Genomic DNA, 53,402 nt, shown 5'->3' with positions numbered 1-53,402 from the left:
GTTAGAATACCGGCCTGTCACGCCGGGGGTCGCGGGTTCGAGCCCCGTCCGCTGCGCCATTTTCTTGATACCTTTTCAAGAAAATATTAGTTTTATCAAGTATCTTGATACTTGATCTCTGATACGAGATGCCATTAGGGATGTTGATATTTTTCCTTTTGTGCTTAGACAAAGTTTCGCTTTGTTTATACTCGCTCAGGGCGCTTAGCTCAGTTGGTAGAGCGTCTGCCTTACAAGCAGAATGTCGGCGGTTCGATCCCGTCAGCGCCCACCATATATCTTCTTCAAAAGCTCAAATCATTGTAATCAAATTGAAATTATCTTATTATTTGCGTCAATAATGATTCTAATATTGAAGTAATTTATGAGAAATCCATATCAACGCAAGGCTGCGTCGAAATCTCAAACTACAATCACAAATACATCTCCAAAAGATGCTTATCGTCAATTTATAGAAAATATTGTTATGCAACGCCAAGTGATTGCTTTGTATCACGATGGTTGGGCTTTGTGTGCGACACCTTCAGGTCAGCATGCTTTATCTATTTGGCAGAGTAAGGGATTGGCTAAATTATTGATGAAAGACAGTTGGGCGAATTATTCAGTCCAAGAAATATCATTAATGAGTCTAATACAGAAGATGATTCCCTTTTTAAAAGAGAACAATACGATTTTATCTTTAGACTTAACACCAGAGGGCAATAACCTCCTTGTTGCCCCTGATGCATTTTTATTAGATATCAAAAATTTTTTATATCAAGTTTATTTACAACGCCCAGAAGTGTTCGCTGAGCTAAAATTACCTTTACCACGAGAAATTAGATTGCATAATTAAATGCAATCAATTTTAGGTGATAGGTGCGCATCAATATTCATTGAGTGCCCAACCACTGACATAAGCAAAATACTCTCTGAGCCAAGCGTTGTAGCGAGTTTCCAAAGGTGTTGTTGCCCCAAGCATTGTGATATTTGTATAACCTTGTTTCTTTGCAATTGCAGCTGCACGTAATGTGTGGAAGTCACTGGTGATGATCGCGATAGGTTGTTGAATCGTGATATTTCGTGCGTTTAGAAGCGGTTGGCTATTTTTTAAGTTCAGTTCGGTACTAGTGCTTTGTTTTTCTAAAATGATTTGTGATGCAGGGATGCGATAGTGTTGTTGAAGATATTGAGACATCGCTTTCGCTTCACTGATTGTCTCGCCAAAATCGACTCCACCTGAAACGACGACTTTCGCGTTTGGCTGGGCAAGGGCGATTGGAGCTGCTCGATCTAAGCGTTTTGCTAGTGTAGCTGAAGGTTGACCATTTTCAATTCCGCTACCTAAAACAATAATGGCTTTGACTGGTGCAATATTCTGAGCTTGCGTATTGTTTTTAGACAGATAATTAAAAAAATAGCCTAAGCTAATTAACCAAATCCAAAAACATAACCACCCAAAACGCCAAACTGAATGCCAGCGGAAATGGTAAAAAAAGAAGCGTTCAATATGATAGTAAAATGCAGCATAAATACAAAAAAACAGTCCGAGTAGGAAGGGGATAATCGTTCCAATATGAATTTTCTTCAATGCAATCAGAATTGCCCCATCCAAAAATAATACTGAACCAATGAGGGTTAAAAAAATACGAACCCAAGTACTTATTTGCATAATCTTAATCGTTGTCGATTTGAACGCTGCTAAGTTTATGCAAAATTATGAGAAAGGCAAATCGTAGAGTAAAAAAACGAGTGAAAGTTCACTCGTTTTTATAGGGCTTAAAGTGAATTAATAAACATCTCGGCGATAGCGACCTGACTGGCGAAGTCGATCAATTGTTTCGTCATCTAAAATGTCAATCAGTGCTTGTTCGACACCTGATGCCATTCCTTCAATACTACCGCATACGTAGATAACAGCACCTTGATTGATCCATTTACTGAGTTCATCCGCATTTGTACGTAAAAGATCTTGTACATAAATTCGTTGTTCTTGGTCTCTTGAGAAGGCTAAATCAACACGTTTTAATGTACCCATATTTTTCCAAGCATCAATGGTTTCTTTATAGAAGAAATCACATTCACGTTGGCGTTCACCAAAGATAAGCCAGTTTTCAACGTAGTTTTGACGATTACGCTGCTGTAATAGACTCATCAGACCAGCAATGCCTGTTCCATTACCAATACAAATAATTGGTCGGTTGTCGTCAATTAAGTGGAATGATTCATTGGTCCGAATACGTAAAGCCACTTTCTCTTTAAGCTGAGCGAATTCTGTAAGCCATCCAGAACCTAAGCCTAAGTGACCCTGAGTATCGCTTTTTTGACGCACGACAAGACGAAGAACTTGCTGAGAAGGAATACTTGCAATCGAGTATTCACGCGTAGGAAGGCGAGGAAGTTGTTCAACCAAAGTTTCAAGATTGGTAAATGGTTTTATTTCAACACGTAGATTCTTATCCCAAAGTGTTTCTTCAATCGTTTGATTCGATGATTTTACAAGTGTTTGAGCGGGAATCTGATGTTTTTCTAAGAAAGTCTGGATTTCCGTTCTAGCATTAGCAGGTTGAATTTCTGCAATATCACCAGCGTGCCAAGTGATATCGTAAGGTGCTGTTAATTCAATGTTATATGCGGGTTGTCCTAAACTATTTGGATTTAAAACAGAGCGTTCGGTAAGTGTCCATTGATCAAATACTTTTTCGATGTTCATCGCATGAAGCTCGTGCTGAGTCACCTCTGAGAGAGCTTGATTCCAGCGTTGGATGTCTGCTGCGTTAGCATTATCGACTTCAATTAATTCAAATAGTGATTGTGCATTGGATTGTTTTAACCATTGATCCACTGCATGGCCAAAACTGCAATAGCTATCTGAATATTCTTTAGATCCAAGTGCTAAAACAGCATATTGCATGTTGTTCAGATCTAATTTTTGTTGCATCAATTTTTTACTAAAGCTGGTTGCAAGATCTGGAGCTTCACCTGTTCCATAAGTACTGATCACAAATAGCATTTGTTCAGCTTGGAGCAAGTCTTGTTCTGTGAGCTGTTGAATCGGTTTTACTGTTGTTGGTTGTTGAGCTTCTTGCAGGCTAGTTGCTGTGCGCCATGCGAGTTGTTCAGCTACACCTGTTTGTGATGCATAAGTAATCAGCCAAGGCTTTGCATTTGGGTCAATTTGCTGTTTATTCATCGATTGGCGAGCGGCTTGGGTTAATTTTTTCTGCTGGCGACGTTTAAGATAAAGCATCCAACCTGTTACAAAGAACAGTGGCATTGCCAATGATGCGAGCATCGCAATAAATTGATACGTTGAACCGAAGAAACTACCACGATGTACAGGTAGCATACTGCTCATAATTTTTTCATTGAGCTTTTTATCTTCATATAGTTCAAATTTCTCGAACTTATTGTCTTGGTAATTGTATACAGCTTGGTTACGTGCGCGTTCGTGCTGTGGAATTGCATCGACAAATGATAATTCGATTTTTGCATCATCATGTTTTGGAATGTTCAATGTAAGGCTTGAATATTCACGCCCGATTTGTGCATTTACGCCTGTCCATGTTTGGGTCAGGATAGTGTTCACCTGTTGTTGAGCCAATTCAGGTTGTTTATTTTTTCTATTTCGAGGTTCATTCTGTTGTTGATTGCGCTGTGGCTGCTCAACTCCCATGACTTTAAACATGCCAGCTCGCCACCAGTCATAAGACCAATATAAACCTGTACATGCAAATAACAGATAAAAAATAATGACCCATGTTCCAACGACTGCATGTAAATCCCAAATAAAGTTGCGTCCTTTTAATTTTGGTTTGATAAAAAACCATTGTTTAAAAGAGTGCTTTTTAGGGAATCTTAAGTAAATTCCACTGAGTACAAAGAAAATCAGCATCAGTGTAGATGCACCTGTAATCTGTGCACCAAATTCACCAGCGGTTAAATTGCGATGGAGTCGTTGAATAAACTGTAAAGTATCTCGACCTCTGATTTCAGGCAGAACTTCCGCTGTGTATGGATTGACCATCATATTATAGCCACGACGCGCACCTTCTTTTTTAATGTTGACGGTGGAGGAGGCTGTCGGATCAGAGGCGATGGTAATGCTATTAATTTCAATCTCAGGTTGCTGTTGATTGAAATGTTGATAAAGCTGGGAAGGAGTTAATTTAGGCGTGGTTGCAACTTCAACAACATAGCTATCTTGGTTGAGCCATTTGAGAATTTGTTGATCGTATGAGTAAATAGCGCCAGTGACTCCCATAAGAGAGAGAATCAAACCTGCGGTAATCCCTAGAAACCAATGGATTTGGAAGAAAACTTTTTTAGTCATGGTCAAAGAATGAAAATATGATGTAATTCATGTAAAAAATTATAACTCAAGATTAAGAATATAATATGGATTTTGTAGGTAATATTGATTTTGATTCTCATTTATTTTAACTTTTTAATAATTATCAGACACAAATGCTTATACGTATATCATCTATGTGTTTTAGGGGGCACTTTTAAAAGATAGAGGCTCTATTTATGTCAGCAACATCAATTTGATATTTTGCCAAAAGTTTTTCTAATTGCTCTGCTCCATGTTCTGCTGCATATCGATATTCTGCTTCAGAAATAGGCACTGCTAAAAGCCAAGCTACAGTTTTGGTTTCTAAATTCAACGTTTTTAACTGATCTTCCCAAAGAAATGGATCAGTAAAGAATAGATGTTGCATTGTCCGAGAGCAGTCATACATACTTAGAATATTAGGAAAAATTGAAGTAGGGTAGCAGGGCCACTGTGAATTTATGATACAAAAAGCAGCCGTGCTTAAAACATTCGCAAAACTCTCTGAATCACTTAAACAAATTCCAATGATTTCCACTCGTATATCAAGCTTATTCGAGCCAACCAAATTTGGAAAATCAGATAATCCTATTGTTGCGTAAGCTGTAAGTTCTGGACTCAAACAACCTGTACTAATAAAGATATCGATAAAGCTTTCTTTAGGTTCATCCCAGTATCTAAAAATACTTGGTGTACCATTGAATACATGAGTTAGAGTTTCAGCAATTTTTTTATTTTCAAGAAAATTCTGTTGCATAGTTATGATATGAATATTAAAGCTTTAAATACTGATTGGAAGAATGCATGATTTATAAAATAATTAAAAGTACCTAGAGATTAATTTTAATGACATAAAAAAACCTCTCATTTTGAGAGGTTTTTTTTAATTAGAAGTTAAATTGACTTCGGTGCGCCTACAACTTCATTTAAATGTTTACGTACAGTATTGAAAGAGAAGTTCTTAGAATCCATACGTTTCGGCAAGATATAAGCGCCTTGTTGTTCTTCACCTTTAGGTGTTTTTACTTTAAAGTTCACCAAAATGAAATCTGGAGAGCTATACCACTCGTAGATATCTTTCCAGCCAATCGTTGCTGTACCTTCTTGTAGTCCAACTTTTTGACGCATTACGATGCCGTGTGGTTGTACGCCTAAACGAATACCTTTAATTTCCTGAACTGGAAATTCATTCATTTTGCGTTTTACATACCACTCGAGACCAAATCTTTTTACAAGATAGAAAAGGGCTACAGAGATGATCACGACCCAACAAATAACTGTTGAATAAGTCGAATAATATTTTATAAGTCCAGCACCGATCAAAGAGAGAGCAACAAGTGCAATCATGATCATCCATGTTTTGCGACTAAATTTGTTAGTACTACGCCAAATCATAAGTTGGGCTTGACGTTGTTCAACTTCAGAAACTTCGTAAGGAACAGGTTGTAGCGTATAAGCGTATAGCGTTTTGGCGGTCATAGTATAAAAAATGAGTTTAGAACTAGGTTAAGTTTAACACCAATTAGCATGCAAAGATATTATGCAAATGGCTGATAAGTTAGAGAGAAGCAAACTCAGTGCCATCCTCATTTGGCTCATGATGTAGACTTTGTTTAAGCATACTCAAACGAGGCAGAATACTGAGCATTAAAGAAAGTTGCTGCAAGATAATCAATGATTTTTGATCATTTTCATCATTACGGCTTAGGCGCTGTCGGATCGTGCTCAGCATATTTTGTGCTGATAAATCAGGTACTTCATCCCTTAAGAGCGCACCTTGAATATCATCGAGTGCTTGATCTAGTAAGGAAAGAACTTCCTGATCTTGAATTTGTTCACGATGTGCTCCGAGTGCTGCAACATAACTCAGGAACGTATGGCTCAGACATAGAAACTCAAAAGCCAAAGTCTTTTGTGTTGGGTCAATATTGGGTTCAGTGGCAAGTGTGGAAATTAAAGAGGCAACTTCGGCATCATTATTATGCGCAGCTCTTCTGACGACACGATAATTCAAGGCGTTATTACGACCTTGGTGATACTGCATTACGACTTCAGCTAAATATTGGCATTGAGCTTGTAACGATCTTTGGATAGTACGTGGGAGACGACGGAATTTCCAATCGGGCCAGATAAAGCTGACACCAAACCATGCCAATGCACAGCCAATAACAGTGTCGACGAATCGAGGTAAACCCGCAGCAAAGGCAGAACCATCAAGATTAAAATTGATCAGTGCCAGAATGGTAATAAAGGCAGTGGCCTGAGCATACTGTTTACTACGTAGCTCGAAAAATAACACACCACTCAATACCAGCATGACTAATTGACCTTCGAGGGAAGGGATAAAATAAATCACAGCTAAACCAACGATGATACCGATCAAAGTACCAATAATACGAAGATAGAGGCGACGTTTGGTGGCGTTGAAGTTTGGTTGGCAGACAAATAGTGCCGTTAATAGAATCCAGTAACCATACGAAATATTTGTCAGTTGAATAAAGACATAGCCGATAAATAACACGATCGATAAACGAACCGCATGACGGAATAATACCGACTCTGGCGATAAGTGTTGTTTAATCCGAATAATGATGTCATTTACACCTTTGAGATCATCATCTTTGAGTTGGTTTTCAGCTTGTTGTGCATTGATTAACTGTAAGTTACGTTCGGTCTCAAGGTTTTGTAGTTGAGCATCAATTGATTTGAGGTTTTGATAAAGTGCAAATAATGCATTAATCCTGACCTGATCATAAAGATTATCTTCGCGGAGCTTTTCAAGTGACAGTCGTAAGTTTTCAAAGCTGTGCTTAAAGCGCTTGTTATGGGTATATCGTGTTCGATGTCGAATGCATTGAGCCAAGTCCTGACATGCTTTTCCTTGAATAGTTAAAATACGCTGGAAGCGGAACAAAATATCACTGTGCTGAAAGACTTTGGCAAGCTTTTGATAGTCAATGTGGGCAGAGTCAGCACGTTCATGAATATCTTGGGCAACAAAATAATATTGCAGACTACGACGCGTATCTTTCTGTCCTCTGTCACCCTTGAGCCGAGTAACTAATGCGACACGTAGATTATTAAAAAGGGAAATTAATTTTCCATTTTCCAAGGCCAAATCAATCATGCTTTGTTGGTAACTTGCAGGTATCATATCGACATCAAACAAATTGGATTTTGCAAATAAAAAGCTACCTAAGGCATTGTATGAAGATGAAAGTTGATCTTGTAATTGTCGTACTGGGAATAGTAAAAAACTAATGGTTGAGATCAGTCCATACCATGCTGCACCAATCACCAATAAGGCAGGTTGAAGATACCAATCTTCAAATAGATGAACACCTAGCATGGTATATACGGAAACGACTAAACACCCATAAGCAATGATTGCATAACGTCTGCCGAGTGAACCCAATAAAATCCATCCAAGACAAGAGGCAATCAATCCAATTGCAAAAGCAACGGGATAAGGGAATAGCAGTTGAACAGAGGCGGCGGTGATGAAGAACCCAATATAAGTATAAATCAGGTTCATGATCCGTACTGAAAAGCGATCATCAATATCGCTAATGCCCGCTGCGACAACGCCTAGTGTAAGAGGAATGGTCGCCAGTTGAAAATCAAGCAAATAGGGCACAAATGCTGTACCTATAAAGGCGATTAACATCCGCACGTTATACATAAACGTGGTGTTATAGGTAAGCTGTTTAAATCGTCCGAACCAAGGATTCAAGTGCTGTCCTTTTTGTATTTGCAATTGATATATAGGAGGACTGATAACCTTTTTAAAGTGTTAGCAGGCTTTTAATATTATGCACAAATTAGGACGAGAATGTTAAGCTAAGACGATCAATAAACTTGAAAAGTGCAGTATTATGAAGGTTGAGCAATCTAATTCGCGACAGTATTCAACAGCTTGGATTATGTTGCTTGCACTTTTAACCGCTTTAGGCCCTTTATCAATTGATATGTATTTACCCGCATTGCCACAAATGGCAGATGAATTTGGGGTAAGTACACAAATGATTGCCAATACTTTACCAGCATATTTCTTAGGACTTGCGATTGGACAGTTAATTTATGGGCCAGTCAGTGACCGTATTGGACGCAAAACACCATTATATTTTGGTTTAGCACTTTATGTCGTTGCAAGTTTAGCCTGTGTATTTGTGACCAATGAATGGGCGTTAATTGCAGCACGTATTTTTCAGGCACTGGGTGGTTGTGTCGGTGTGGTGATTGCTCGTGCAGCTATTCGTGATCGTTTGGATGTACAAGGATCAGCGCAGGCCTTTTCTAGCATGATGATTGTGATGGGGCTTGCACCTATTCTTGCACCGATGTTTGGTGCATGGATTTTAAGCTTTTTCCCATGGCAGATGATTTTTGCTGCCTTAGCGATTATCGGTGTGATCTGCTGGTTCTGTGTGCATTTCTTTTTTAAAGAGTCGCTGCCCGCTGAGCGACGTTTAAAATTGTCTGCTTATCAGGTCACAACTTTATATGCAGCAATTCTGAAAGATGAAAGCTTTAGAGTGCCAATGTTTGCTGGTTGCTTAACGGGAGCTGCATTATTTTGCTATATCAGTTCAGCATCAGCTGTTTTCATGGGGCAATATCACTTATCTCAACAACATTTCTCCTATGCATTTGCGCTCAATGCCGCTGGGATTATGTTGATGTCATCATTAAATAAACATTTAAATACGCGGATGGGGATTTTCCCACGCTTACGCTTAGGCGGATCGATTCAGTGTTTTGGTGCTTTAGTGGTGGTTAGTGCAGGCTTAATGCATGACGCGCCGTTATGGTTTTTGATGTCTGGTTTGTTCTTAGTGGTTTCAGGGATTGGTTTGACTGGCCCAAATGCGATGGCTTTGGCAATGTCTAAACAAGGTGCTCGAGCTGGAACTGCGAGTGCGATCATGGGCAGTATGCAATTTGTCTGTGGTTTGCTTGGTGGGGTGATTTTGAATTTTCTTATTTGGAAAGCATCGCTGAATATGGGCATCATGATGCTGCTTTTTACCAGTGCTGGTTTATTTGCAATCTTTAAGGTTGGAAAACAGCAAAACAGTATCTCTGCTTAGAGATACTGTTAAAAGAGATTTAATCCATAAATACAGTGAAATCTTCGACAGGTAATCGAGGTGTAATGAAGGTGTTTACAATATGGTCGGGATCTGCATAACCTAAAGCAACAGCACATACTAATTCTTCATCATTAGGTGCATTCAGCACATCTAAAACGACTGGATGAAAATGGTTCCACGCCGCTTGTGGGCAAGTATCTAATCCACGAGCTTTTGCTGCAACCATGACATTTTGAATCATCATGGAAATATCCATTTTTGAACCAATCCCCATGGCTTTATTGACTGTGAAATAAAGTGCAACAGGCGCATCAAATAATTGGAAATTACGTAATTGCTGTGCCGCCATTTTCTCTTTTTCACCTTTTTGGATGTTCAGTAAGCCATAAAGGCCCCAGCCATTTTCACGGCGACGATCAATAAATGGCGAAATCCAAGTCTCAGGGTAGTAGGCAAAAGTTTCTTTATACTGATCAGCAAGTTCGGGCTTTTGATGTAGTTCAATTTGTGCTGCACATACACGATCAATCATCTCAGCACGTTTTTGACCTGTAACGACATAAACTTTCCAAGGTTGCGTGTTCGTTCCAGAAGGTGCTCGGCTTGAAACTGCCAAAATATCTTTAATCGTTTGAACGTCAACAGGCGTATCTAAAAATGCGCGTACAGAGTGACGTGAAGTAATGGCATCATCAACGTGGCGGACTTGTTCCGTGTTCATAAAAGCTCCTCATCTTTTCTGATCTTTCTCACTGCTTGAGACTATAAAGGAATTCATATTTTTTGCGGATGATTTTTTAGTCGTAGACTTGGGTTTGGGTGAAAAGTAAGCATTTGTACGCGATTCATACAGCATGAAAATAATTTTTTAGAGGGTGTTTTTGTTATGTGAAAAAGAAATATATTTATAACACAATGAAATAGAAATGATATTTACTTGGAAGTGTGAGACGTAGTACTTGCGACTCAAATAAAAAAATACACACAATATTCCAAATTTATGCATAATACGCCCTTTTTAAAAAATTGATTAGGCTTTCCTTACTGTTAGGGTGAGGGGAATTTTCTATGACAAGCATACAAAATTTACCCAATTTTATGCTTGTGGAAAATGTTGAAATATACACCAATACAGGAGCTTCTCATGAGTTTATCTCTCATCCGTAAGCCGTTCGTAATTCAGGGATTGGCGTTTACCGTTGCTGCCTTAATGATGAACAATGCTCAGGCCGCTAGTGAGCAAGAACAGATTCAACAACTTCGTGATGAAGTAAAAGAACTACGCGCTTTACTTGAACAATATGTTCCGCAATCAAAACAAAAAAATGATCTTCCTCAAGTTGCTGCAACACCAGCGACGACTGTTGTAAACGCACCAAATTCTCAAGCTGTTGCTGTTACTGAATCATCTCAGAAATCACCATTGGGCTTTAGCACTGCTTCGGGCGCACAAGTTCAGCTCTATGGATTCTTACGTGGCGATGCTTCTTATCAAGCCAAAGGTGGTGATGGCATTTTCAACCGTATCAACAAGGTTGATCTTGAAAATAATGAGAAAAATAGCGACCGATTCTACAGCACTGCGACAGTGACTCGTTTTGGCCTAGATTTCAAAGCACCTGTCCAAGGTGCAGACGTTGGTGGTAAATTAGAAGTTGATTTCCGTGGCGGTAGTAGCAATGACACGATTCGTATTCGTCATGCGTATCTCACATATAACGACTGGTTATTTGGTCAAACAACATCAACTTTCTTGGCAACAGACGTACAGCCAGAAATGCTTGATTTTAACTCACCATTAGGGATTGGTACTTACCGTACGCCTATGGTTCGTTATAGTACTCAATTAAACCCTACAACAACTTATGCTGTTGCCTTAGAAAAAGGTAATGATGACAATAGAGCGCCTGCTCTGACGACGAAATTGAAATATGATTTTGCCGAAGGTAAGGGGACAACATCAGCGCGTGCGTTATTGACAGAAGCTCGCAGTAAAGCAAGTTTTGCTAACGATGATAAACAACTAAGTGCGAATGAATCTGCACTCGGTTGGGGCGTTGCAATTGGTGCAAAATATAAATTTACTGATTCATTACAGGCGATGATTGATTATTCGCATGTTAAAGGTGACAGCAAATTCTTGCTTTATACCAACAATGCTTTCAATGTAAATCCAAATAATTTTGATTTAAATTTGAATGAATTTGATGCAGTTACCGTTGGTACGACGTATCAGATTACGCCAAAAGTTCGTAGTACTTTGGCGTATGGCGCAATGTTTGCAAATGATAGTAATGACTTTGCTCAACAAGCTTTTGCAGATACAGCGCAAAACAAGACACTACAACAAGGTTGGTGGAATGTGATGTATTCACCTGTTTCACCTATTACGTTCGGTCTGGAATATGTTTATGGCGAACGTAAAACCTTTAATGGTCAAAAAGGTAAGGATAACCGTGTAGGAGCAATGGCTCGCTATAACTTCTAACCTATCCTGTAGGTGTAATCATCCGTGAAAACAAATCAGGTTAAATAAAACTGAGTTCTTACAAAGAACTGTATGTTTTTTATTAAGCTGATTGAGTTTTCACTCATTTTGAGAGTTACTATTTCATTGGCTGTAGGATGGAAAAAACATCTGAAAAACGAATGAAATAAACGGAAGAAGATATGGAATTTACTTTCAATGGTTTTTATACCCTAATATCGGCGGTGATCGTCTTATTATTAGGGCGTTTTCTCGTTAATAAAATTGACTTCTTAAGACGTTACAACATCCCTGAGCCAGTTGCTGGTGGTTTGGTTGCAGCGGTAATTTCATTACTCGTGCACTCGATGTGGGGCTACAGTATTGTTTTCAGCAGTCAATTACAAACGAGTTTCATGCTAGTTTTCTTCGCTTCAATTGGTCTCAGTGCCAATTTCATGAAGCTAAAAGAGGGCGGGATCGGTTTAGTTTTATTCTTGATCTGTGTCGCTACATTCATCATCGTACAAGATGTTGTCGGGATGAGTCTTGCATCGTTGTTAGGTATTGATCCTCTGATTGGTTTGATTGCAGGTTCAATCACGTTGACAGGTGGTCACGGTACTGCGGGTGCTTGGGGCGAAATTCTTGAGACTCAGCATGGTATCCAAGGCGCTTTGGCATTGGGTATGGCGAGTGCGACATTTGGTTTGATTATCGGTGGTGTGATCGGTGGTCCTTTAGCGAAGTTATTGATCAATCGTTATGGACTTGCTCGTGAGCAAACACCAGCGCAAATCAAAGATCGTGATACGCATCTTGATAAGCATCCTGAAGAGCTTGCGCCATTTGAAAATCCACATCAAGTCCGTTTAATTACTGCTGATAATGCGATTACAACGCTCGGTATGTTTGCTGCATGTTTAGCATTTGCTGAATTTATGACAGGTTATAGTAAAGGAACATGGTTCGAGTTACCGACTTTCGTTTGGGCGCTTGGCGGCGGCGTTGTTTTACGTAACATCTTAGAAAGCCTATTGAAAGTAGATATTTTTGACCGTGCGATTGATGTATTTGGTAATGCGTCATTATCACTTTATTTGGCAATGGCTTTGCTTTCATTGAAATTATGGCAATTGGCTGATTTGGCTGGCCCGCTTGTTGTGATTCTTGGTGCGCAAACACTGACGATGGCACTCTATGCTGCGTTTGTGACGTTCCGTGTGATGGGTAAAAACTACGATGCAGCTGTCTTGGCAGCGGGTCACTGTGGTTTCGGTATGGGGGCAACACCAACAGCTGTTGCAAACATGCAGGCCATCACAAACATGTATGGCCCATCGCATAAAGCGTTCTTGATTGTTCCATTATGTGGTGCATTCTTCGTCGATCTAATCAATGCGACAGTGATTCAATTAATTTTGAAATTCTTTATCTAAGTCGGATCAAAAGCCCCATGCGGGGCTTTTTTGATTCATCCATTGTTATCGTATATGTGCTTGATGTACATGTAATTTTTTAAGCGAATAAGTGATGAATGAACAATTAAATGCCACGCTGATGTCGTGGGTACAATTCTTGAATGATCCGCTTTGGAATTTCTTGGTCGTATTGTTGGTTGCGGTTGGGGTGTTTTACACATTAGCGACGGGTGCAGTACAGCTTCGTTTATTCTTACACAGTATCCGTGTGATGAAAGGGAGCCGTAAAGAAGCGCAAGATGAACATGGGATTACTCCATTTCAGGCTTTCGTAACAGGTTTGGCAAGCCGTGTTGGTGTTGGTAACGTTGCAGGTGTCGCGATTGCAATCGCGATTGGTGGTCCTGGTGCTGTGTTTTGGATGTGGGTGACTGCTTTCCTTGGGATGAGTTCTGCATTTGTTGAATCATCACTCGCTCAACTATTTAAAGTGAGAGATCATCAAAACAAGCAATTTCGTGGTGGACCTGCGTACTACATTACCAAAGGCTTAAAACAAAAGTGGTTAGGGATCGTTTTTGCACTATCACTCATTTTAGCGTATGGCTTTGTATTTAATGCGGTGCAAGCAAATGCAATTATTGGTGCGACCTCACATGCATGGGGTTGGGATAAAGCCAATTTTGTATTGGGTCTCGGCGGACTTGATCTCGAAGTGTCATGGGTTGGTATTGTATTAGTCGTGATGACAGCATTGATTATCTTTGGTGGAATCAAGCGTATCGCTAAAGTTGCTGAAGGGATCGTTCCTTTCATGGCATTGCTTTATATCATGGTCGCTTTATACATTGCGATGACTAACTTACCAATGTTGCCTGAGATCTTTAAATTAATCTTTACCAAAGCATTTGAGTTTGAAGCTGCAGCTGGTGGTTTCTTCGGTGCAATGATTTCTATGGCAATGATGATGGGGATCAAACGTGGTTTGTTTTCTAACGAAGCTGGTATGGGTTCTGCGCCCAATGCTGCCGCCGCGTCTGATGTGAAACACCCTGTAAATCAAGGTTTAGTACAAATGCTTGGTGTATTTGTCGATACTTTTGTGGTGTGTTCATGTACTGCGATCATTATCATGGTGTCTGGTCTATATCACGAAGCAGGCTTTGAAGGCGTAACATTGACGCAGAAAGCATTAGAGAGCCAAATTGGTAGCTGGGGCGGTGGGTTCCTTGCGATTATTCTGTTCTTATTCGCCTTTACTTCAATTATTGGTAACTATGCTTACGCTGAAAGTAATGTACAGTTTATTAATAACAATCCAAAAATCATGTTCATTTTCCGTGTCTTGGTCTTGGCAATGGTTTACTTCGGTGCGATCACAAGTGTACCGTTAGTTTGGTCAATGGCAGATCTTTCGATGGGCTTGATGGCGACAATTAACTTAATCGCGATCTTGTTATTAACACCAATTGCATTAATTTTGTTGAAAGATTACACCTCTCAATTAAAACAAGGGATCAAAGAACCTGAGTTTAAAATTGATAATCATCCTAAATTAAAGCAAAAAGTCGATTCAGACATTTGGTAATAATTGAAAGCCCCTAAACAGGGGCTTTTTTTATAGTGAAGAAAACATTAATAAAAAAGTGATACAACTTTCTTTGTTTAGTCGAGCTAAAATTAAAAGAGAAATAGATTAAATTTGGCAAAGATTGTATATGAAACAGCTTAAACTTTTTGTGCTAGGACTTTCTGTCGTTTTGGCAACAGGTTGTCAGACCACTTCACATTTACGACCTGTTGTTGAAGATGCCCAAGCACAAACTGCTGTTATGCCTTTTGCCTCAATTAAAAAACAAGAAAAACGCCCTGTTATCGCTTTGGTATTAGGTAGCGGTGGTGCGCGTGGCTACGCACATATTGGTGTAATTGAAGTTTTGGAACAACAAGGCATTCGTCCTGATTTTATTGTTGGAACGAGTGCAGGAAGTATTGTTGGCTCAATCTATGCCAGTGGTAAAAGTGCTGCCGAATTACGTGACATTGCACTTAAATTAAAAGCCAATGATGTACGCGATGTGAATGTCAGCTTAAAAGGCTTTTTTGATGGCAAGAAAGTCGAAGATTATGTGAATGATCAAGTTCATAATATTCCACTTCAAAAATTAAAAATTCCAATGTATGTCGTTGCAACTGAGCTTAAAGACGGAACCAAGACGGTATTTAATTATGGTAATACGGGTCAGGCAGTGCGTGCCTCGACTTCAATTCCTAGCATGTTTGTTCCGACCAAAATTCACAATACTGAGTATGTTGATGGTGGATTGGTTAGCCCAGTTCCTGTTGAGGTTGCACGTGAGTTAGGCGCAGACGTAGTGATTGCAGTGGATATTTTGGCGCAACCTATTCACACAGAAACTACCAATGTTTGGGGCTTATTCAACCAAAATATTAATATTATGCAAGGACGACTTGCAGCAGAAGAACTAAAAGATGCAGATGTAGTGATTCAACCTGATCTGCGTGAAAAGGCGCATATCTTTGATGTCAAAGACCGAGAGAACACCATGCAAGCAGGTGTAGATGCCGCAATCCAAAAGCTTTCTGATATTCAATGGGTGATTCAAAACAAGAAAAATGTGGCTAATGGTGATCAACCTGAAGTTGCTTTAAAAGTGAATCCTGCAAGCGCTCAATAAAGCTTTAACTGTTTAGGTAAATCAACCCATATCATGAGTTTGTTAACCTAAACAGATTGTTTTCTCAAAACAAATTGTAAAAGCTGTACAAAATGCTATGAAAATATTGAGAAAACATGTAAATAACTACAAATTACTAAAGTTTTTATCAGACATATTTAAGTTTGAGGTAATAGGATGACGCCTGACGTCAATTGCTACGCAACAAGGATTGTTAAGTTCAATGTTTAAATCTTTTTTTCCTAGCCCACGCCTGTTCTTTATTTCAGTGATTGTGTGGCTGTCACTCAACATGCTGCTTTGGTACACAGGTGGGCATGGATGGGGTGAATATCTTGGTTTTCCAAAAGGCTATGCCGAAGCAGAATTACCAATTGGTGTAAGTCGTTTTTGGTCGGCTTCATTCATTTGGTTCTATTTATGGTTCTTAGTTTCTACGGCTTTGTTTGCAGGTTTTTGGCGTTTCTTTTCAGATAATAAATGGCAGAAATGGTCGATATGGGGTTCCGCATTTATTTTGTTTAATATTTGGTTTGGTGTCCAAGTTAGCGTTGCGATCAATGCTTGGTATGGCCCGTTCTGGGATATGATTCAAAAGATGCTAAGCGATGGTGGCGGTAATATAGCTGATCTCTATAATGGAACTTTAACTTTCCTTTATATCGCAATGGTTGCTGTCACGTTTGCTGTCGTTAATGCATTCTTCACCAGTCATTATGTATTCCGTTGGCGTACTGCAATGAATGAATATTACACCGCGAATTGGGAAAAGTTACGCCATGTCGAGGGGGCTTCGCAACGTATTCAGGAAGATACCATGCGTTTTGCCACGATTGTTGAAGACTTAGGTGTTGAGTTAATTAAATCAGTGATGGTATTGATTGCCTTTTTACCGTTGTTATTTCAAATCTCTCAGAAAGTTCCTGTATTGCCAATTGTTGGTGAAATCGAACATTCATTGGTATGGGCAGCGGTCGTTTGGGCGATTATAGGAACTGTTGTTTTGATGTTTGTGGGGCAAAAATTACCTGGGCTACAATTCAATAATCAGAAAGTAGAAGCTGCTTACCGTAAAGAATTGGTCTATGGCGAAGATCATGAAAATCGTGCTGATCCACTCACATTAAAAGAGTTATTTGCTCGTGTGCGCGTGAATTATTTTAGGTTATATTTTCACTATGCTTATTTTAATCTTGTCGCTATCTGGTATAAACAACTTGATATTTTATATAGCTTAGTCGTGCTATTCCCAGCAATTGCAGCAGGTAAAATGACTTTGGGTTTGATTAACCAGATCAGTAATATTTTTGATAAAGTTCGTGAGTCTTTTCAGTATCTCATTAGTTCATGGAAAACCATTATCGAGCTACTTTCGATTCATAAACGCTTAAAAGCTTTTGAATCTATTTTGGATGAATAAATCCATCAAATAAAGAAACCTGCATCAAGCAGGTTTTTTTATAGTTTAAAGTAAACAAATTCCAAGTCCAGCGCCTACAGCCATGACCCATAAAGGATGTATTTTCTTAAATACACCAAGAAATGCAGTTAAAATGACGATCACAACTAACAATAGATTTTGTGCTGAAGCATCCGCAATTAACCATGCACTCACGAGAACCAATCCGACCGTAATTGGTTTTAAGGCTTTTTCAAAGCGTGCCCGTAATGGATTGGCTTTAAATTTTTCCCAGAATTTTAGTGCATAGATTGTGATAATAGATGATGGGCCGAACTTCGCCAATGAAGTCACTAATAAACCTGTTGGCCCAGCGACGTGCCAACCGACAAGGGGAACGATCATCATATTCGGGCCGGGTGCGGCTTGAGCCATTGCAAACAGTGAGCTAAATTGCTCTGCTGTCATCCATTGGTGTACCGTCACCACTTGATGTTGCATTTCTGGAAGGATGGCATTCTCTCCACCGAAAGCCAAAACTGAGAGCTGTGTAAAAACGATCACTAGCGTTAATAAGATCATGATTTCTTTACTCCGAGTACCAAGACATTAATCGTAAGTAAGGTGAATAAGGTCAGCGCTAAAGGCAGTTTGATCAGCAGCATAAAAACAAAGGTCAGTACAATCGTGAAAATGGTGAGATAGCTTTTTAAAATTGGTCGCAACATTTTCAGCCCTGTTGCAAATAATAAACCTGCGGCGGCCGCAGCTAAGCCTTGAATCATGTGTTGTACCGCGGCTAAGTAAGCAAATCGTTCATAGACTTGATAAATAATCAGTACGATCGCTGTTGGTGCAGAAATCAATCCTAGAACAGAACAGATCGCGCCTTTAACACCTTGGAACTGCATGCCAATTGCAACTGACATATTGATAATATTACCGCCGGGTAAGAGCTGGCAGACACCAAGTAAATCCGTGAATTTACTTTCATCAATCCACTTTTTCTCTTCAACAATGATACGGTGCGCCAAGGGCAGTACCCCACCAAACCCCATCATCCCCAATTGCATAAATCCCGTGAAAAGAGCCTTGCAATCAGGCGCTGTTGAAACTGTTTCACGCTCTATTGATATTGCTTGGGCTTTCATTGGGACTTATTCCTCTTCATCGGTTAATGAGAATAGGATGGTGGAATAGTGATATATTTACAAATTCTATTTTTGCTTGAATCTATACTTAAAAGGTATGTTTAATGGATATTCATAAGCTCCATGCATTTGTTGCTGTGGTCGAAGAAAGTAATATTTCTAAAGCTGCTGTGCGATTGCATATGCAACAACCGCCATTAACACGATTGATTAAAAGTTTAGAAGAAGAACTTGAGACGGCACTGCTAAAACGACTACCTAGAGGCGTTGAGGTTACAGAGGCAGGCAAAGTCTTATATCAAGAAGCGATTACGATTTTGGCACATGCTCAGTCAATTCCGAAACGAGTTAAAAATATTGCACGGGGTCTCGAAGGTCAGATCAATATTGGTTTTACTAATTCAGCAGGATTACATCCATTTTTACCGGCAGTGTTGCGGCAATTCCGTGAAAAATTTCCAGCCGTTGCGATTCATTTAGAAGAAGAGAGTAGCAGTGCTTTAACTGATGCGGTGATTAATGAAAAACTTGATATCGTATTTCTGCGTAAACCAGCACCTAAACATGCTGCCGTGCAAACGATGCATGTGCTCGATGAGCCATTAATCGTTGCACTGCCAAGTAATCACCCTTTAGCAATGCAAGAGGGCGTGATTCGCTTACCTGATTTAGAACCTTATGAGTTTGTACTTTATCGCCGTTTAGCGGGGCAAGACTTGTTTGATAATATTTTGGCAAATTGCTATCAAGCGGGCTTTAGTCCTAACATTGTCCAAGAAGCACCACGATTAACATCCAGTCTAAATTTAATTGCAGCAGGGATTGGGCTTTCAATCGTGCCAGCATCCATCCAAGACTTTTGGAATAAACAAATTATTTACCGTCCTTTGGAAGCCAAGAAACCTTGTATTGCTCCAATTTATGCAATTTACAGAGCCAAAGATAATAATGTTCGAGTAGCACATTTTTTGGATTTACTTAAAGCGAGCCAAGTATTAGAAAATGCGTCTAGCGTTAATGCGTAAAGTGATAGAAGTTTAAAATTGGTCCAACCAAATGTTGTTGAGATTTGTCTAAGGTAACTTTGATTTCTCGAAAGTTAAAATCACCATCATCACGATATTTCGCTACGCCATGAGTTTTGTTATTCAGCTTCGGAATCTGATAACTAAAGAAAGCGATGTGTTTGGATGGATGTACCACATGAATTAACTTTTGTGTGTCTTTATAACCGCCAAACTCATTCTCAATGCTTTGTTTTAAAAGGTTTGGAAAATAAAGAGTTGCGTAGGGCATACCGCAACCAACACAAACTGAAGAATCATATAGTTCAATCGCTTGTTTTTGATTTGTGCTCGTCAGCAATGCTGAACCTGTACCATTTGCCCCTGCATTTGCTTCAATATCTAGCCAGTCTTTTGGAACAAGTACCACGCCAATTTCAGGGAGTCTGACCAATTTAAGTTGCTTTGCCAGATTAGCATCTAGCTTAAAATCAAAATGACAGCTTTTTGCTGTACACGATTTAAAGTCTTTTAACAGTCCATCATCGACGGGATTAGCCGCGGTAACACCATAAAAGGGAACGCGAACATCATTGCTAAAGGAGACTTCCCCCAATGCATATATTTGATTCATTGCTTGGCGTTGTTTTATCGTATTTGAAAATTGAGGAAAAATTGGTTCAAATTGACTGACTTCAGCGTGAGTTATTGCGGTAGACAGCAGTAATAAAATCGGGGAAATAGAGCTGAATAATTTCATTTTTTTATACGGTAATTTTGGTTTGAATTAAAATTAGCATATTCTTGAATACAAGAACCTACAACGTGAATAATTTAAACGTCTTAAAATATTTTGACTGAAAAATAAAATAGATTAGACCGAGAAATAAGTCTTATGAAAAATATCATTTCAATATGCTGTTTGATGTCCATTAGTGCCACAGCTTTTGCACAGGAGATCAAAGGGATTTCATATACGCATGAAGATTGGGAAATTTATTGTAGTAACACGGGAACATGCCAAGCAGCAGGCTATTCTGATGAATATAGTCATGATCCGAATGAACCCGCCTCATTATTGTTAACCCGACTCGCAGGTGCTAAGCAAGCCGTCAAGGCTGAATTTGCGCTGGGAAGTATTGACGAGCAGGCGCAGCTTGCAGGAAAACTAAAAAATATTCATTTCTATGTCAATGGTAAAGATCTTGGAGCAGTCTCAGTGGATGGCGCTGATTTTCCGATTATGGGGAAACTCACTGCCGCTCAGGTCAATGCATTACTACAACAATCCAAACAAAAAACGGAAATTGTGTTTAAAAACCCCAATGTCCAATGGCAAATATCAGATAAAGGTATGACCGCTGTATTATTAAAAATGGATGATTTTCAAAAGCGAGTTGGAACAGTTGGAGCTTTGGTTAAAAAAGGCAAAATGGATGAGTCAAAAGTCCTATCAGCACAACCAAAAATTATTGTAAAACAAGTGAAGACCAGTAATAAGCCTTATCTCACTTTGCAGTCGAACAATAAACGCTACGCATCTATTCATCAAATGTTAATGGCTGCTCAGCCTACACCAAAGGAAGATGGGTTTTGTGAAGGACTCTATAATGGTGATGAATATGAGCCACAACCGATTGAGTTATATAAACTGGGAAATAAAAAAATATTGGCAATGACGCTTTGTTGGCGTGGAGCATATAACGAAGGATATGGCGCTTGGGTACTCAATGATTCACTTACTGGTAAAGCAGCTTTCGTGACTGAACATGCGTCAGAATTTTACCAAGGTATTATTAGTAGCTCTCAAAAAGGTCGTGGTATTGGAGACTGTTGGAGCGCCGCTGAATGGGTGTGGGATGGGCAGAAGTTTGTGAATACCAGAGATATGTGGACAGGCATGTGTAAAGGGCTTGCCGCTGGTGGCGTTTGGGAACTTGATCAAATTGAGGCGATTGTAAAATAGAGCTTTAAATCACCTAAAAATAGCCTAAGGAATGATGATGCTGAACAATAAAATTTATTTAAGTGGGCTGATTTTAACGATTTCATTGAGCTGTTTTAACACTTCAATTTTTGCTGCGTCATTGCAGATTTTAGAATTTAAAAAGGCTCAACTCAGTCAGATTGAGCAAAAGCAAATTTGTGAGCAACTTAGTGATGTTTGCCAACAACAAACGCCGCTTCGCAGTTTGAAAACGGCTGATCAAAAGTTATGGTTATTGTCTGGTGATCAGATCGCTCAGTTTTATCCATCTGCAAATGGCTTGAAATTGAAAAATAAGTGGCATGTCGGTTTAGCGAATGATGAAGAAAATACTTCAGATGGACAGTTTATTTTCCCTAAACTTTTTCCAATGACTGAAAGCCGTTATGCAATTGCTATCATTGAACGTTCTTCTGAAATGTATTCAGGTGGTGGCGCAGGGATGGAGCGTGCGAGTTTTTATGAACTAAAAGAGTCAGGGCAAACACATCGCTTTCTTGAAAATTATCCTTTTAGTTTTAATCGCATGATTCGGGCATGTTTTTCTGAGCAGGAATATAAAAGTTCTCAAGGCAAATGCCATGATGAAGACAGTCTTAGTTTAGATATTCGCCCGATTAAACCAATGTTGTGGCAATTCCGCTATCGCTACAGTTTGGATGTATCACCTGTATCTGATTCAGGGGAGAAGTCATTTAAAGGCAGTCGAAATCTGAATATTGATTTGAATAAAGTGCCAAAACAGCCAAATATTCCTGCACATTGGGATTATCAAGGACAAGGCTAAGTTCGGGTTTTACATTTTGCCTAAGTTTTAAAGGTTTGGGCTTACGCAATTTACAGCGTCATAACAGATGATCTATCGAGTACATGCTACAAAGAGAAAGATTGCTTTTTGGAACTGCGCTTATGTCTCCTGTTTATTTTTCATCTCACCGTAAATTATTTCAATTAAGTCGTTCTGTATTCATGGCTGCAGCTGTGCTGGGAACAACTCAAGTGGCAATGGCAGGGCCAACAGTGGATCAACTCAGTGATTGTTTGGTGAAAGCGACTACCGCAGCGGATAAAACTACGGTGTTGCAATGGACGTTTACGGCTTTAGCGGCGCATCCAGATTTAAAGAGTTTTAGTAATGTTACGCCTGAGCAGAAGAATCAGTTAGATCAGAAATTGGCACAGGTGTTACAACGTATCATTGTTGAACAGTGTTCAACTCAGACCAAAGCAGTGATTCAGGCTGAGGGGATTCAAGCAGTTGGAGAGGCTTTTCAGCAGTTAGGTCAGAGCGCGGGTGAGGATATTGTCAAAGACCCAGCGGTCAGACAACAGTTACAAGGGACGTTGCGTTATATTGATTTAAATAAATTGGTCACGACTTTTTTGACACCTGATATTTGGAATAAGTTGGGTGTCTTAAGAGGGGAGTGATGAGTTCTTGTTAAAGTTTTTTCAAAATTCTTTAGAAGTAATAAATTTATAGATGAATGCGACATAAATCTTCGTGTAGATGGGGATACAAGAGGTTATAGAAGATAATTTTTGAGTTATGATATTTGAAATAGTAACTAGCTGTTGAAATATCTGGAGGGAGTAGATGGAAATTGAAACAGGAAGTGCCATTAAGCTATTTTTTCCGAATCCCTCCCTTTCTTTAGTTTATTTTGAGGCTATCGCCAATGCATTAGATGCTGGTGCAACTGATATTTTAATTGAAATAGATATTCAAGCATTCGACAATCCAAAATCTCTTCAATTAAAAATAACTGATAATGGTCAGGGTTTTACGGATGAAAACTTTAATCGATTTAAAACCTTATTGAAACCAAGAGATCAATACCATAAAGGTATTGGTCGTTTAGTTTTCCTGAATTATTTTTCATCAGTTGAGGTATCAAGTGCTTGGGATACTTATAGGCGAAAGTTTATTTTTAAAGAAGGGTTTGATGGAGTTTCTCCTGTAGAAAATTGCTTATCGGGGGAGGACAATCAGACTATATTGATATTTAATGGTTTTAGGAAAGATAAAGTTAAACGTTATGAGGATCTAAAACCGCTGAATTTGAAACAACAAATTATTGATCATTTTTTACCAACTCTTAACTCTTTTAAGCGTAAAGATAGAAATTTCAATATAGTATTAAAGTTAAATACAAGTGCATCGAATGCTCAAAAAGAATTTTTTTCTCAAGATGTAATTATATCTAGTAATGATTTGCCACAAATGACTGTGGTTGATATTGAAAATCATGGTTTGGATTCAATATCAAAAATTGAAATGTCGTATCATGTTAAAAAAATAAAAGGAAAAGTGCCCCCATTCATAGCATTTAGTATAGATGGAAGGACGATACCTATAAATTTAATATCAGAAAACTCTATACCATCAGATTATCATTGTGTCTTTTTGTTTGAATCAGATTTATTTCATTCAAAGGCAGATAGTTCAAGGCAGAAATTAGTATTGCCAGATGGTATTAATGATAAACAGTTATACCAAGTTTTAAGAAAAGAGTTGGGTAAGGTTTTATCAGAAAATATTCCCCAAATTAATGAGCTTAATAAGAAAACCCAAAAAGAGTTTGAGACTAAATTTCCCCACCTTTTAGGTTTCTTTGAAACAGATACAATAGGTCTTATTGATAAAGATTCAGCTCTTAATGTTGCACAACAGAAGTTTTTTCAAATGCAGAAAGAAATTTTACAGTGTGATCATTTAAGTAATAAAGCTTATGAAAAATCTTTGGAACTTTCATCTAGGACACTAACAGAGTACATTTTGTATCGTGAAAAAATAATTAATAAAATGAATGAATTCTCAAAAGAGGATAAAGAATCTGAAATTCACGATCTTATTGTACCTAAATTTAGTGAGCTGACTGGGGAGGAGGTTAGCTCGACTATTTATCAGAATAATGCTTGGCTTTTAGATGATAAATTTATGGTGTTTAGAACCATTCTGAGTGAGAAAAGAATGGATAAAGTTATCAATGCTATTCGGTTGGATGAAGAAAAAGTAGATGATAATGGGCGTCCTGATATAACTATGATCTTTTCTGCGGATCCACAAGATGTAGTAGCAGTTGATGTAGTAGTCGTCGAAATTAAGAAAAAAACGGATGATGAAAAAGAAAATCAATATGCCATCAATCAATTACTAGATCGGGCTTCAAAACTAATTGAGTTTTGTCCTAAAATTCAACGTGTTTGGTATTATGCAGTTATTGATGTCAGTAAAAAGATGGAATTACGATTAAGGCAAATGAATTGGTCACCGTTATATTCAAAGGGAAAAGTATTTTATCAGGAGTATAAAACTCCACATCCTAATGGTTATGATGTTCCTACCCCAACATTTGTTATGTCTTTTGATGCGATTGTATCTGATGCGAAAAGCCGTAATCATATATTTTTAGAAGTATTAAGAGATAGTATGAAAAGATACGCTTAAATAACGAAAACCCGCTCTAAAGTGGGTTTTGTTAGAAATTAGTTCAGTTTAACCAAATATTTTTTTATTAATTCATTATTTTTTCAAGGCTAATTTTATTCTCAGACATTGATCAATAAGCCTATTAAAAGTTTTTTAAAGCACTCAGCTTTTAAGTGCACTTTTTAAAATGCCATTTTCGCCAAATAATTTTTCTCGGTATTCCGCTTCGAGTTGTTCTGTCTGCATATCCAGCGGATCGAAATGTTGATCTCTGACATCAAGCATTTCGATAAAAGTGCGAGAAAAAATACCCAAACGATTTACACCACCAAATGCCAAGTAAAATGCATCTTTCAGTTCTTTGGCTGAAAACTTAATATCCTTACGTTTTAAAATCTGAATCCAATAATCAAAGGTGATTGGCGCAATAAAGCGAGCTACTCGAATCAAAGCAATTCTTCGATTTCTAACTGTATTGCCACCAATCGCTTTCAGCGCATCAAAAGCAACAGTTTTATGTTCTAGTTCTTCCAGCGCATGCCACTCCCAAAGATTTCGACTTTCTTGAGTGGTTTTCTGTTTGATTAATGGATCAGTTAACAGTAGGCGAGCAAGTGTAGCAGTGAAATGTTCCATCACTACAGTCGCCGCTAATTGCTCAGCTTTGGGGAGTTTACGAAATTTATCCAATCTTGCTTTGGTTAAGGCTTCTATTTCCACCACTTCTGGATAATTCGATTGAATCAGATGCTCATTCAGAGATTTATGTTCTCGACTATGAAAAGCTTCTTGTGCAATAAAATTACGAATATCTTCGAGTAATTTTTCATCCTTAATTTGATCACGAACATTACGTACGCTCTCGATGAAGAACATTTCACCTGGTGGAAACATCGCAGATAAAACCACAAACAGAGAGGTCACAACAGCATTATCTTCATAGTAAAAAGAAAACTTTTTGTTTTTGTCTAAAGGAATAATCACATTACGACGGACGATTTGTTGTAGAGACTGCACTGCTATATTCATCTTTTTTCCTTGTCATCTATTGAATATAATTTGAACAAAATTTAGTATGTATATAGAATCTATCAGTGAATTTATACGGAAAAAAGACGGATTTAATGGTGAGATTTTTATAATGGTAACTATAAGAAAACCAAAACAAAGTAGGTCTAAAAATACTTATAAGTCTATAGTTGATGCAGGATTTATATCAGTAAAAAATAATGGATTAGATCACACTACTGTATTGAAAGTCTGTGAGATAGCAGGCGTAGGCTCTGGAAGTTTTTATGAATATTTTAAAAATAAAGAAGCCTTGTTTGTAGAGATGCAACAACACTTTATTGCTGAGCTTGCCAAAGTGATTTACGAGGTCATTCCAACCATTCAGGAAATGGAAATTCCCGAAGCGATTCGATCTATTTTTTTACATATTGGTGAGTTTTTAGCAGCAGATGATAATAAATATTTTTATTGGCTAAGTGTATCAAGTAAATACAGTACCGAAGCCAGTCACATAAAAGCAGTCAAGGCGATCAATACATTAGCGATTGAATACGCGGTGAAACATCCTGAGGTATTGAGAATAAAAAATCTAAAAATGATGGTTTATGTTTTAATTAATTCCAGTGTGGCACTGACAATGAATTTCTTTTCATCTCAAAATATGGGTTTTACTTTTGAAGAATTAATTGATTGTCTGATTGATATTACGATGTCCTATATTGATGATGATCGTAATAAATTAAAAATATAAAAAACCCGCTCTTAAGCGGGTTTTGTTAGAAATTAGATCAGTTTAACCAATCAATTTCTTCATTAATTCATTCATTTGAGCTGGGTTAGCTTTACCTTTTGCAGCTTTCATGACTTGACCAACCAGACCGTTAAACACTTTTTAATAAAAAATATTGAAAGTAGATTTTATTGTATTTTCAATGCAGGTATATTTTTTGAGAGTGATGATAAGCATAAGGATTGTACATGGTTGAAATATTAGAGTTTAATATTTTAGATAATAGTTTTTTTGAGGGTTTTGAGAATTTAACATTTGAAGATAAAGAAGAAAGTGAGGTTTTTCTTCAATTAATAAAAGCAGATAAAATTGAAGCTGTTAGTACAAAAATTCTAGACTATATTTTTGATTCTCATAACAACCATGGGTTAGGGAATATACCGTTAAAAGCTTTATTCGCTTTGCTGGGTATAAAGGATAAAGTACCGCGGTATAGTAAAACTAAGGAGGAAATTTCTTGCTTTTATGGTAGAAAAATTAAAACAAATGGAAGAATGGATTTAATTATTGAAGCATCACCTTACTTATTTTTAATTGAAAATAAGATTCGACATAATCTTGATAATCCATTAGATACATATCGAAAATGGGTGGAAAAGAATTATGATAAAAATCATGGTTTCACTGAAAAGTACTATATTGTATTAGGAATTAATAAACCAAAAGAAGATCTAAAAAACTTCAAATTTGTTAGCCATCATAATTTAGTGTCTAAAATTATAGAGTGTAGGGGGGAGAATTCATCCACTGGGTCAACACATCTTACTCCATTTATTGAGGATTATTTTAGAGCAATGAAAAATATGAATACCGAATTATCCGAAGAAGAAAGCCAAATTTTAGATTTCTGCATGAATAACTTTGAGAAATTAGATCAATTACAAAATTTTAAAGAAAAAATTGCAAATGTTTTTGAAAAAAATCTTATAGATATTGTGCAAGAAATAGAAGTTTTCAATGATTCTAAGGTATGTATGGATATTGCTGATAATTGGAAGGATCTTGGGGTTTATTCTGATTCACAATTTTTCTTTGTCAAGGAGTGGGCATGCGTATTGCAAATACACTATCAACTAGAAAGAGTAGGTATATATTTAACACCTTATTCTAAAACTCATAAAAAAGTATTGAGTAGAGAATGCTTTGAAAAGTTTTTAATTTATTTGAAGTCATTAAAAATTAAGTTTGTTGAGCATGATCCGATTAATAATGAGTTTTATATAGAAATTGCGAAATTTGAGCCGATGAGAGGAAATTCAAAAATAATTAAGAAAATTAATGAATTGATTTCAATAATACAATAAAAATAACAAAACCCGCTCTTAAGCGGGTTTTTGTGAAATTAGACCAGTTTAACCAATCAATTTCTTCATCAATTCATTCACTTGAGCTGGGTTGGCTTTACCTTTTGCAGCTTTCATGACTTGACCAACGAGACCGTTAAAAGCTTTTTCTTTACCAGATTTGTACTCTTCAACCATTTTTTCATTGGCTGCAAGCACTTCTTTGATAATCGCTTCAATCGCACCTGTATCGGTTTCTTGTTTTAAGCCTTTTTCAGCAATAATGTCATCCGCAGATTTTCCTTCTGCTTCCCACATAAAGCCAAATACTTGCTTCGCAATTTTACCGTTAATGGTGTTATCCACGATACGTGCGATCATGCCACCCAATTGCTCAGCAGAAACAGGAGAGTCTGCTAAATCTAGTCCAGCTTTGTTTAAAGCACCTGAGAATTCACCCATCACCCAGTTTGCAGAAACTTTACCTTGCTTCGCACCACCTGCGGCAGCTACAACCGCTTCGTAGAAGTCAGCCATTTCGCGTGACAGCGTCAAGACGTGTGCATCGTATTCAGTCACCGCAAAGTCAGCAATGAAACGCTCACGACGCGCAGCAGGCAATTCTGGCAGGGCAGCGCGTGCCGCTTCGATTTGCTCGTCAGCAATAATTACAGGTAACAAGTCTGGGTCTGGGAAGTAGCGATAGTCGTTCGCTTCTTCTTTCGAACGCATTGAACGGGTTTCCATCTTGTTCGGATCGAACAATCGGGTTTCCTGATCAATCTCACCGCCGTATTCCAAAATTTCCATTTGGCGTTCAATTTCAACATTGATCGCTTGCTCAATGAAACGGAATGAGTTGAGGTTTTTCAACTCGCAACGCGTACCAAAAGGTTGACCCGGACGACGCAATGACACGTTACAGTCGGCACGGAATGAACCTTCTGCCATGTTGCCATCAGAAATACCTAACCAACGCACCAGCGTGTGAATCGCTTTAATATACGCCACTGCTTCTTCCACTGAGCGCATATCAGGTTCAGAGACGATTTCAAGCAAAGGTGTGCCAGCACGGTTTAAGTCAATCCCAGACATGCCTTCAAACTGATCATGGATGGATTTACCAGCATCTTCTTCAAGATGAGCACGAGTCACGCCAATACGCTTCACAGTGCCATCTTCAAGTTGGATATCGATATGACCCAAGCCAACAATAGGATTGTCCATCTGGCTGATCTGGTAGCCTTTTGGAGAATCTGGGTAGAAGTAGTTTTTACGAGCAAATACAGAGGCTTGATCAATATAGGCATCGATACCCAGACCAAAGCGAATCGCAAGATCAACCACTTCTTCGTTCAAAACAGGCAACACGCCCGGCATTGCCAAATCAACAAGGCTGGCTTGAGTATTCGGGTCTTGGCCAAATTCAGTCGATGAACCTGAGAAGATTTTAGACTTGGTCGCCAACTGCGTGTGGATTTCAATCCCGATAACGACTTCCCAACCGTCAATTAATTTCAACTTTTGAGCTTCAGCCATTATGCATTCTCCTCAGCAATTGCCGCACGTTTGGTATGCCAGTCTGTATTTTGTTGATATTGATGCACAATCGAAAGCAATTGTGATTCTGACCAATAGTTACCAATCAACTGTAAACCCACAGGTAAGCTGTCTTTATCAAAACCAACAGGTGCGTTGATCGCAGGTAGACCTGCCAAGTTCACAGCAAGGGTATAGATATCGCCTAAATACATTTCAGTTGGGCTGAGGTTAGCTCCAATCTTATATGCTGTGGTTGGAGCAGATGGTGCAGCAATCACATCAACATTTTCAAATGCTTTCAAGAAATCTTGCTGAATCAAACGACGTACTTTTTGTGCTTTCACATAGTAAGCATCGTAGTAACCTGCAGAAAGGGCATAAGTACCAATCAAAATACGACGTTGTACTTCAGCACCAAAACCTTCTGAACGTGATCGTTTGTACAAGTCCATTAAGTCCACAGGATTTTCACAACGGTAGCCATAACGAACGCCATCAAATCGCGATAAGTTAGAAGAAGCTTCCGCAGGTGCGATCAAGTAGTAAGTTGGTACATAGGCTTCAGTCATGTTGAGATCAATCTCAACCAAGGTTGCACCCATGTCTTCCAACTTTTTCAATGACTCTTCAACGCGTGCTTTTACATCAGCGTCTAAACCAGCCACATTGAAGTATTGCTTTGGAATACCAATGCGTAAGCCTTTCACAGCTGTACTGTTCAAGTTAGCCACGTAGTCATCGACTTCTTTATTGACTGAAGTTGAGTCTTTGGCATCATGACCCGCGATCACATTCATTAAATATGCACAGTCTTCTGCAGAACGTGCCATTGGACCACCCTGATCCAGTGATGATGCATACGCAATCATACCGAAGCGAGAAACGCGACCATAAGTCGGTTTTAAGCCAGTTAAGCCACAGAATGAAGCTGGTTGGCGAATTGAACCACCTGTGTCTGTACCCGTCGCAATCGGTGCTAAATCAGCAGCGACAGCCGCAGCCGACCCCCCAGATGAACCACCTGGTACATGATCAAGTGCCCAAGGGTTGCCCGTTGCGCCGACATAAGAACTCTCAGAGGTTGAACCCATTGCGAATTCATCCATGTTCACTTTACCCAGCGTTACAAGACCAGCTGCTTTGGCTTTCGCCACAACAGTTGCATCGTAAGGTGAAATAAAGTTGTCGAGCATTTTTGAACCAGCAGTGGTTTTAATCCCTTTGGTACAAAAAATATCTTTATGCGCAAGTGGAATACCTGCAAGTGCATGTGCATTGCCTGCTTTGAGTGCAGCATCAGCAGCATCGGCTTCAGCTAATGCTTGTTCTGCTGTAACCGTCACATAACTCTTTACTTTTGCGTCAATTTTGGCAATACGTTTTAAATAATGTTCAGTCAATTCGCGTGATGAAAATTGGGCTTGTTTTAAGCCTTCAGAGAGCTCACGGATGGATAAACGATGTAAATCTGTCATATGAAAAATTTCTTTACATTCTAAATATAAAATATGAGTTAATTGAATAAAAATTATTCAATTACGCGAGGTACGAGGTATAAACCTGCTTCTGTAGCAGGGGCTACCGTCTGATATTCATCACGGTGATTGCTTTCAGTCACCACGTCTGCGCGTAAAGGCTGAGGGTTGTCAAATGGGCTCTTTAAAGGCTCAACATCATCGGTATTAATGCCTTTTAAGCTTTCCATCATGCCAAGGATTTTATTTAAACTTTCAGCATATTCAGCTGATTGCGCCTCGTTTAAAGATAAACGAGCAAGGTGTGCAATCGCTGAAACGGTCTGTGCATTTAAGTCCGTTGTCTGCTGAGCATCTGATGATGTAGACATAACTTTACCTAATTCAGTATCAAAAAATTGCAAAATATCGTGCGTTATAATAAGCGATTGACTTGTTCAAAGCATCACATTTCGTTAAAGTTGCCACCTTGCATCCATACAAAGTTTAATTGGGAACGTCCCCGTGATTCTAAAACGACTAATTGGCCTGTTTTCGCCGGATTTAGCCATTGATTTAGGTACTGCAAATACGCTTATTTATGCACCAGGCCGTGGCATTATATTAAATGAACCTACTGTTGTGGCGATTCGTCATAGTGGTTCGCAAAAAATTGTTGCTGCTGTAGGTCTTGATGCTAAACAAATGTTAGGTCGTACACCAGCGAATATCTCTGCAATTCGTCCGATGAAAGACGGTGTAATTGCTGATTTCGAAGTAACTGAGACCATGTTGAATCAGTTCATCGGCAAAGTACATGAAAAGCGTTTGTTCCCGCCAGCGCCGCGTGTTGTAGTTTGTGTACCATGTAAATCAACTTTGGTTGAGCGCCGTGCTATTCGTGAAGCCGTATTTAATGCTGGCGCACGCGATGTCCGCTTAATCGAAGAACCTATGGCTGCTGCGATTGGTGCTGGTATGCCAGTTGAACAAGCGTGTGGTTCGATGGTTGTTGATGTTGGTGGCGGTACCACTGAGATCGCGATTATTTCATTACAAGGTTGTGTATACGCTGATTCTTTACGTATCGGTGGTGATGTATTTGATGAGCAAATCATTAACTACGTTCGTAAAGCACACGGTTGTGTTATTGGGGAAACCACAGCTGAAGTGATCAAAAAAGAAGTAGGTATGGCTGTTAACGACGGTAAAACACTTGAAATCGAAGTGCGTGGTCGTAACTTGGCAGAAGGTGTACCTCGTGCAATTACTGTGACTTCTGACGAAATTACCCAAGCGATTGCTGACCCATTACAAAGCATCGTAAGCGCTGTTAAATCAGCACTTGAACAAACACCTCCTGAGCTTTCTTCAGATATCGCTGAGCGTGGTATCGTGTTGACAGGTGGTGGTGCATTACTTCGTAACTTGGATAAGTTACTCGCACAAGAAACTGGTTTACCAGTGATTGTTGCTGATGATCCTTTAACTTGTGTCACTCGTGGTGGCGGTAAAGTTTTAGAATTCTTTGACAACCCAAATCACGACATGCTTTTTGTTGGTTAAATCATAAGGACTAGGCGGTGCAACCGAATCTTTTTTCAAGACAACCGCCATCTTTTCGCTCATTTGTCATTGCGGTCATTACATGCTTGGTTGTGCTTTTCTTTGATTGGCGCATGCCTTATGTAGTCAAACCAGCAAGGGATGTGCTTTATGCAGCGTATAATCCAATTTATGCGCTTGCGAGCTATCCTGTACTGTCGCGAGAATGGCTCAACCAACAAACCAAATCAGAAGCTCAATTGCGCCGTGAAAACACCGCAATTCAAGCAGAGCTATTACAAGCACAAGTCCGTTTACAAAAGCTTTCTGAGCTTTCAGCTGAGAACAATCGCTTAAGAGGTTTATTAGATACGCCATTAATTATCGATGGTCGTATGCAAATTGCCGAAGTGATTGGAACGGATGCTGATCCATTACGCCATATCATTATTATTAACCGCGGTGCAGTTGATCACTTAAAAGTGGGGCAAACTGTACTGGACGATAAAGGGATTATGGGGCAACTGGTTGATGTTTACCCGCATAGTTCTCGTGTCATGCTCCTTTCGGACAAAGAACACTCTCTATCTGTACGGTTAGAACGAACTGGAATGCGCGCTATTGTTTCTGGAACAGGTGATCTAGGTCAGCTGAAGATGGATTATGTTGCAACCAGCGCCAACGTCAAAGTGGGCGATAAAGTTTATAGCTCAGGTCTAGGTGAACATTTTCCAGCTGGTTATTTAGTGGGTACAGTGTCTAAAGTGAGTCGCCATACTTCAGGTGAGTTTGCTGAAATTGATGTTAAACCTGCGGCACAACTTGCCAGTGGTCATCATGTCGTCGTGTTATTCTCAGAGTCTTTAGCGCAGGAGCAACCTTATGCCGATCGCTAAATTAAACTACGAGAAACGTAAAGATCCATTATTGATGATCATTATATCGATCATAGCAGGGTCTGTGCTGATGGTGTACCCAGTGTCATATGAGACAGCGGGTTGGCGGCCTTCTTTCATGTTAATGATCTTGTTGTTCTGGATACTTTACCAGCCTATTTGGTGTGGTGTCTGGTTTGCATTTGGTATGGGGATCTTTGTTGATCTACTTTTGGATGCACCATTAGGGTTAAATGCGCTGAGTTTTGTACTCATTACCTTTGCAACACGTTATTTTATTCGTGAACGACGGATTTTGACTTTTGGTAATTCTTGGGTGATTGCTGCATTGGCTGTCATTGCACACATTTTATTTTTATGGGTGAGTCAAACCATTGCCGGTACTCATTTTTCGATTGCGCGACATTGGCAACCCGTGATGAGCAGTGTGTTAGCATGGCCATTGGTTTATTATTGTTTACATAAATGGCGCATATAATTTTAGCTTCGAGTTCGCCTCGTCGCAAAGAACTCCTTAAACAATTAGGGCTGGTATTCGAAACCTTTAGTCCTGATGTAGATGAGTCTGTTTTAGTGGGTGAATCAGTTGAAATTTATGTTGAGCGTTTAGCGCGCCTTAAAGCTGAAACTGTGCTACAAAGTTATCCTGATGCTATTGTGATTGCAGCAGATACAAGTTTAAGCTTTGATGGCCAGATTATTGGGAAGCCTGAATCAAAACAACATGCTTTTGATATTTGGAGACAATTGTCAGGACAATGGCACGATGTTTTTTCAGGTGTTTGTGTTGCAACAACGACGGAAAGACGAAGCATTGTCGTTCAAACACAAGTACAGATGATGCAATTAAGCCCAATAGAAATGGAAAAGTATTGGGCAACAGGTGAGCCAGTCGGAAAGGCTGGTGCATATGCGATACAAGGAATAGCGGGGCAATTTATTCCTCAAATTCGGGGGAGCTACAGCAGTGTTGTTGGCTTGCCTTTGTATGAGACAGCACAGTTATTAGAAAGCGTTAAAGCATCAAGCTGACACTTTCGGGTATAAGAATTTTTATAAAGTTTTGAGTTTGTTATGGCAGAAGAGTTGCTGATTAACGTCACGCCGATGGAATGTCGTGTGGCTTTGATTGAAAATGGTACGGTCAATGAACTATTTGTTGAGCGGACTGTAAAACGTGGTTTAGTGGGAAATATTTACAAAGGTAAAGTTGTACGCGTACTGCCGGGTATGCAAGCTGCTTTTGTTGATATTGGTTTATCTCGGACAGCTTTTCTGCATATTAATGATATGGTGTGGCCACGTTCGCAGCCCACGCCGAATGTTTTTGAACTCCTGCATCCGGGGCAGACGCTCACTGTTCAAGTCATGAAAGACATGCTAGGAACGAAAGGGGCTCGGCTTAGTACAGATCTTTCAATTCCTTCTCGTTATCTTGTATTGATGCCTTATGGTAATCATATTGGTGTTTCTCAGCGTATTGAACAAGAAGAAGAACGTGATCGTCTCCGTGGCATCATTGAGCGTATTCAGTCTGAACATAATTTACCGGGCAGTGTCATTGTTCGTACTGCTGCTGAAGGTGTGGATGAAGCATCTATTGAACAAGATATGTGCTATCTCAGTAAGCTTTGGGAGTTTATTCAGCGTAAGCAAAAAGAAGTTGCAACACCTGAATTAATTTTTGAAGAATTGCCTTTACCTCAGCGTATAGTTCGTGATCTTGCGAGTAATGAAACTGCGAAAATTTATGTCGATTCACGTGAAATTCACGGAAAATTAAGCGAATTTGTGGATGAGTTTGTCCCAACAATACAAAATCGTTTAATCCATTATCCGGGTGAAAAACCACTTTTCGATTTATATAACGTCGAAGAAGATATTCAAAAAGCTTTACAAACACGAGTTGCGCTTAAGTCTGGTGGCTATCTAATGATAGATCAAACAGAGGCGATGACGACGATTGATGTCAATACTGGCTCTTACGTCGGCGGCCGTAGCTTAGAAGACACTGTATTTAAAACCAATATGGAAGCAACTCAAGTGATTGCGAGACAACTACGTCTACGTAACTTGGGTGGCATCATTATTATTGATTTTATCGACATGCAGGAAGCTGAGCATCGTGAAGAGGTGATGCGTCAGTTTGAAAAAATGCTTGAACGAGATCATGCAAAAACTAAAATCACTCAGGTTTCTGAGCTGGGTTTAGTGGAAATGACACGTAAAAGAACGCGTGAATCATTGGAACATTTGCTTTGTGAATCATGTCCGACCTGTCAAGGACGTGGTTATGTCAAAACAGCAGAGACAGTATGTTACGAGATATTTCGAGAAATCTTACGATATGCGCGCGCATTTGATTCCAAGGGTGGCTTTACTGTCGTTGCTCATCCAGCAGTGATTGATCGCCTATTAACAGCAGAAGCCCCAGCTGTCGCGGATTTAGAACATTTCATCAATCGTGTGATTAAATTCCAAGTGGAAAATCTGTATACGCAAGAGCAATACGATATCATTTTAAGCTAAAGTTGTAACAAGATTTCGCTTAAGCCTTGTTACAACTGAAATTTTACTTTCTATCACGAATTTTAAATACTAGATCTATAGAATTAGCCACAGACATCTTTTGAGTGTCTTAGCGAAAATATAATGAGGTATATAATTATGAATGTTAGTGAAAGATTAGTGAATCACGGTTTTAAACATGTGTTGGACAGTAACCCTGTGAATACATGTTATATGGTTGATAGCCAAGGTAAAGAAGTTCAAATTACCACTGCAATGATTCGCTCAGCATGTCATCAGCTCTTACAGCGTTGTCGTACAATTAAGAAGTAAGGGGCTAACGAAAGCCCCTTAATTTTTTCTCTATCAATTTGCTACTTTTTCTCGTGGCAATTCAGAGATAGCAAGTTCAAAACGTTGAATCTCCTCTTCCAAGTGTGTCAGTAAGTTTTGCATCTTTGGTAAAGCATTACGACATGCGATCAAACCTACTTCTAACTTGTCCAAATAACTAGTCATCGTGATATTCAATGCCTGACCGTCCATTACGATAGAGGCAGGATAGAGTGCATCTAGCTTCGCACCATTCCAGTACAGCGGTTCACGCGGGCCGGGAACATTTGAAATGACAAGGTTAAATGCTTGACGCTTAGGTAACATACCTGACGCAATATTCAATCCCGCTGGTCCATAGACAACTGCACTGTAGTTGAGAATTTCATTTGCAGTCATTCGGCTAAAACGTTGCTTCGAGTTTTGCACGCTACGACGAATAATCTCTAAACGTTCAATAGGATCTTCAATGTGAGTTGCTAGATTTGCCAGAATCATAGTAATACGGTTGCTGACATCAGAATCATCAGTACGTAATGAAGCAGGCACCATTGCAATTAACGGTTTTTTGGGCAGACTATCTTGATTGATAAGATATTCACGTAATGCGCCAGAGCAAACTGCTAATACAACGTCATTAAGTGTTACGCCAAGCGTTTTAGCGATTAGACGAAAACGTTCCAACTCAAAAGATTGTGCTGCAAAACGGCGAGATGAACTAACACGTTGATTTAAAATTGAAGGTGGTGCTTGGAAGGTAGAAACATAATCAGGGTTTTTACCAATTTCTTTGAAGATGGTCTGAGATAGCTCTTGCATGACTTTAGGCGCAACTTCAAGCTGAGACTTAATACCATCCATAATGCCTTTAATTTTGCTTACTGTTGGCGGCTTTGGTGCTTTTAAACGTTTGCCACGTTTTCCTTCTACACACCACAACGGTACAACGTGTTTTTCATTTGGATCTTTTGAGAGAGACTTTTCAATCAGGCGCATACCTGCAACGCCATCTACCATCGCATGATGGATTTTAAAATACATCGCAAAACGATTGCCTTCGATACCTTCAATGATATCGCAAGTCCACAATGGTTTTGCACGGTCAATTAGAGAGCTATGTTGTTGAGAAATATAGACTAATAATTCACGAATACGCCCTGGATTCGGTAATGCAATATGACGAAAATGATGATCGATATCAAACTCTTCGTCTTCTCCCCAAAATAGGCCGTTGAGTTGATTATTAAATGGAGGAACAGGAATACTTTTAGATTGGCGAATATCCTGAACGAGATCATGTACGAACGTTGATGATGCATTTTCTGGAATCTCGAATAAAAACAAGCCACCTACATGCATAGGTTGTTGCCTTTTCTCTAAAGACAGAAAAATAAAATCAATAGGGTGTAAAGGGCGCATAGCAGATATAGCCTCTCATTGCATTTTTTATAAGATATTTGTAGGGTCTGATGACGTTTCAACCATGCCTTGCGTTATAGGCTAAAACCACACAAATGAGGCATGAAATGCAGGCAATGGCGATTCCCTTGTCAAATTTCATAACGAAGTTTGGGGCAGTTTTAGCCATAACCCTATGGGACAGGGATATTTTTTGCCGCTACTGCGTTATGTCTTGCTCATTTAGAATGGTTAAATTTCGCAAAACATGCCTTGTATCGTCTAAAAATATCCTCTGTCGCAAGCATCTGTGAAATGTCAGCAGACCCTATAATTCTTATTAGAATTATTGAACCGTGCTTAGAAGTATATACGGTTTAGTCTGGTTAAAATATGGCTTTGTACACAGCAGTCAGGAAAAATAAAACCACTGATGTTTCAGTGGTTTTTAAATATTAAAGTAATAATCTATTATTTTTTAGGTTTCCAGCGTGCAATCCGCATTCCTTATGCGTCGCTTCTTCCCACCACCAGCGACCTTCACGCTCATGCTGGTTTGGTAGGACTGGACGTGTGCAAGGCTCACAGCCAATTGAAATAAAACCACGCTCATGCAAAGGGTTATATGGAATTTCCATCATGCGGATATAGCTCCATACATCTGCGCTACTCCAGTTTGCTAGCGGATTGTATTTGATTAGTTGCTTACCTTCACCTGAAAACCCTACATCAGCTTGTACGACTGGCACATCGCTACGCGTTGGGCTTTGGTCTTTACGTTGACCTGTAATCCAGCCATCAAGTGTTGCAAGTTTTTTGCGTAAAGGTTGTACTTTTCGAATACCACAACACTCTTGGTGACCATCTTCAAAGAAACTGAACAATCCTTTTTCATTTACAAATTTTTGAACGGCGGCAGACTCGGGGAAGCAAATTTCGATAGTAATGTTGTAGTGCTTACGAACTGTTTCGATAAATTGATAAGTTTCAGCATGTAACCGACCCGTATCTAAACTAAATACACGAAAAGGTTTACCGATACGCGATGCAATATCAATGAGTACAACATCTTCTGCACCAGAAAATGAAATTGCAATTTCACCTTCTTGATGGAGTGCGAGTTCTAAAATTTCTCGTGGTGATTTGTCTGCATATTCAGCAGCGAGTGCATCTACATGGTCAATAGTCGGAATAACAGTCATGGATGTTCCTGGCGATAGGCTTGGGCACAATTTTAAATCATTCTAAGCAAATCAGTTTGCTTGTTCTTGATTTTAATCTTGCAGAATAAAATGATTTTATTCAACAATAGCGCAAAAAATGAATAATCTTAGTGCTATGATACAGCAATTTTTAACCAACATTGGAAGCATTCATGGAAATCGTATGCCTAGATCTTGAAGGGGTGTTAGTTCCAGAAATCTGGATTAATTTTGCTAAAAAAACAGGGATTAAAGAACTTGAAGCGACCACACGTGATATTCCGGATTACGATGTGCTAATGACACAGCGCTTAAATATCTTGAAAGAGCATGGTTTAGGGTTAAACGATATTCAAGCGGTGATCGCTGATATGGGGCCATTTGAAGGTGCTAAAGAGTTTGTGAATTGGGTTCGCACTCATTTCCAGTTGATTATTCTTTCTGATACGTTTTATGAGTTTGCTCACCCATTGATGCAGCAATTAGGTCAGCCAACGATTTTCTGTCATAAGCTTGAGACAGATGAAAATGGCATGATTACAGCTTATAAACTACGTCAACCAGATCAAAAGCGTCAGGCAGTAAAAGCATTACATGGTTTAAATTTCCGTGTGATTGCAGCAGGTGATTCTTATAATGATACAACGATGCTTGGTGAAGCGGATCATGGTTTCCTGTTTGATGCACCAGATAATGTGATTGCAGAATTCCCGCAGTTTCCAGCATTGCATGGCTATGAAGCATTAAAACAAGCGATCCGCTCTGTTTCTCAGCGTAATATTCCAGAATAATGAATTTTCCCTAGCTTTCTCATAAGAGCATAAATGGGAAATTAAAAATAAAAGGCGCTTGTAGCGCCTTTTATTTTTAGATGAAAATTAGAATTTATATCCAATTTTCAAACCATAAGCGATAGCATCATTATTTTTGAATTCGGCAACATGCTCTGGTGTATTAAACTGAGATCCAGACTGTGCTTTCGCATCTCCTAGCCAAAAATATTTTACACCACCTGCAATAAAGTAGTTTGGCGCTGGGCTATATTGTATGCCAACACCAACATTCCAATAACCTTCTGTTGGACCAAGTGTTGTAACAGGGTTGCCAGCACCAGAATCCCAACCTACAGATACATTACCAGCCCAATGATCATTGACCTTACGACCTACACCAGCAGTGATTGAATATTGATCATCAGTATATGCTACAAGGTCAAAACCGTCTTTTTTCCCTGTTTTATTAACGATAGGAGGTAGAACAGAAGCGGCGCCAAACTTATAAGGACGAATTGCAAAGTCTTTCCAGTTCACCCAACGAACGTTTGCGAACGCAACAGTATTTTCCATGATTCCCGCTTGAAAATCGAGGTTAACCGATTGAGGTGTGGTGATTTCAGTTCTACCTTGAGCATTGTTAATTTGATTTAACATCGCATCAAAAACGGGACTGCCTGTAAAACCTGCAATTCCATGATTTTCATATGCATTCATTTCATGCTTGATTTTGGCACGGTAAGTTAAAGAGGTTTTTAGTGCAATTTCAGGAATTTGATAAGCAATGCCTGCTAACCAACCCACTGCTTCGTCCCGACCTGTTTTAAAGTCGTAGCCACTATAAGCACTATAGCTTTCACCACGTAATAATACTGTTGCATCAAGTGTTTGATAAACTGCACCTGCATATAGGTTCCAGTTTTGATTTGGTTGATAACCAAAAAGTAAGTTTAGGTTTTCAGTATCAACAGTTACAGAAGTTCCACCTTGAAAAGGCAACGGTCTGTTTTCAATAAAGTTACTTTGACCCGTGTATTGAGCATCTGCACCGTATGGTTGGTCGTAAATAAGGCCGATAGAAAAATGTTCTGTGGCTTGAATTTTTAAGGCTGCATTTGGTGAGTAATAGTGATTTGCCATATCACCTGTGTTGTTTTGAGAGATGTCTTTACCAGAAACATTTGGATCAAGTACGGTAATACCTGCTTCAAAATAGTTATTTGGCTGCAAGAATGCTGCAATTGATTGTCCTGAGCGATCCAGTGCTGCGGCAAACGTTGTCGTTGTTGGAACTAAGCTAAGTAGAAGAGCCGTTTGAATAGCATTCAGCTTCATTAATATGTTCTCTCAAATCACTTTGTAACAAGAATGGCGCGAAAAGTAACATAATTTTTATTCGCTTAAATATTTTACAAATGTCAATAAATGAACTGATGAAGTCACGAAAAATGCTTGAGTGATAGGTGTTTATATTGAACGTATGGGAAATTAAGGATGAACGGATATAAATATTCAGATTCTAATGCTATTCAAAAAATCTAAAGGTAATTAGGTACTTTGAACATAAAAAAAGACCATCAAATGATGGTCTTTTTTGGAAAGCTTTACTTAGAAGCGATAACCAAGTTTCAGACCGTATGCAATTGCATTATTGTCCTCAAAATTAGCTACATATTGATTGCTGCCTGCTTGAGCACCAGTTTGAGCTTTGGCATCACCTAACCAAAAGTACTTCACGCCACCAGCGATGAATGTTGCTGGAGTTGGGCTGTATTGAACACCTACACCAACGTTCCAATAACCTTCTGTAGGGCCGAGTGTTGTCACTGGGTTACCGGCACCTGAGTCCCAACCGACTGACACATTACCAGCCCATTGCTCATTCAACTTGCGGCCTACACCAGCATTTACAGACCATTGGTCATCAGAATATTCAACCAAGTTGAAACCATTTGGACGACCAATCAAGCCACCAACTTGTTTTGACAACACACCGAATTTGTACGGTTGAATTGAGAAATCTTTCCAATTTACCCAACGTACGTTTGCGAAAGCAACTGTGTTTGCCATGATGCCAGTTTGGAAATCAAGGTTTACAGATTGTGGTGTAGTGATTTTTGTTTTCTTATCTTGTGCAAGACCTGCTGCAAGTTGATTTGGATCTAAACCTAAACCAGCTAGTACTGCTGGTAGCGCAGGGAATGCTAATAATGAAAGATCTTCTTGAGCTTTAACGTCGTGATCAATTTCAGAACGGTACGTCAACGATGCTTTCAGTGCAATCTCTGGAATTTGATATGCAGCACCTGCTAACCAGCCTACACCAGTCGTTTCTTTGATTTTTGCATCATAACCGTTATAAACGCTATAGGCCTCACCGCGAAGACTTACATTACCTTTAATGGTCTGAATTGCTGGACCAGCGTAAAAGTTAAAGTTTTTAGTTGGTTGGTAACCAAAAACTAAAGATAGATTTTGAGTATCTACTTCTACTTGAGTGTTGTTTGAACCAGTGCTTGAACCTAAGTAGCTCTTAGCTGCATTTAAAGCGCCAGCTAATTGTTGGAATTGAGCACTTCCTTGAACTTGAGCTTTTGCTGCAGCAAGTGATTGTTCAGTTACTGGAATATTATTAGCTTCTAATGCTTGAATTGCGCGTTGTGTTACGATGCCATCAATAGATTTTGCTGACAAAACACCATCATTTGAGTTTGCAACAAAAACATTGTCTCCTGAATATTTTGCATCAGCACCAAAAGGTTGATCGTATAGTAAACCGAAAGAAATTTTATCAGTAAGTTGCAGTTTTAAAGCGGCGCTTGGGAACATATAGTCATCGCCCATATCGCCGATTTTGCGTTGAGTCGCTGTATCACCAGCCTCTTGACCTTCAACTGTAGGATCTAGAACCGAAAGACCAGCTTCAAAATAGTTACCTGGCTGAAAAAAAGCCGACATAGATTGACCTGAGCGGTCTAACGCTGCTGCAAAAACTCCAGTTGCAGGTAGCGTTGCTAAGATCATGGCAGTGCTAAGATGTTTTAATTTCATTTTAAATCTTTCCTTGAACTTCAAGATTTTTTAAGTGAAGAAGCTATGATTGGCTTGCCAAACTAATTATTAAATGTATTTGGCTATAACTTCATGTAACAAAAATACCATAATTAAAATAAGAGTAAATGTTCTAAATGAACTATTCAGTACGATTGATTACATGAAAATGATTAAAAAAAATGCTATAAATGTTTATATACATATGTGTTTTTATTGGTAAAATGATGAAAAATATAAAATATTAATTTAAGAAGTGATTCAATTTTTTTGGCTTTTTTGTAGAAAATAAATTTTTTAGGGTCAAAGATTTTTTGTAAAAAATGAGATTTTTTTCTCCATTGTTTGCCTAAAGTAATAAATAAGCATTTATGTCGTCCATCTTTTACTCTATTGAGTATATTTTATTAATGCATATTTTTAGAAGAAATATCAACGGATTTAAACAGCTTTAAATTTTATTCTTACAGATGGTTGATTTAATGAAGGATAGAGACTTTTTGTCTCTATCCTAATGTACCTATCTTATTTTAGATTTGGATCACCTTTTTTCAAGAAGAAACTCAATGCGAGTTTTTGTACCCATGTGCCGTATGGAGGGTAAAATAATTGTGTTGGGAAGAAACGGTGGCGAATAAATACTGTTTTTGCATGAGATAGCTCTTTAAAGCCTTCTTCTCCGTGGTAAGTGCCCATGCCTGAATTGCCAATTCCGCCAAATGGCGCATCGTGATTAACGACATGCCATCCCCAGTCATTGATTGTGACGCCACCTGAATGTGTTTGTTTTAAAATGTGATCACGTTCACCGCTGTCATGGGTAAAGCAATAAAGTGCCAATGGTCGTTCACCATTCTGAATATAAGCAATTGCATCATCTAGGTTGTCATATGCAACCACTGGAAGTACTGGACCGAATAATTCTTCTTTTAAAATTCGCATTTCAGGGGTGCAGTTGAGAACGATGTGCACAGGCATGCGACGTGCATCTTGTTCAATATCATATTTTCCACAAGGGATAACCACAGCACCTTTTTGTTCAGCGTCCTCAAGTATTTCAAGCAGACGCTTAAAATGTCGATCATTCACAATAGAAGTGTAGTTATTATTTGAATGGATATTTTGACCATACATCGCAGTGAAATTGGTTTTACATGCTTCTGCAAATTCACTCACTTTTTCTTTTGGAACAAGTGCATAATCAGGTGCTACGCAAATTTGACCACAGTTGGTCGCTTTGCCATGTAAGATTCGCTTAGCCGCATCTGCAAGTGGGTAGTTTCGACTTACAAGAGCAGGCGATTTACCGCCTAGTTCTAGTGTAACAGGTGTAAGATTTTCAGCGGCAGCACGCATTACCACGCGACCGACTGCGGGTGATCCTGTAAATACAATATGGTTAAAGGGTAAAGTGGTAAACAATGATGGATCAGTAATTTCTTCTCCAAAGACGGCAACTTCATCTTCTTTAAAGACTTCAGCAAGCATTCTTTTGATCACGGCATTGGTTGCAGGTGTGATTTCTGGAAGTTTAATCATCACTCTATTGCCTGCCGCAAGTGCAGCTACCAATGGCCCTAAAGCGAGATAAACAGGAAAATTCCAAGGCACGACAACGCCTACTACACCTTTTGGTTGATATTGAACGCGAAGGCGGTTAGATAAAAATAATAATTCAGTGCTGCGTTTGCTTGGACGCATCCATTTGCGCAAATGGCGAATAGCATGTTCAGCCTCCAAAACAGATCCAAGTAAATCGAGAAGTTTTGATTCATCAATTGACCGTGAGCTAAAATCGGTATTGATTGCTGCTGCGATGACATCTTGATAGCGAATAATTTGTTTTTTTAAATTAAAAAGTTTGCTTCTTCTTGAGTCCAGATCAGGGTAAGGCAGTACGTTGAAGGCGGCACGTTGCTGATTGAAGATAGTCTGTAAAGATTCACTTTCTGCTTTTTCAAATTCTGTGGAGTGTGGATAATTCATTTTTCATTCCTTCCATGCTTTCTGTAACTTGATTTTTCTTGAGTTAAGGATGAGATCACAATCAATTATGACATAAGGTCTAATCTAAGCAGAGTATGTCGAACAATTTTCTTAATAATATTGAAAAAATGTAAATAATTCAGGTGCTTTTTGAGTGTTTATTTAAATATGGGAATCCTGAATTATAAAAATATATGGATTTCATATTATGTTTGTTTTTTAGTCTTTATCTTGAGGTGATTTATTTTAATTATCTTGATAGCTATTTTCTAATGAATAATATTTTAAAAATTTAAGCAGATTTTAAAGTTTAATAAATAATAATCATTATATTTTTATATTTATTTTGCTAATTATATATATTGGCTTAAGTATTTAATTTTAGTTTTTGCTACAAAAATAAGCGATTTTTGCACCATAATATTGCATTTTTTTGATAAATATATGGCATTTTTTTTAGTGATTTTAGCTTGTATTTTATCTTTTGATCTAAGTTTATAGGTACTATATTCATATAAATCATTTGGTTGTCAGTGTTGTTGTGATTTCTTAAAATTGTTTCATTTTTCATGTGAATGGTTTTTGTGATTATTATAATTAAATTAAATGAATTAATTAATTTTAAATCGCATAGAATCTCGGCTGGGTTAGGAATTAACCAGTCTCAAAATATTATGCTAAGGATTGCTTAAAATGCTTACTTTTTTAGGTATTAGCATGATCATGTGCTTTATGTACTTGATTATGTCGAAACGTCTTAGTGCATTAGTTGCATTAATTTTAATCCCATTTTTATTTGCAATCATTGCTTGGGGATTAGGTTTTTATTTCGATAGTTTGAGCCATATTCAATTAGCTGAACTCGGAAATACCATGCTTGATGGTATTAAAAAACTTGCTCCGACTGGCGTCATGTTGCTGTTTGCAATTTTATATTTTGCATTAATGATTGATACAGGGTTGTTTGACCCGTCTGTAAGATGGATCTTAAAGAAAGTAAAAGGTGATCCACTTAAAATTACTCTAGGAACAGTCTTCCTTACTTTGCTTGTCTCTTTGGATGGTGATGGTTCTACAACCTACATGATTTGTGTAGCGGCGATGATGCCTTTATACAAACGAGTCGGGATGAATCCATTGATCATGACTTGTTTGATGTTGCTATGTAGTGGCGTGATGAATTTAACCCCTTGGGGAGGTCCAACAGCCCGTGCTGCAAGTGCATTACAAGTTGATGCAAGTGAAGTTTTTATCCCGATGATTCCCTCTATGGTGATGGCAGCTGCTTGGTTATTTTTCTTGGCATATTTATATGGCATGTATGAGCGTAAACGTTTAGGTGTAATTGAGCTTATTGATATTAGTCATGCTGATGATATTTCGATTTCTAAAGACCCAGAGGCTCAGCGTCCACATCTGCGTTGGTTTAACGGTATTTTAACTGTGGTATTGATGGCATCTTTGGTAAAAGGGATTTTACCGATGTCGATCTTATTCATGCTGGGTTTCTGTATTGCTTTAGTCGTGAACTATCCATGTGTGAATATGCAGAAGAAGCGTATCGCAATGCATGCGGATAGCGTATTAGCTGTTGTGGGTGTAATTTTCGCGGCAGGTGTATTCACTGGTATCTTGTCTGGCACAGGTATGGTTGAAGCCATGTCTAAAGGCTTCGTTGCTGTGATCCCACCAAGTATGGGACCTTATTTAGCACCCATCACTGGTCTATTGAGTATGCCTTTGACGTTCTTTATGTCTAATGATGCATTCTATTTTGGTGTGTTGCCAATTTTAGCAGAAGCCGCTTCTCATTATGGTATTCCTGCGGTTGAGATTGCGCGTGCATCAATTATTGGACAGCCAGTTCATTTGCTATCTCCTTTAGTACCTTCAACCTATTTGCTCTGCGGTCTTGCTGCAGTAGATATGGGCGATCATCAGAAATTTACATTGAAGTGGGCATTTATCACATGCTGTGTACTCATGGGTAGTGCATTAGTGTTCGGCGTTTTTCCATTTTATAGCATGTAAATCAAATTATTACGGTGCTTTTGCATAATTTAAGAATGTAAAAGTACCCGTATCTTTGTTCAATTTAATACACATATTTAATTTCTGCTTTAACCAGCAGGGAGTTTCTTTTTTTAATTTTTAGATGGTTAGGATGACTAAAATGAAGATGAAAATTGCATTGGCAACTATGTTAAGTATTGCGACAGCTTCTACCTTTGCGGCACCAAAGTTTTATGGAGAAATTGATGCAAGCTTGGATTATTTACCTGAAATAAATGCAAATTCAGCCAATCATGATGTTTGGAAGGTAAATAGTAATAGTTCTTATCTTGGAATTAAGGGGGAAGAAAAATTAACCGAACATTTAAGTGCAGTCTATTTAGCAGAATGGGCATTTTACGCGGATGGAGACAAAACAGATTGGTCGCAACGAAATCGTTTTATTGGTTTGAAAGATGAGCGATTCGGTACGATAAAGCTTGGTAAGCACAATACACCGTTAAAAGAATTATCAAGTCCTGTAGATGGCTTTAATAATTACATCAGTAATAAAGCCGATATTACCAGCATCATGGCGGGTGAAAATCGGGTCAATAATGTTGTGGTCTATGATTCACCAGAGTTTCACTTGAATGGTGGAAACTTAGAAGCAACAGTATTGCTAGCATCTGGTGAGAGCCAAGGTATAAAGGATGATGGGCATGGTGGTGTTAATGTTGCTGGCCGTGGTTTAGGTGATGCTTGGTCGGCTGCTTTAAGTTATACGCATCCGTTATTTTTGATTGGTTTGGGTTATGACAAAGCGATTCCAAGTGATTTCTTGGGAGATGGTTTACTGAATTCTAAGGATCGAGAAACACAGGTGGATGAGGTTTTTGCTGCTGCAAATACAGTTCGATTAATTGGTCGTTTGAAGCCGATGCAAGGCTTAACTTTAAAAGCATTATTTCAAAATTCAAAAGTTGCGGACAAGCAGGGGAATGATCAAGGCGCAGCAAATATTGATGATTCACAAGGTTGGTTAATTGGTGCAGAGTATAAACTTGCTCAGCATGCGAAATGGACTGTTAAAGCCCAATATAGTCAGAACTCGACGAGCTTTAAAAATAACGATGCCGATTATGATGCGAAGCAGTTAATGGTTGGTACGGATTACGCATTTAACAAACAAGTGAAGCTATATGGATATGCTGGTTATTCAACCTTTGAACAAGCAAATGCTAAAGATAAGCAGCCTGTTGTTGGTAGTGGGTTAGAATTTAAGTTTTAAGCGCACAGTTGTTTATCTCCGTAAATAGAGGAAATATGCTCTATTTACGGAAAGATTTTGTAATTTTTTCAATGTTTAATATAAATTTTGGTGTAAGAAAATAATAGGAAAATTAATATATTATAAATTCATAAAGTTTTAATCTTTCTTACCTAGATTGTTAGCAATGAACTCGTCCTAGGGAAAAGGGATAAAGCTGATGAGCTTTGAAGATTTAAATATTTATTTATTCCATAGCGTTAACTCCTTTGCAACACACTCATTAGCTTTTGATAAAGTAATGATATTCCTCGCAAATGACCTGAATACTGTTTTTATTAGTTTTCTGGTGTTTCTATTGGTTATTCAATGGAAAACGTATCGCTTATTGTTTGCTAAAACCTTATTTATCGTTTTGTTATCAATTGCTTTTAGTGATCTGATTGAGATGTTCTATCACCATCCACGTCCGTTCCAGTTAGATTTGGGACATAAGCTTATTGGTCATGGGCTAAGCTCATCTTTTCCTAGTCAACATACCCTCACAATTGCCGTTATTGCATTTACTTATCTGATGGCTGGTTATAGAGCGATTGGTATTGTGGGGTTACTCGTTGGTGTGATTGTTGGCTTGGCTAGGGTTTATGTTGGCGTGCATTTTCCTTTCGATGTCATTGGATCTTTTGTGATAGGTTTCTTACTGGTTGTATCGACCAATTATGTCATCAAAGGCTTATTGCTTAGACGACGTAAAATCAATTTGGCTGTTGAATAAGACTTTTTATTATTCGATCAATCAAATCTTTAGAAATCTAGTTCTGCTATTTTTTCAGGGGAAATCCTATAGTCCAGAATCGTCTGGATTAGATTGTTTGGAGTTAATACTCTAAAATATATTGACAGTATGCGTGTTTAGACTATAAATTATTTTTAGTTCTAATTTGGAACTAAGTGTGATTCTCTTTAGCAATTTTTATGGTTTATGTGATTGCTAATAATACGAAATATGAGACCTCATTCGACAGTATGCTACGACGGGATCATATTTGCTTGCAAAAGTCTTATCAGTAAGGAACGCCATGATGTCAAAACAAGTGAATACGATTACTGTGCGTCAAACGCAATTCAAACCTGAAAACATTAATGCGCATTATACTGAATCAACTTTGATGTCACATTTTCTCACAGCATTATCGATGAGCTTTCCACAAGGTGAGCGATTTTTTGTAGAAACTGTTCGAAATGTACGTGATCAAGTGAGTGATGAACAACTGCAAAAAGACATTTCAGGCTTTATTGGTCAAGAGGCGCATCATGCACGTGCCCATGAGCAATTCAATCAACTGGTACAAAATAGCGAATATCATCTAAAAAAATTTGAAAAAGCGTATGAGCAGGAAATGATTCGTTTACGAGGGTTGAGCCAGCGTCGCCAATTGGCTGCAACTGTTGCATTAGAACATTTTACTGCGATGATGGCGGGGTATATGCTTAAGTATCCTGATGTTATGTTCAAAGGTTTATCTGAAAATATGAAAAATCTTTGGCTTTGGCATGCTGTTGAAGAAATTGAACATAAACATGTGGCATTTGATGTATATCAACAGGTTTTTGATAATCTAGCCCAGCGCCGTCGAAGCATGAGAACCATTACCTTAGGGTTTATCAGTAGTACTGTAACTATGACAAGTCATCTAGTATGGCAAGATCGTCGAAATACACTGTATCAGCCAAAACAAATTTTAAAGAATGCGAAAACGCTAGTCGGTCTAACACAAATGATGTGGCGTTTATTACCTGATTATTTGGCATTTTATAAAGTTAGTTTCCATCCCTCGGAGATTGATCAACAGGACTTGTTGAGTAAAGCAAGAGAATTGTTGGTGAATTAATTTACTAAAACTACATTCAAAAACGAGTTTATTCACTTTGTTGTTTGATGCTTTGAAGACATCAATACTAAGTCGGTTCTAAGAAGGAGTTAGGAGGCAATTACTCTTTTATCCTTTGAATGATTCAAGAGGATAAGTATTGAATGGTTCGTTAATTGCTTTTTGATTGTTTGAGTCAATAATAATTTACACGATAAAATGGTGCGCTCAGCGGGACTCGAACTATAATTTTATTTATTTGAATTATTTGATAATTATTTATGCGGTAATGGTCTGTTACCGCATTATTTACCGTAAAAATAATATGATCATCCACTAGTCTTTTCTCGGAGCCTTAATTTGGTAAATAATTATTAGCTTGATTTAAATCATTATAACAAAAAATAATTTTTAAATGGACTGGTTATCTTTGGAGTAACTAATGCTTAAAGATGAATTGAACTTTTCTTCGATTTGTTTCAAAAGTCAAACTGAAAACTAATTATAAGCCTAATTCCCGCATTCCTTGATCTGTCAATCCAAACTTTCTTTAGTTCAGTGCTATTGTCTTTTTGCTGAATTTTAAACTCAAGGAAAAACTAGACATAAGTGTAATTAGTAAGAATAAAATATATATTTTTTGAGATGATATGATGTGATTAATAGGATTCTAATTCATTGTTTTTATTTTTAATAATTGTATATTCAATAGTTTATTGTTATTTTTTCTGAATTTAATATGTATATCAATAAAATGGATGTGTTTAAGCTATTCAGACTGCGGACCCATCACTCATATGCAGAATTGTCACAAGAAGAGCAGGATAGAACGACCTTTTTTAAGGAGTCTGTTGAGGTCTTGGAAAATTACTCCAAATTCATAGAGGATGTTTTAGGTGAAAAAAGTTCGGTATTAAAAGAATTCGAACTGAATCATAGAAATGAGGATGGTGATTTTGGTAAGGATGCTTATCAATATTTTGATCAGCTTAAGATCTTGCCAATGTTCATTCCAAGATTGGGTTATAAGTTAGGTCAGGATATTCTTCCCTCTGGGCTATTTGAGTTTTTAGTAAAAATAAAAGGTAGTGAAAGCTCGTATTTTTTGGATAAATCGCCTAAGCAAAATTTCTCTCCTAGACAAATAAGAAAACTAATTAATTGGATTAAGGGGAGTAAAAGAAGCATTTCTTGGAATGGAGTTGCTGATGATAAAATATGTGTAAGTGAGTTATATAGGCTATGTAGTTGCTTTGATGAAATCATTGCATATCATCAAAATATAAGAATTTTATGTCTAGATATTCGACTTAAAAACAATCATACAGATAATTACGAAAACTTTGATGAAGATTTTAGACGTATTAATTGGGGGTATACGGGTAAAATTCATCATTATTTGAATGACTTCCCTGATTTTTTACATGGGTTTTTTAAATATGAAAATGATCATCAGCATGGTTTGAATTTACATTGCATCTTATTCTTTGATGGGAAAGGAAAGCTAAGCACAAAGGCTAAAATCGAGCAACTAAAAGAAAAAATTATACAAGATAAGTTTGAAACAGGCGTAGAGATTAGCGACTGGTTAGCAGAATCCAAGAAAATCACTAAGCAGGATTTCTCAAAAATTTCATCCCATCAACAAGAACTTATCCAGCAGTTCAAAACTTGGATTTTGGGTTACTATGCTTATATCGATAGAATTATAAAGCTGGACTATAAAGATAGCCAAAATGAATCTTTGTCAATCAATGGTATCTTTTGGAAGCAAGATCGGTCTGAGCATCTTGATCCTCATGAAGCATATCGTCAGCACATTGAATTTTGGCAAAAACTTATTGAAGGTAAGAATCCTCAGAAAATCTGGCAGTATCAAAATCTTAGTCGGGATGCAATTGAACGAATAAAAGTTACCGAAATTGTTTATAAGGAATACGCAAAATCGGATACAAGATTTACAGACTTGGCTGAGGTTGGGTTACGCCTAGAGATTTTTATTGAAAACTTATTGGTTTCTAATGGAGGTCTTTTTGATTTTCCACGTCAATGGAATGAGTTTAATCCGTTAACTACGGATGAGCTGACTTATTCGATCACTAGATCCTGCCAACAATATTTCAGTCTACTTGATGAGCAAGAAAAAATTAAGAGATTATTCGACTACTCATCTGATGGTATGGCGAGCCTATTCCTTACAAGTACTGCGATACAAATCAGATCATTTTTTTCAAAAATACAAGATGGTGGTAAGTTTAATTTAGATTTACAAAAAATCGATGAGTTAAATATTAAAAGTCTAGCATTGAAAAAAAGATATCAAGTGCAAACTTTTCATGATGGTAGGCTTCAGATACGGACCAATCAAGTTTCTCAAAATTTTAATAAAGTTGAGGCAAATATTGTTCAGCACAAAGTCTGTGCGAGACGTTATGTAACAGCAACTGATTATATCGATCATCTGTTTACGCAAGATCTAGTGGTGTATAGGGTGCAATTTAGATTGGAAAAATACAGGAGTGGCTTACTTCAAGAGGAGTTTTCCAAGCTTTTTACCAGTTTTGTACGTTTTGCTAAACGATCCAAGCCGCTTTCGATGGGCGTAGGATATTTAGGAAGCTGGAATATCGGTTATGAAAATAGGATATTTGCTGATGTATTATTTTTCTTTCCCAGAACAAAAATTAAGCAATCCGATAAAATAGGGGAATCTATAGTAGAGTATTGGGATAGATTTCTTTATAAACACATACAAACTAAAATTAATTGTGAGCCTCAAGATATTATCAATAGTTCGAAGTCGATTGAGATATTTTTATCTCAACCAGAATTTAATTCAAAATTCGTAATATTTGATGCTAAGAACAGAAAAAAGCAAAACCTGTTCAAACAAACAGTCATCAAATATTTAGCCTACAATGAGATTTTCCAACCAAGACCAGTAGTCCCTATTAGGAAGGTATTAATCAAGGGGTCAAAGGTAAATATTGAAAAAAGTGCTAAAAACTAACTTTAGCTTATCCTGATTCAGTATTTTCATTGGGTAAAGGTAAGGTCAGCATCTCAAACTATTGTCGAATGGTTCATCACTCTTAGCAGGTTATTAAAGTTATTATATACTTATCAATATCTTAAATGATTATTTGCTCATAAATATGCGACATAATTAATAAATTACAGATCAGTCAGTGATATGAATCCTAACATGATGAGTATCACGACATGAATTTGACTACAGTTATTTGGAATGAATCCAGTGTTTGTACTGCGATTGAAGACTTTGTTTACGATGTCTGTTTTGAACAGATGGGTGAACAACAATTCAAACAAACACTCAGTACATTATATGAAGCCTTTCAGTACTTCTATTCAGCACAGATTCACTACACGAAATCCATCCAATATTTTATTCAGTGTAAGTATTGGATTGATCATTTTCTAAATGGTCAATCTGCAACACATATCTTGAATTTTAATATTCAACAGGTTCAAACCCTATACTCTGTACTTGGCCGATATCGAAATGATTAT

At 38.2% G+C, this 53,402-nt stretch carries 44 protein-coding genes, 1 tRNA gene and 2 pseudogenes; 28 read left to right on the top strand and 19 right to left on the bottom strand.

Going from position 1 to position 53,402, the window contains the following annotated elements:
* Positions 1 to 198: 198 nt before the first annotated feature.
* Together ACT4_RS15950 and ACT4_RS15945 are read left to right on the top strand one after the other, a co-directional pair.
* Positions 199 to 274, top strand: a tRNA-Val gene (locus ACT4_RS15950).
* A gap of 90 nt (positions 275 to 364) precedes the next feature.
* A complete protein-coding gene (locus ACT4_RS15945; RefSeq protein ID WP_007483982.1) occupies positions 365 to 835 on the top strand; it encodes a DUF2750 domain-containing protein in 471 nt (156 codons plus the stop codon).
* 30 nt (positions 836 to 865) lie between these two features.
* On the opposite strand, the gene ACT4_RS15940 is transcribed toward ACT4_RS15945, so the two are convergent.
* The 5 genes from ACT4_RS15940 to yccS form a co-directional block, all read right to left on the bottom strand.
* A complete protein-coding gene (locus tag ACT4_RS15940; protein WP_007483980.1) occupies positions 866 to 1,651 on the bottom strand; it encodes a YdcF family protein in 786 nt (261 codons plus the stop codon).
* 117 nt (positions 1,652 to 1,768) lie between these two features.
* Complete coding sequence (locus tag ACT4_RS15935; protein WP_007483978.1) at positions 1,769 to 4,312, bottom strand: sulfite reductase flavoprotein subunit alpha; 2,544 nt, start codon at positions 4,310 to 4,312, stop codon at positions 1,769 to 1,771.
* Positions 4,313 to 4,487: 175 nt separating this feature from the next.
* Positions 4,488 to 5,069, bottom strand: a complete 582-nt coding sequence (locus tag ACT4_RS15930) for a suppressor of fused domain protein (protein WP_007483976.1) — start codon at positions 5,067 to 5,069, stop codon at positions 4,488 to 4,490.
* 137 nt (positions 5,070 to 5,206) lie between these two features.
* Positions 5,207 to 5,791, bottom strand: a complete 585-nt coding sequence (locus ACT4_RS15925; protein ID WP_004877141.1) for a YcxB family protein — start codon at positions 5,789 to 5,791, stop codon at positions 5,207 to 5,209.
* Positions 5,792 to 5,870: 79 nt separating this feature from the next.
* Complete coding sequence (gene yccS, locus ACT4_RS15920) at positions 5,871 to 8,045, bottom strand: YccS family putative transporter (protein WP_007483974.1); 2,175 nt, start codon at positions 8,043 to 8,045, stop codon at positions 5,871 to 5,873.
* 142 nt (positions 8,046 to 8,187) lie between these two features.
* Here yccS and ACT4_RS15915 point away from each other — a divergent pair, with 142 nt between their 5' ends.
* Entirely contained in the window at positions 8,188 to 9,402 is a 1,215-nt protein-coding gene (locus tag ACT4_RS15915; protein ID WP_007483972.1) for a multidrug effflux MFS transporter, read from the top strand.
* Positions 9,403 to 9,421: 19 nt separating this feature from the next.
* On the opposite strand, the gene ACT4_RS15910 is transcribed toward ACT4_RS15915, so the two are convergent.
* Positions 9,422 to 10,126, bottom strand: coding sequence for a nitroreductase (locus tag ACT4_RS15910; RefSeq protein ID WP_007483970.1), 705 nt, complete (start codon positions 10,124 to 10,126; stop codon positions 9,422 to 9,424).
* 423 nt (positions 10,127 to 10,549) lie between these two features.
* Between ACT4_RS15910 and ACT4_RS15905 the strand changes: the two genes are divergently transcribed.
* The 5 genes from ACT4_RS15905 (at position 10,550) to sbmA (ending at position 17,412) form a co-directional block, all read left to right on the top strand.
* On the top strand, positions 10,550 to 11,893 hold the full coding sequence (locus ACT4_RS15905) for a DcaP family trimeric outer membrane transporter (protein ID WP_007483968.1): 1,344 nt from the start codon (positions 10,550 to 10,552) through the stop codon (positions 11,891 to 11,893).
* Between the two features lie 182 nt (positions 11,894 to 12,075).
* Complete coding sequence (gene gltS, locus ACT4_RS15900; protein WP_004877132.1) at positions 12,076 to 13,311, top strand: sodium/glutamate symporter; 1,236 nt, start codon at positions 12,076 to 12,078, stop codon at positions 13,309 to 13,311.
* Positions 13,312 to 13,405: 94 nt separating this feature from the next.
* Positions 13,406 to 14,881: a sodium:alanine symporter family protein gene (locus tag ACT4_RS15895; RefSeq protein WP_004877129.1), complete on the top strand. Its 1,476-nt coding sequence runs from the start codon at positions 13,406 to 13,408 to the stop codon at positions 14,879 to 14,881.
* Between the two features lie 130 nt (positions 14,882 to 15,011).
* Positions 15,012 to 15,992: a patatin-like phospholipase family protein gene (locus ACT4_RS15890; RefSeq protein ID WP_007483966.1), complete on the top strand. Its 981-nt coding sequence runs from the start codon at positions 15,012 to 15,014 to the stop codon at positions 15,990 to 15,992.
* Between the two features lie 223 nt (positions 15,993 to 16,215).
* Positions 16,216 to 17,412, top strand: coding sequence for a peptide antibiotic transporter SbmA (gene sbmA, locus ACT4_RS15885; protein WP_007483964.1), 1,197 nt, complete (start codon positions 16,216 to 16,218; stop codon positions 17,410 to 17,412).
* Positions 17,413 to 17,457: 45 nt separating this feature from the next.
* On the opposite strand, the gene ACT4_RS15880 is transcribed toward sbmA, so the two are convergent.
* Both ACT4_RS15880 and ACT4_RS15875 read right to left on the bottom strand, forming a co-directional pair.
* Positions 17,458 to 17,973: a chromate transporter gene (locus ACT4_RS15880; protein ID WP_007483962.1), complete on the bottom strand. Its 516-nt coding sequence runs from the start codon at positions 17,971 to 17,973 to the stop codon at positions 17,458 to 17,460.
* Positions 17,970 to 18,542 (bottom strand): chromate transporter, encoded by a 573-nt coding sequence (locus tag ACT4_RS15875; protein WP_007483960.1) that lies wholly within the window; start codon positions 18,540 to 18,542, stop codon positions 17,970 to 17,972. The genes ACT4_RS15880 and ACT4_RS15875 overlap by 4 nt, the downstream gene beginning before the upstream one ends.
* A gap of 104 nt (positions 18,543 to 18,646) precedes the next feature.
* On the opposite strand from ACT4_RS15875, the gene ACT4_RS15870 reads away from it, so the two are divergent.
* The gene (locus ACT4_RS15870; protein ID WP_007483958.1) at positions 18,647 to 19,567 is read left to right on the top strand and encodes a LysR substrate-binding domain-containing protein; all 921 of its coding nucleotides are present in this window, start codon (positions 18,647 to 18,649) and stop codon (positions 19,565 to 19,567) included.
* Here the strand turns inward: ACT4_RS15870 and ACT4_RS15865 are convergent.
* On the bottom strand, positions 19,557 to 20,306 hold the full coding sequence (locus ACT4_RS15865; protein WP_007483956.1) for a DUF4850 domain-containing protein: 750 nt from the start codon (positions 20,304 to 20,306) through the stop codon (positions 19,557 to 19,559). The genes ACT4_RS15870 and ACT4_RS15865 overlap by 11 nt on opposite strands.
* A 135-nt stretch (positions 20,307 to 20,441) precedes the next feature.
* On the opposite strand from ACT4_RS15865, the gene ACT4_RS15860 reads away from it, so the two are divergent.
* The 4 genes from ACT4_RS15860 (at position 20,442) to ACT4_RS15845 (ending at position 24,984) form a co-directional block, all read left to right on the top strand.
* The gene (locus ACT4_RS15860) at positions 20,442 to 21,512 is read left to right on the top strand and encodes a DUF1176 domain-containing protein (RefSeq protein WP_034605404.1); all 1,071 of its coding nucleotides are present in this window, start codon (positions 20,442 to 20,444) and stop codon (positions 21,510 to 21,512) included.
* Positions 21,513 to 21,549: 37 nt separating this feature from the next.
* On the top strand, positions 21,550 to 22,320 hold the full coding sequence (locus tag ACT4_RS15855; RefSeq protein ID WP_007483953.1) for a hypothetical protein: 771 nt from the start codon (positions 21,550 to 21,552) through the stop codon (positions 22,318 to 22,320).
* Between the two features lie 122 nt (positions 22,321 to 22,442).
* Positions 22,443 to 22,964: a hypothetical protein gene (locus ACT4_RS15850; RefSeq protein WP_007483951.1), complete on the top strand. Its 522-nt coding sequence runs from the start codon at positions 22,443 to 22,445 to the stop codon at positions 22,962 to 22,964.
* A gap of 166 nt (positions 22,965 to 23,130) precedes the next feature.
* On the top strand, positions 23,131 to 24,984 hold the full coding sequence (locus tag ACT4_RS15845) for an ATP-binding protein (RefSeq protein WP_007483950.1): 1,854 nt from the start codon (positions 23,131 to 23,133) through the stop codon (positions 24,982 to 24,984).
* A 144-nt stretch (positions 24,985 to 25,128) separates the two neighbouring features.
* On the opposite strand, the gene ACT4_RS15840 is transcribed toward ACT4_RS15845, so the two are convergent.
* Positions 25,129 to 25,995: a metal-dependent hydrolase gene (locus ACT4_RS15840; protein ID WP_007483948.1), complete on the bottom strand. Its 867-nt coding sequence runs from the start codon at positions 25,993 to 25,995 to the stop codon at positions 25,129 to 25,131.
* A gap of 112 nt (positions 25,996 to 26,107) precedes the next feature.
* Here ACT4_RS15840 and ACT4_RS15835 point away from each other — a divergent pair, with 112 nt between their 5' ends.
* On the top strand, positions 26,108 to 26,728 hold the full coding sequence (locus tag ACT4_RS15835) for a TetR/AcrR family transcriptional regulator (protein ID WP_034605413.1): 621 nt from the start codon (positions 26,108 to 26,110) through the stop codon (positions 26,726 to 26,728).
* Positions 26,729 to 26,770: 42 nt separating this feature from the next.
* Here the strand turns inward: ACT4_RS15835 and ACT4_RS17020 are convergent.
* Positions 26,771 to 26,869, bottom strand: a pseudogene (locus ACT4_RS17020) (hypothetical protein); the annotation flags it as partial.
* An 86-nt stretch (positions 26,870 to 26,955) separates the two neighbouring features.
* On the opposite strand from ACT4_RS17020, the gene ACT4_RS15830 reads away from it, so the two are divergent.
* Positions 26,956 to 28,071: a PD-(D/E)XK nuclease family protein gene (locus ACT4_RS15830; RefSeq protein ID WP_007483946.1), complete on the top strand. Its 1,116-nt coding sequence runs from the start codon at positions 26,956 to 26,958 to the stop codon at positions 28,069 to 28,071.
* A gap of 48 nt (positions 28,072 to 28,119) precedes the next feature.
* Here ACT4_RS15830 and gatB read toward each other — a convergent pair whose 3' ends face one another.
* Genes gatB through gatC form a run of 3 tightly spaced genes read right to left on the bottom strand, consistent with a single transcriptional unit; the run spans position 28,120 to position 31,438 of the window.
* Positions 28,120 to 29,589, bottom strand: a complete 1,470-nt coding sequence (gatB, locus tag ACT4_RS15825) for an Asp-tRNA(Asn)/Glu-tRNA(Gln) amidotransferase subunit GatB (protein ID WP_007483944.1) — start codon at positions 29,587 to 29,589, stop codon at positions 28,120 to 28,122.
* Positions 29,589 to 31,067 (bottom strand): Asp-tRNA(Asn)/Glu-tRNA(Gln) amidotransferase subunit GatA, encoded by a 1,479-nt coding sequence (gene gatA, locus ACT4_RS15820; RefSeq protein ID WP_007483941.1) that lies wholly within the window; start codon positions 31,065 to 31,067, stop codon positions 29,589 to 29,591. The genes gatB and gatA overlap by 1 nt, the downstream gene beginning before the upstream one ends.
* Positions 31,068 to 31,120: 53 nt before the next feature.
* Positions 31,121 to 31,438: an Asp-tRNA(Asn)/Glu-tRNA(Gln) amidotransferase subunit GatC gene (gene gatC, locus ACT4_RS15815; RefSeq protein WP_007483940.1), complete on the bottom strand. Its 318-nt coding sequence runs from the start codon at positions 31,436 to 31,438 to the stop codon at positions 31,121 to 31,123.
* A 133-nt stretch (positions 31,439 to 31,571) separates the two neighbouring features.
* On the opposite strand from gatC, the gene ACT4_RS15810 reads away from it, so the two are divergent.
* The 6 genes from ACT4_RS15810 to ACT4_RS17155 all read left to right on the top strand — a co-directional run bounded on the left by ACT4_RS15810 (position 31,572) and on the right by ACT4_RS17155 (position 36,328).
* Positions 31,572 to 32,612 carry a rod shape-determining protein gene (locus ACT4_RS15810; RefSeq protein ID WP_004877105.1) on the top strand — a complete coding sequence of 347 codons (1,041 nt, stop codon included), beginning with the start codon at positions 31,572 to 31,574 and terminating at the stop codon, positions 32,610 to 32,612.
* A 17-nt stretch (positions 32,613 to 32,629) separates the two neighbouring features.
* Positions 32,630 to 33,487, top strand: a complete 858-nt coding sequence (gene mreC / locus ACT4_RS15805) for a rod shape-determining protein MreC (RefSeq protein ID WP_007483937.1) — start codon at positions 32,630 to 32,632, stop codon at positions 33,485 to 33,487.
* Positions 33,474 to 33,965 carry a rod shape-determining protein MreD gene (gene mreD, locus ACT4_RS15800; protein WP_004877100.1) on the top strand — a complete coding sequence of 164 codons (492 nt, stop codon included), beginning with the start codon at positions 33,474 to 33,476 and terminating at the stop codon, positions 33,963 to 33,965. Before mreC ends, mreD begins: the two co-directional genes overlap by 14 nt.
* Positions 33,953 to 34,519 (top strand): Maf-like protein, encoded by a 567-nt coding sequence (locus ACT4_RS15795; protein WP_007483935.1) that lies wholly within the window; start codon positions 33,953 to 33,955, stop codon positions 34,517 to 34,519. The genes mreD and ACT4_RS15795 overlap by 13 nt, the downstream gene beginning before the upstream one ends.
* Positions 34,520 to 34,561: 42 nt before the next feature.
* Positions 34,562 to 36,016 carry a ribonuclease G gene (rng, locus tag ACT4_RS15790; protein WP_004877097.1) on the top strand — a complete coding sequence of 485 codons (1,455 nt, stop codon included), beginning with the start codon at positions 34,562 to 34,564 and terminating at the stop codon, positions 36,014 to 36,016.
* 138 nt (positions 36,017 to 36,154) lie between these two features.
* Entirely contained in the window at positions 36,155 to 36,328 is a 174-nt protein-coding gene (locus tag ACT4_RS17155; protein ID WP_004775299.1) for a PA1571 family protein, read from the top strand.
* Positions 36,329 to 36,361: 33 nt separating this feature from the next.
* Here ACT4_RS17155 and ACT4_RS15785 read toward each other — a convergent pair whose 3' ends face one another.
* The gene (locus ACT4_RS15785; RefSeq protein ID WP_004877095.1) at positions 36,362 to 37,747 is read right to left on the bottom strand and encodes a wax ester/triacylglycerol synthase family O-acyltransferase; all 1,386 of its coding nucleotides are present in this window, start codon (positions 37,745 to 37,747) and stop codon (positions 36,362 to 36,364) included.
* 434 nt (positions 37,748 to 38,181) lie between these two features.
* On the bottom strand, positions 38,182 to 38,928 hold the full coding sequence (locus tag ACT4_RS15780) for a phosphoadenylyl-sulfate reductase (protein ID WP_007483927.1): 747 nt from the start codon (positions 38,926 to 38,928) through the stop codon (positions 38,182 to 38,184).
* 173 nt (positions 38,929 to 39,101) lie between these two features.
* Here ACT4_RS15780 and thrH point away from each other — a divergent pair, with 173 nt between their 5' ends.
* Positions 39,102 to 39,719 (top strand): bifunctional phosphoserine phosphatase/homoserine phosphotransferase ThrH, encoded by a 618-nt coding sequence (thrH, locus tag ACT4_RS15775; RefSeq protein ID WP_007483924.1) that lies wholly within the window; start codon positions 39,102 to 39,104, stop codon positions 39,717 to 39,719.
* Positions 39,720 to 39,806: 87 nt separating this feature from the next.
* On the opposite strand, the gene ACT4_RS15770 is transcribed toward thrH, so the two are convergent.
* The 3 genes from ACT4_RS15770 to ACT4_RS15760 form a co-directional block, all read right to left on the bottom strand.
* Positions 39,807 to 41,036 (bottom strand): OmpP1/FadL family transporter, encoded by a 1,230-nt coding sequence (locus ACT4_RS15770; RefSeq protein WP_007483922.1) that lies wholly within the window; start codon positions 41,034 to 41,036, stop codon positions 39,807 to 39,809.
* A 273-nt stretch (positions 41,037 to 41,309) separates the two neighbouring features.
* Positions 41,310 to 42,752 (bottom strand): OmpP1/FadL family transporter, encoded by a 1,443-nt coding sequence (locus ACT4_RS15765; RefSeq protein WP_004877086.1) that lies wholly within the window; start codon positions 42,750 to 42,752, stop codon positions 41,310 to 41,312.
* A gap of 525 nt (positions 42,753 to 43,277) precedes the next feature.
* Positions 43,278 to 44,738 (bottom strand): coniferyl aldehyde dehydrogenase, encoded by a 1,461-nt coding sequence (locus ACT4_RS15760; protein WP_007483918.1) that lies wholly within the window; start codon positions 44,736 to 44,738, stop codon positions 43,278 to 43,280.
* Between the two features lie 693 nt (positions 44,739 to 45,431).
* Here ACT4_RS15760 and ACT4_RS15755 point away from each other — a divergent pair.
* The 6 genes and pseudogenes from ACT4_RS15755 to ACT4_RS15730 all read left to right on the top strand — a co-directional run.
* Positions 45,432 to 46,769: a CitMHS family transporter gene (locus ACT4_RS15755; protein ID WP_007483916.1), complete on the top strand. Its 1,338-nt coding sequence runs from the start codon at positions 45,432 to 45,434 to the stop codon at positions 46,767 to 46,769.
* A gap of 142 nt (positions 46,770 to 46,911) precedes the next feature.
* Positions 46,912 to 48,021: a porin gene (locus tag ACT4_RS15750; RefSeq protein WP_007483914.1), complete on the top strand. Its 1,110-nt coding sequence runs from the start codon at positions 46,912 to 46,914 to the stop codon at positions 48,019 to 48,021.
* A gap of 199 nt (positions 48,022 to 48,220) precedes the next feature.
* Positions 48,221 to 48,775: a phosphatase PAP2 family protein gene (locus tag ACT4_RS15745; RefSeq protein ID WP_007483912.1), complete on the top strand. Its 555-nt coding sequence runs from the start codon at positions 48,221 to 48,223 to the stop codon at positions 48,773 to 48,775.
* A gap of 307 nt (positions 48,776 to 49,082) precedes the next feature.
* Positions 49,083 to 49,892, top strand: a complete 810-nt coding sequence (locus ACT4_RS15740) for a metal-dependent hydrolase (protein WP_007483910.1) — start codon at positions 49,083 to 49,085, stop codon at positions 49,890 to 49,892.
* Positions 49,893 to 50,610: 718 nt separating this feature from the next.
* Positions 50,611 to 52,881, top strand: a complete 2,271-nt coding sequence (locus ACT4_RS15735; protein ID WP_004963774.1) for a hypothetical protein — start codon at positions 50,611 to 50,613, stop codon at positions 52,879 to 52,881.
* A gap of 212 nt (positions 52,882 to 53,093) precedes the next feature.
* Positions 53,094 to 53,402 (top strand): annotated as a pseudogene (locus ACT4_RS15730) (hypothetical protein); the annotation flags it as partial.

The organism is Acinetobacter sp. NBRC 100985 (assembly GCF_000241225.1).
In the GTDB taxonomy this organism is placed as follows: domain Bacteria; phylum Pseudomonadota; class Gammaproteobacteria; order Pseudomonadales; family Moraxellaceae; genus Acinetobacter; species Acinetobacter venetianus.
The sequence above is the reverse complement of the archived record's forward strand: the minus strand, read 5'-3'. Positions and strand labels throughout refer to the sequence as shown.

Bases quoted from the DNA above. Each gene is read 5' to 3' on its own strand.
- ACT4_RS15945 (WP_007483982.1), top strand. From the start codon at position 365: ATGAGAAATCCATATCAACGCAAGGCTGCGTCGAAATCTCAAACTACA.
- ACT4_RS15940 (WP_007483980.1), bottom strand. From the start codon at position 1,651: ATGCAAATAAGTACTTGGGTTCGTATTTTTTTAACCCTCATTGGTTCA.
- ACT4_RS15935 (WP_007483978.1), bottom strand. From the start codon at position 4,312: ATGACTAAAAAAGTTTTCTTCCAAATCCATTGGTTTCTAGGGATTACC.
- ACT4_RS15930 (WP_007483976.1), bottom strand. From the start codon at position 5,069: ATGCAACAGAATTTTCTTGAAAATAAAAAAATTGCTGAAACTCTAACT.
- ACT4_RS15925 (WP_004877141.1), bottom strand. From the start codon at position 5,791: ATGACCGCCAAAACGCTATACGCTTATACGCTACAACCTGTTCCTTAC.
- ACT4_RS15915 (WP_007483972.1), top strand. From the start codon at position 8,188: ATGAAGGTTGAGCAATCTAATTCGCGACAGTATTCAACAGCTTGGATT.
- ACT4_RS15910 (WP_007483970.1), bottom strand. From the start codon at position 10,126: ATGAACACGGAACAAGTCCGCCACGTTGATGATGCCATTACTTCACGT.
- ACT4_RS15905 (WP_007483968.1), top strand. From the start codon at position 10,550: ATGAGTTTATCTCTCATCCGTAAGCCGTTCGTAATTCAGGGATTGGCG.
- gltS (WP_004877132.1), top strand. From the start codon at position 12,076: ATGGAATTTACTTTCAATGGTTTTTATACCCTAATATCGGCGGTGATC.
- ACT4_RS15895 (WP_004877129.1), top strand. From the start codon at position 13,406: ATGAATGAACAATTAAATGCCACGCTGATGTCGTGGGTACAATTCTTG.
- ACT4_RS15890 (WP_007483966.1), top strand. From the start codon at position 15,012: ATGAAACAGCTTAAACTTTTTGTGCTAGGACTTTCTGTCGTTTTGGCA.
- sbmA (WP_007483964.1), top strand. From the start codon at position 16,216: ATGTTTAAATCTTTTTTTCCTAGCCCACGCCTGTTCTTTATTTCAGTG.
- ACT4_RS15880 (WP_007483962.1), bottom strand. From the start codon at position 17,973: ATGATCTTATTAACGCTAGTGATCGTTTTTACACAGCTCTCAGTTTTG.
- ACT4_RS15875 (WP_007483960.1), bottom strand. From the start codon at position 18,542: ATGAAAGCCCAAGCAATATCAATAGAGCGTGAAACAGTTTCAACAGCG.
- ACT4_RS15870 (WP_007483958.1), top strand. From the start codon at position 18,647: ATGGATATTCATAAGCTCCATGCATTTGTTGCTGTGGTCGAAGAAAGT.
- ACT4_RS15865 (WP_007483956.1), bottom strand. From the start codon at position 20,306: ATGAAATTATTCAGCTCTATTTCCCCGATTTTATTACTGCTGTCTACC.
- ACT4_RS15860 (WP_034605404.1), top strand. From the start codon at position 20,442: ATGAAAAATATCATTTCAATATGCTGTTTGATGTCCATTAGTGCCACA.
- ACT4_RS15855 (WP_007483953.1), top strand. From the start codon at position 21,550: ATGCTGAACAATAAAATTTATTTAAGTGGGCTGATTTTAACGATTTCA.
- ACT4_RS15850 (WP_007483951.1), top strand. From the start codon at position 22,443: ATGTCTCCTGTTTATTTTTCATCTCACCGTAAATTATTTCAATTAAGT.
- ACT4_RS15845 (WP_007483950.1), top strand. From the start codon at position 23,131: ATGGAAATTGAAACAGGAAGTGCCATTAAGCTATTTTTTCCGAATCCC.
- ACT4_RS15840 (WP_007483948.1), bottom strand. From the start codon at position 25,995: ATGAATATAGCAGTGCAGTCTCTACAACAAATCGTCCGTCGTAATGTG.
- ACT4_RS15835 (WP_034605413.1), top strand. From the start codon at position 26,108: ATGGTAACTATAAGAAAACCAAAACAAAGTAGGTCTAAAAATACTTAT.
- ACT4_RS15830 (WP_007483946.1), top strand. From the start codon at position 26,956: ATGGTTGAAATATTAGAGTTTAATATTTTAGATAATAGTTTTTTTGAG.
- gatB (WP_007483944.1), bottom strand. From the start codon at position 29,589: ATGGCTGAAGCTCAAAAGTTGAAATTAATTGACGGTTGGGAAGTCGTT.
- gatA (WP_007483941.1), bottom strand. From the start codon at position 31,067: ATGACAGATTTACATCGTTTATCCATCCGTGAGCTCTCTGAAGGCTTA.
- gatC (WP_007483940.1), bottom strand. From the start codon at position 31,438: ATGTCTACATCATCAGATGCTCAGCAGACAACGGACTTAAATGCACAG.
- mreD (WP_004877100.1), top strand. From the start codon at position 33,474: ATGCCGATCGCTAAATTAAACTACGAGAAACGTAAAGATCCATTATTG.
- ACT4_RS15795 (WP_007483935.1), top strand. From the start codon at position 33,953: ATGGCGCATATAATTTTAGCTTCGAGTTCGCCTCGTCGCAAAGAACTC.
- rng (WP_004877097.1), top strand. From the start codon at position 34,562: ATGGCAGAAGAGTTGCTGATTAACGTCACGCCGATGGAATGTCGTGTG.
- ACT4_RS17155 (WP_004775299.1), top strand. From the start codon at position 36,155: ATGAATGTTAGTGAAAGATTAGTGAATCACGGTTTTAAACATGTGTTG.
- ACT4_RS15785 (WP_004877095.1), bottom strand. From the start codon at position 37,747: ATGCGCCCTTTACACCCTATTGATTTTATTTTTCTGTCTTTAGAGAAA.
- ACT4_RS15780 (WP_007483927.1), bottom strand. From the start codon at position 38,928: ATGACTGTTATTCCGACTATTGACCATGTAGATGCACTCGCTGCTGAA.
- thrH (WP_007483924.1), top strand. From the start codon at position 39,102: ATGGAAATCGTATGCCTAGATCTTGAAGGGGTGTTAGTTCCAGAAATC.
- ACT4_RS15770 (WP_007483922.1), bottom strand. From the start codon at position 41,036: ATGAAGCTGAATGCTATTCAAACGGCTCTTCTACTTAGCTTAGTTCCA.
- ACT4_RS15765 (WP_004877086.1), bottom strand. From the start codon at position 42,752: ATGAAATTAAAACATCTTAGCACTGCCATGATCTTAGCAACGCTACCT.
- ACT4_RS15760 (WP_007483918.1), bottom strand. From the start codon at position 44,738: ATGAATTATCCACACTCCACAGAATTTGAAAAAGCAGAAAGTGAATCT.
- ACT4_RS15755 (WP_007483916.1), top strand. From the start codon at position 45,432: ATGCTTACTTTTTTAGGTATTAGCATGATCATGTGCTTTATGTACTTG.
- ACT4_RS15750 (WP_007483914.1), top strand. From the start codon at position 46,912: ATGAAGATGAAAATTGCATTGGCAACTATGTTAAGTATTGCGACAGCT.
- ACT4_RS15745 (WP_007483912.1), top strand. From the start codon at position 48,221: ATGAGCTTTGAAGATTTAAATATTTATTTATTCCATAGCGTTAACTCC.
- ACT4_RS15740 (WP_007483910.1), top strand. From the start codon at position 49,083: ATGTCAAAACAAGTGAATACGATTACTGTGCGTCAAACGCAATTCAAA.
- ACT4_RS15735 (WP_004963774.1), top strand. From the start codon at position 50,611: ATGTATATCAATAAAATGGATGTGTTTAAGCTATTCAGACTGCGGACC.